Here is a 57,671-nt window from a genome sequence, read left to right as displayed (position 1 = left end):
TCTTACCGTCCTGGGCGCAGCGTTTACCGCTGGCCGAACAAGGTCTGGCGTGGTTAATGCCAACAGTGGTGATGGTGGTTCTGGCCATTATCTGGGATCGCGCGGCAGGTCGTCAGGTGACCTCCAGCGCCCACTAAATCACTGATAATTTGTTTTAACCACGGGGCTGCGATGCCCCGTGGTTTTTTTATTGTGTTGATGGGTTAGGAATTGATGGAAAGTAAGAACAAGCTAAAGCGTGGGCTAAGTACCCGACACATACGCTTTATGGCACTGGGGTCAGCAATCGGCACCGGGCTGTTTTACGGTTCGGCAGACGCCATCAAAATGGCCGGTCCGAGCGTGTTGTTGGCCTATATTATTGGTGGTGTCGCGGCATATATCATTATGCGTGCGCTGGGGGAAATGTCGGTACATAACCCGGCTGCCAGCTCTTTCTCGCGTTATGCGCAGGAAAACCTGGGGCCGCTGGCAGGTTATATCACCGGCTGGACCTACTGCTTTGAAATCCTTATTGTCGCCATTGCCGATGTGACCGCTTTCGGTATCTATATGGGCGTCTGGTTCCCGACAGTACCACACTGGATTTGGGTGCTGAGTGTGGTGTTAATCATTTGCGCCATCAACCTGATGAGCGTGAAAGTGTTCGGCGAGCTGGAGTTCTGGTTCTCGTTCTTTAAAGTTGCCACCATTATCATCATGATTGTCGCCGGTTTCGGCATCATCATTTGGGGGATTGGCAACGGTGGGCAACCGACGGGTATCCATAACCTGTGGAGCAACGGCGGCTTCTTCAGTAACGGCTGGCTTGGCATGGTGATGTCGTTACAAATGGTGATGTTTGCCTATGGTGGGATCGAAATTATCGGGATTACCGCCGGGGAAGCGAAAGAGCCAGAGAAATCCATTCCGCGCGCGATTAACTCAGTGCCGATGCGTATTCTGGTGTTCTATGTCGGTACGCTGTTCGTCATTATGTCTATTTACCCTTGGAATCAGGTTGGCACTGCCGGTAGCCCGTTCGTGCTGACGTTCCAGCATATGGGGATTACCTTTGCCGCCAGCATTCTTAACTTTGTTGTGCTGACCGCTTCGCTGTCGGCAATTAACAGTGACGTGTTTGGCGTAGGTCGTATGCTGCACGGCATGGCAGAGCAGGGCAGCGCACCGAAAATCTTCAGTAAAACCTCGCGTCGCGGTATTCCGTGGGTAACTGTGCTGGTGATGACCACTGCGCTACTGTTTGCGGTGTATCTGAACTACATCATGCCGGAAAACGTCTTCCTGGTGATCGCTTCGCTGGCAACTTTTGCCACGGTGTGGGTGTGGATTATGATTTTGTTGTCGCAGATTGCCTTCCGTCGCCGCCTACCGCCAGAAGAAGTTAAGGCGCTGAAATTCAAAGTGCCTGGCGGGGTGGCAACGACTATCGCGGGGCTGATTTTCCTGGTCTTTATCATCGGACTGATCGGTTATCACCCTGAAACGCGAATCTCTCTGTACGTTGGTTTCGCGTGGATTGTTCTGCTGTTGATTGGCTGGATGTTTAAACGCCGCCATGACCGCCAGTTGGCTGAAAACCACTAATTCCCACGTTTGTAAGCCGGTTCAGGGTAGAGCCTGAACCGGTTATTCCGAAAGTTATCCGCCCCCGACCTCCTCCCCCAAATATCCTTCAGACGATGAGTGATCCTGCAGTAGGCTATGGCAATGTGATCAGATTTTCATCACAGGGGAATTATAATGTTGAATACATGGCACCTGCCGGTGCCCCCATTTGTTAAGCAAAGCAAAGATCAACTGCTTATTACACTGTGGTTGACGGGTGAAGAACCGCCGCAGCGCATTATGCTGCGCACGGAAAACGATAACGAAGAAACGTCAGTACCGATGTACAAACTGCGCAGTCAGCCACAGCCGGGCGTAACGGCATGGCGGGCGGCTGTCGATCTCTCCACCGGACAACCTCGGCGGCGCTATAGCTTCAAATTGCTGTGGCACGATCGCCAGCGATGGTTTTCGCCGCAAGGTCTTAGCCAAATACCGCCAGCGCGGCTGGAACAGTTTGCTGTTGATGTACCAGATATTGGGCCACAATGGGCCGCAGACCAGATTTTTTATCAGATCTTCCCGGATCGTTTTGCCCGTAGCTTGCCACGCGAAGCCGGGCAGGATCATGTCTATTACCATCACGCAGCCGGACAAGAGATCATATTGCGTGACTGGAATGAGCCGGTTACGGCGCAGGCGGGCGGATCAACGTTCTATGGCGGAGATCTGGACGGTATCAGCGAAAAACTGCCGTATCTGAAAAAACTCGGCGTGACGGCGCTGTATCTCAATCCGGTGTTCAAAGCTCCCAGCGTGCATAAATACGATACCGAAGATTATCGCCACGTTGACCCGCAGTTTGGCGGCGACGGGGCATTGCTGCGCTTACGCCACAATACACAGCAACAGGGAATGCGGTTGGTACTGGACGGTGTGTTTAACCACAGTGGTGATTCCCATGCCTGGTTTGACAGGCACAATCGCGGGACGGGTGGTGCTTGTCACAACCCCGAATCGCCCTGGCGTGATTGGTACTCGTTTAGCGATGATGGCACGGCGCTCGACTGGCTGGGCTATGCCAGCCTGCCGAAGCTGGATTATCAATCGGAAAGTCTGGTGAATGAAATTTATCGCGGCGAAGACAGCATTGTCCGCCACTGGCTGAAAGCACCGTGGAATATGGACGGTTGGCGGCTGGATGTGGTGCATATGCTGGGGGAAGCGGGCGGCGCGCGTAATAATTTGCAGCACGTCGCCGGGATCACCGAAGCGGCGAAAGAAACCCTGCCGGAAGCCTATATTGTTGGCGAGCATTTTGGCGATGCACGACAATGGCTACAGGCAGATGTGGAAGATGCTGCCATGAACTATCGCGGCTTCACATTCCCGTTGTGGGGATTTCTCGCCAATACCGACATCTCTTACGATCCGCAGCAGATTGATGCCCAAACCTGTATGGCCTGGATGGATAATTACCGCGCCGGCCTTTCTCATCAACAGCAATTGCGTATGTTTAATCAGCTCGATAGCCACGATACTGCGCGATTTAAAACCTTGCTCGGTCGGGATGTTGCGCGCCTGCCGCTGGCGGTGGTCTGGCTGCTCACCTGGCCTGGCGTGCCCTGTATTTATTACGGTGATGAAGTGGGGCTGGATGGCAATAACGATCCATTTTGCCGTAAGCCATTCCCGTGGCAGCCGGAAAAACAAGATGCTGAGCTATTTTCGCTGTACCAGCGAATGATTGCGCTGCGTAAGAAGAGTCAGGCACTGCGTCGCGGTGGCTGTCAGGTGCTGTACGCGGAAGATAACGTGGTGGTGTTTGTGCGCGTGCTAAATCAGCAGCATGTGCTGGTGGCGATCAACCGTGGCGACGCCTGTGAAGTAGTGCTGCCCGCATCGCCGTTGCTTAATGTCGCGCAATGGCAACGTAAAGAAGGTCACGGGCAACTGGCGGATGGCATTTTGACATTGCCTGCGATATCGGCGACGGTGTGGATGAATTAACGTCTTATAACGCCTTGCGCGACGCCTGCGCCATCATCCGGGGATAAAACTGCCAGAAGCGGGTTTCAAGGGCATCGTAATGGGCGTCTAAATCGTACCAGGAGTCACGCAGGGCATCCAGGCGTGGGCGACGGCTAGCCATACCGTTTAACACGCTCTGGATGAAATCCATATCGCGATAGCGCACCAGCCACTGCTCTGACCATAAGTAGTTGTTCAGATTGATAAAGCGTGGCGGTGAGTCCGGCAGAATAGTGATCACTTGTTCGCGGGCATAACAGACAAATTCCTCTAGCGGAAAATTGGGTGACAGCTGCGACCAGTGGCGGGAAAGAAAATGATCCCACATGACATCCAGAGTGATAGGCGCAACCCGGCGGGTTTCACTACGAAACCACTCCCGCGCTTCGCGGACTTCCGGCAGGTTGTCGGTTAATACGTCGATTCGCCGATGCATATGAATACCAGCCACGACGTCGGGTGGATAAATTTCATCGGGGTTTCCGCGAACGAAATCTGCCAGTAAGTTGCCAGAAAGCGAGCTTTCAGCGAGATGGGCTAAATGCAGGTGAGCTAAAAAATTCATCGATTATATTCTATCCAAAGGGGGGTAAAGGTTGCAGGGAGAGCGCCCCGGCACTAGACTACCCGCCTCTTATTTTAGTCTGAGTCAGTGTCATGCGCGTTACCGATTTCTCCTTTGAATTGCCCGAATCCCTGATTGCCCACTATCCCATGCCTGAACGCAGTAGCTGTCGTTTACTGTCGCTGGACGGGCCAACGGGCGCGCTGACGCACGGTACTTTCACCGATTTACTCGATAAGCTCAACCCCGGCGATCTTCTGGTTTTTAACAATACCCGCGTGATCCCGGCACGCCTGTTTGGGCGTAAAGCCAGCGGCGGCAAGATTGAAGTGCTGGTTGAGCGGATGCTCGACGACAAACGCATTCTTGCGCATATTCGCGCTTCGAAAGCACCAAAGCCGGGCGCTGAACTTCTGCTGGGCGATGACGAAAGCATTAAAGCAACAATGACAGCCCGCCACGGCGCATTGTTTGAAGTCGAATTTAATGATGATCGTTCGGTGTTGGATATTCTCAACAGCATCGGTCATATGCCGTTGCCGCCGTACATCGACCGTCCGGACGAAGATGCCGACCGCGAACTTTATCAAACGGTTTATAGCGAAAAACCGGGCGCGGTAGCCGCGCCGACCGCCGGACTGCATTTTGACGAACCTTTGCTTGAAAAATTGCGTGCCAAAGGCGTGGAGATGGCATTTGTGACCTTGCACGTTGGCGCGGGTACTTTCCAGCCGGTGCGCGTCGACACTATTGAAGATCACATCATGCACTCGGAATACGCTGAAGTGCCGCAGGAGGTGGTTGATGCGGTGCTGGCAGCGAAAGCGCGCGGAAATCGGGTGATTGCGGTTGGCACAACCTCTGTACGCTCTCTGGAGAGCGCAGCGCAGGCGGCGAAAAACGATCTCATCGAACCGTTCTTTGACGATACCCAAATCTTTATCTATCCGGGCTTCCAGTACAAAGTGGTCGATGCGCTGGTGACTAACTTCCACCTGCCAGAGTCGACGCTGATTATGCTGGTTTCGGCATTTGCCGGTTATCAACACACGATGAATGCCTATAAAGCGGCGGTAGAAGAGAAATATCGCTTTTTTAGTTACGGTGATGCGATGTTTATCACGTACAATCCGCAGGCAATTAATGAGCGCGTCGGGGAGTAATTCTGCGGCGCTGGTTTAAACGTTGGACTGTTTTTCTGACGTAGTGGAGAAAAAATGAAATTTGAACTGGATACCACCGACGGTCGCGCACGCCGTGGTCGCCTGGTTTTCGATCGTGGCGTAGTGGAAACGCCTTGTTTTATGCCTGTTGGCACCTACGGCACTGTAAAAGGGATGACGCCGGAAGAAGTTGAAGCGACCGGCGCACAGATTATCCTTGGTAACACCTTTCACCTGTGGTTGCGCCCAGGTCAGGAAATCATGAAGTTGCATGGCGATCTGCACGATTTCATGCAATGGAAAGGCCCAATCCTCACCGATTCCGGTGGTTTCCAGGTCTTCAGCCTTGGCGATATCCGTAAAATCACCGAACAGGGCGTACACTTCCGTAACCCGATCAACGGCGATCCGATTTTCCTCGATCCTGAAAAATCGATGGAGATTCAGTACGATCTTGGTTCAGATATCGTCATGATTTTTGACGAGTGTACGCCGTATCCTGCTGACTGGGATTACGCAAAACGTTCGATGGAGATGTCTCTGCGTTGGGCGAAGCGTAGCCGTGAGCGTTTTGACAGTCTCGGAAACAAAAATGCGCTGTTTGGTATCATTCAGGGCAGCGTTTACGAAGATTTACGTGATATTTCTGTTAAAGGTCTGGTAGATATCGGTTTTGATGGCTACGCTGTCGGCGGTCTGGCTGTGGGTGAGCCGAAAGCAGATATGCACCGCATTCTGGAGCATGTGTGCCCGCAAATTCCGGCAGACAAACCGCGTTACCTGATGGGCGTGGGTAAACCGGAAGATCTGGTTGAAGGCGTGCGTCGCGGTATCGATATGTTTGACTGCGTAATGCCAACACGTAATGCGCGTAACGGTCATCTGTTCGTGACCGATGGCGTGGTGAAAATCCGCAATGCGAAGTATAAGAGCGACACAGGGCCGCTCGATCCTGAGTGTGATTGCTACACCTGTCGCAATTATTCACGTGCCTACTTGCATCATCTCGACCGTTGCAACGAAATATTAGGCGCGCGACTCAACACCATTCATAACCTTCGTTACTACCAGCGTTTGATGGCGGGTTTACGCAAGGCTATTGAAGAGGGTAAATTAGAGAGCTTCGTAGCTGATTTTTACCAGCGTCAGGGGCGAGAAGTACCACCTTTGAACGTTGATTAATATTAATAATGAGGGAAATTTAATGAGCTTTTTTATTTCTGATGCGGTAGCGGCAACGGGTGCTCCGGCACAAGGTAGCCCGATGTCTTTGATTTTGATGCTGGTGGTATTTGGTCTGATTTTCTATTTCATGATCCTGCGCCCACAGCAGAAGCGCACCAAAGAACACAAAAAGCTGATGGACTCCATTGCTAAAGGTGATGAAGTTCTGACGAACGGTGGCCTGGTTGGTCGCGTAACCAAAGTAGCGGAAAACGGCTACATTGCTATCGCGCTGAATGACACCACTGAAGTAGTTATTAAACGTGACTTCGTAGCTGCCGTTCTGCCGAAAGGCACCATGAAGGCGCTGTAATTCAAATTTTTCCCTAAGGGAATTGCCGTGTTAAACCGTTATCCTTTGTGGAAGTACGTCATGCTGATCGTGGTGATTGTCATCGGTCTGCTGTATGCGCTTCCCAACCTGTTTGGTGAGGATCCGGCTGTTCAGATCACTGGTGCGCGCGGAGTCGCCGCCAGTGAGCAAACGCTGATCCAGGTCCAGAAAACGTTACAAGAAGAAAAAATAACTGCTAAGTCTGTGGCACTGGAAGAGGGCGCTATTCTTGCGCGCTTCGACTCCACTGACACCCAACTGCGCGCTCGTGAAGCATTAATGGGCGTTATGGGTGACAAATACGTCGTGGCGCTTAACCTTGCCCCGGCAACGCCGCGCTGGCTGGCAGCTATTCACGCTGAGCCGATGAAGCTCGGTCTTGACCTGCGTGGCGGCGTTCACTTCCTGATGGAAGTGGATATGGACACCGCGCTTGGCAAGCTCCAGGAACAAAATATCGATAGCCTGCGCAGCGACCTGCGTGAAAAAGGCATCCCATATACCACCGTTCGTAAAGAAAACAACTACGGCCTGAGCATCACCTTCCGTGACTCTAATGCGCGTGATGAAGCCATTGCGTATCTGAGCAAGCGTCATCCTGATCTGGTGATTAGCAGTCAGGGCAGCAACCAGCTGCGTGCGGTAATGAGCGATGCACGTCTGAGCGAAGCGCGTGAATATGCGGTGCAGCAGAACATCAACATTCTGCGTAACCGTGTAAACCAGCTTGGTGTTGCTGAGCCGGTGGTACAGCGCCAGGGCGCTGACCGTATCGTTGTTGAACTGCCAGGTATCCAGGATACCGCTCGCGCGAAAGAGATTCTGGGCGCGACGGCAACGCTGGAATTCCGTCTGGTAAACACCAACGTTGACCAGGCCGCTGCCGCGTCTGGCCGCGTACCGGGTGACTCTGAAGTGAAACAGACCCGCGAAGGTCAGCCGGTTGTGCTGTACAAACGCGTGATCCTGACCGGTGACCATATCACCGACTCCACTTCCAGCCAGGACGAATACAACCAACCGCAGGTTAACATCTCGCTCGACAGCGCAGGTGGCAACATCATGTCTAACTTCACGAAGGACAACATCGGTAAACCGATGGCGACCCTGTTTGTGGAGTACAAAGACAGCGGTAAGAAAGATGCAAACGGTCGTGCGGTACTGGTGAAACAGGAAGAGGTGATTAACATCGCTAATATCCAGTCTCGTCTGGGCAATAGCTTCCGTATCACCGGCATCAACAACCCGAACGAAGCCCGCCAGCTGTCACTGCTGCTGCGTGCTGGTGCATTGATCGCGCCAATTCAGATTGTTGAAGAACGTACCATTGGCCCGACTCTGGGTATGCAGAACATTGAACAGGGGCTGGAAGCGTGTCTGGCTGGCCTGCTGGTTTCTATTCTGTTCATGATCCTCTTCTATAAGAAGTTTGGTCTGATTGCGACCAGTGCTCTGGTTGCCAACCTGATCTTGATCGTCGGTATTATGTCACTGTTGCCAGGCGCAACGCTGAGTATGCCAGGTATCGCGGGTATCGTCTTAACCCTTGCGGTGGCGGTCGATGCGAACGTACTGATCAACGAACGTATTAAAGAAGAGTTGAGCAACGGGCGTACTGTTCAGCAGGCAATTGATGAAGGTTATCGCGGTGCATTCAGTTCCATCTTTGATGCGAACATCACCACGCTGATTAAAGTCATCATCCTGTACGCAGTGGGAACCGGGGCAATTAAAGGGTTCGCGATTACTACCGGTATCGGTGTGGCAACGTCGATGTTTACCGCGATTGTTGGTACGCGTGCCATCGTAAACCTGCTATATGGCGGCAAGCGCGTCAAGAAGCTGTCAATCTGAGGAGTGCGATGTGGCACAGGAATATACTGTTGAACAACTAAACCACGGCCGTAAAGTCTATGACTTTATGCGCTGGGACTACTGGGCTTTTGGCATCTCTGGTCTGCTGTTAATCGCCGCGATCGTCATTATGGGCGTGCGCGGCTTTAACTGGGGGCTGGATTTCACCGGTGGTACGGTTATCGAAATTACGCTCGAAAAACCGGCTGAAATTGACGTAATGCGTGATGCATTGCAAAAAGCGGGTTTTGAAGAGCCGATGCTGCAAAACTTTGGTAGCAGCCACGACATCATGGTTCGTATGCCGCCTGCCGAAGGTGAAACCGGCGGTCAGGTGCTGGGCAGCCAGGTTCTGAAGGTGATTAACGAATCCACCAATCAGAACGCGGCGGTGAAGCGTATTGAGTTCGTCGGTCCGAGCGTGGGTGCAGACCTTGCACAAACCGGCGCAATGGCGCTGATGGCGGCGTTGCTGTCTATCCTCGTGTACGTAGGTTTCCGCTTTGAGTGGCGACTGGCGGCAGGGGTCGTTATCGCGCTGGCGCACGACGTTATCATTACGCTGGGTATTTTGTCGTTATTCCATATCGAGATTGACCTGACCATTGTGGCATCGCTGATGTCGGTCATCGGTTACTCGCTTAACGACAGTATCGTGGTATCGGACCGTATTCGTGAAAACTTCCGCAAGATCCGTCGCGGTACACCTTACGAAATCTTTAACGTGTCCTTGACCCAGACGCTGCACCGTACCTTGATCACATCCGGTACTACCTTGATGGTTATCCTGATGCTGTATCTCTTCGGTGGTCCGGTGCTGGAAGGCTTCTCGCTGACTATGCTTATCGGTGTTTCCATCGGTACGGCATCTTCCATCTATGTTGCATCGGCGCTGGCTCTGAAACTGGGCATGAAGCGTGAGCACATGCTGCAGCAGAAAGTGGAAAAAGAAGGGGCGGATCAGCCGTCAATTCTGCCTTAATCAAGTTTCAGTTGATGTTGAAAATCCCGGTCAGAAGATCGGGATTTTTTATATGAGGTGATTGCGAAAATCTCCCCATCTTGGGAAACTGCGCGTAACCCTACATTTTATCCAGGTAACTTTTCATGGCTATCATCCCAAAAAACTATGCGCGGTTAGAAAACGGTTATCGCGAAAAGGCGCTGAAACTCTATCCGTGGGTGTGCGGACGTTGCTCCCGTGAGTTTGTTTACTCCAACCTGCGTGAGCTTACCGTTCACCACATTGATCATGACCATACCAATAACCCGGAAGATGGTAGTAACTGGGAATTGTTGTGTCTGTATTGCCACGATCATGAGCATTCGAAATATACCGAAGCGGATCAGTATGGTACGACGGTTATCGCAGGGGAAGATGCGCAGAAAGATGTCGGTGAAGCGAAATACAACCCTTTCGCTGATTTAAAAGCGATGATGAATAAGAAGAAGTGATAAAAAATGCCGGATGTTGCATCCGGCATTTCAACTATTAGAAGTTGTAACCTACCACCAGGTAACCACCCCAACCGGTAGAGCGAACGTTGAAGTTGCCGTTACCGAAGTTCAGCTCTGCATCGTCGTTCCACTGACCACCGTCGTGCCAGTAACGAGCAACGACAGAGTAGTGCCAGTGATCATAGTTCAGAGCCAGAATATGGCTGGAAGCGATAGAGTTATTGGTACGCGTCTTAATACCGTTGATTGCGTTACCGCTGTCATCACCCAGATCGGAACCCCAGTCAAAGTTGGTGAAACCGATGTAGCTTAACTGACCGCCCCACAGATCGGTAATCGGCACAAAGTATTTAACTTTGAAACGGTAACCGTCCCACTCGTTTTCGTTCGCTGCACCGTAGTTCTGCCACTGGTATTTCGCATACACGTTCAAGGACAGGCTCATCGGCAGGCCAGTGTCGATGTCCGTACCCAGACCCATGTACCAGGTGCTCTGGCGACCATCTTTATTACGACCCATGTCGTAAATATAGTTGTTCGCGAAGTACCACTCTTTGAACGGACCGAAGCTAAGGTCAGTATTGGTCAGCTTGTCGATGGAGAAACGCGGCTCGATTTCCATAAACAGCGGAGAACCGTGGTTCCAGATACCTTTTGCATCGGAGTTACCGCCGAAGAATACCGGCGCATCCGCATAACCATAAAAGTCGAACCAGTCTTTTTTAGCGAATGCTTCGTACTCCAGGTAGGTATCGTTGCGGATCTGCGGTCCGAAACGGGTGTGATAACTTCCTACGACGTTAACGCTCTGGTGCCACCAGTCGGAGAGATACTGCGGTTTGTCGTTTTCAGCTGCGTTGACAGTAAAAGACGAAGAGAGCGCCAGTACCGCGCCGGCTGCCAGTAATGTTTTTTTCATATGTATGCCACTGTTTGAAAATCCCTTGCGGGAGTGAAAAAGGCGCAAATTGCGTTTCTAAATATTACGTATACAGAGGAGCCTATTATAAAAATCATTGCTCACAAAAATATGTTTCGTTTCACAGTTCTATCATTTACGTAATCGATTGCGTTCACGTTTACACATATTCGGGCGGGGATTGTACTGACTTTCACCCTTGTTGCAAACTTTTACTATCAATCCGGGTGATGTAAGCGGAGTAACAAAATAATAGGGGAAGATGTTGCGGGACGCACAAAACACCCCGCCAAACGTTTATTGCATAACAGGCTGAATGTCGTGAATGCGTACAAAGCCTAATTGTTCAGGCGTGATGCCATTTAACTGTAGTGGGATGTCAACATCGCTGGGCGCGAGGAGACTTGCTGGTGCATTAATCAATTGATTCTGCACATTGATTTCCTGAAAGTTATCTATTGTTCCCTGAATTTGTCCATATTCAACGGTTCCGCTGAATGCGGGTAAAGGGTCATTGGATTCGCCCTGAATCCGTAAGGTCAGCGTAGTGCCCTCTGCATTTGGCGCAATATCCATAAGCGACATTCGTAAGGTGCCGAGCTGGCTTTCCAGACGTGCGGCTGTTTTCGAGCCCGGCAGAAGGTAAACCCCACTGCTGGATTTTTCATTCAGCCTGTTTTGCTGAGTGATTTTGACGGTTTCTTTATTGAGCTGCGTCATCTCTTTATTCAGCGTGCTGACGCTTTGTTTCATCTGGCGTACTTCGCTTTGCTGTACGCAGGCGCTTAAGCTGAACAGGCTTCCCAGCAGGAATAGTCGAATAACTTTAGTGTTCATAGGTCGTCCCTTTCTTGTCGCAATTAGCTTAATAGTAGAGCGTAAAAGCAGCGAAAACATCGCTCCTTTATCTCAAAAGCGTTGCGCCTTTGTTGTATCGTCAGTTCAGGGTAAAATAGGTTTCTGTTAACCACCTGGTCAGGACGCCGTATGCATTGCCCATTCTGTTTCGCCGTGGACACTAAGGTTATTGACTCTCGTCTCGTAGGCGAGGGTTCATCTGTACGCCGCCGTCGGCAGTGTCTGGTGTGTAATGAACGTTTCACCACTTTTGAGGTGGCGGAACTGGTTATGCCGCGCGTTGTAAAAAGCAACGACGTGCGTGAACCGTTTAATGAAGAGAAATTGCGCAGCGGAATGTTGCGGGCGCTGGAAAAACGTCCGGTAAGTTCCGATGACGTCGAAATGGCGATCAACCATATAAAGTCACAGCTACGTGCCACCGGTGAGCGTGAAGTGCCGAGCAAGATGATTGGCAATCTGGTGATGGAACAATTGAAAAAACTCGATAAAGTCGCCTATATCCGTTTTGCCTCTGTCTATCGCAGTTTCGAAGATATCAAAGAATTTGGCGAAGAGATCGCGCGCCTGGAGGATTAAACCGTGCAGGACGAGTATTACATGGCGCGGGCGCTAAAGCTGGCGCAACGAGGACGTTTCACTACTCACCCAAACCCAAATGTTGGGTGTGTCATTGTGAAAGATGGTGAAATTGTCGGCGAAGGTTACCATCACCGTGCGGGTGAACCACATGCCGAAGTACACGCGTTGCGTATGGCGGGTGAAAAAGCCAAAGGTGCGACCGCCTATGTCACACTCGAACCTTGCAGTCATCATGGTCGAACGCCGCCGTGCTGTGACGCACTCATCGCCGCTGGCGTAGCGCGCGTGGTCGCTGCGATGCAGGATCCGAACCCGCAGGTCGCTGGACGTGGACTTTACCGTCTGCAACAGGCTGGCATTGACGTCAGCCACGGGCTGATGATGAGTGAAGCCGAGCAATTGAATAAAGGCTTTCTCAAGCGGATGCGCACTGGCTTTCCTTATATCCAGTTAAAACTTGGCGCATCGCTTGATGGTCGCACGGCGATGGCGAGCGGTGAGAGCCAGTGGATCACTTCGCCTCAGGCGCGGCGCGATGTACAACGTCTGCGTGCGCAAAGTCATGCCATTTTAACCAGTAGCGCCACGGTGCTGGCGGACGATCCGGCCTTAACGGTGCGTTGGTCTGAACTGGATGAACAAACTCAGGCGCTCTATCCGCAACAAAATCTCCGCCAGCCGGTACGCATCGTCATTGACAGTCAGAATCGCGTGACGCCGGAACACCGCATCGTGCAGCAGCCAGGCGAGACCTGGTTTGCCCGAACGCAGGATGACACCCGCGAGTGGCCGGAAACAGTGCGCACTTTGCTGATCCCGGAACATAAAGGTCATCTGGATTTGGTTGTGCTGATGATGCAACTGGGCAAGCAACAAATTAATAGTGTGTGGGTAGAGGCGGGGTCAACGCTCGCTGGCGCACTGCTGCAGGCGGGTTTAGTCGATGAGCTGATTGTCTATATCGCACCTAAACTTTTAGGTAGCGACGCCCGTGGATTATGTACGCTGCCAGGGCTTGAGAAATTAGCTGACGCCCCCCAATTTAAATTCAAAGAGATACGTCATGTAGGCCCGGATGTTTGCCTGCATTTAGTGGGTGCATGATCTCCCGGCTCGAAAGGGAAGCAGCGCACGAAATATTATGCTAAAATCCGCCCCCCTGCGGGGCCATACTCGAACCCGAAGGAAAAAAATGAACATTATTGAAGCTAACGTTGCTACCCCGGACGCTCGCGTCGCCATCACCATTGCGCGTTTCAACAACTTTATCAATGACAGCCTGCTGGAAGGTGCGATTGACGCACTGAAACGTATTGGTCAGGTAAAAGATGAAAACATTACCGTTGTTTGGGTGCCAGGTGCCTATGAGCTGCCGCTGGCGGCTGGTGCACTGGCTAAAACTGGTAAATACGATGCGGTGATCGCGCTGGGTACGGTTATTCGTGGTGGCACTGCCCACTTTGAATACGTCGCTGGTGGTGCAAGCAACGGCCTGGCGCATGTTGCCCAGGACAGCGAAATTCCGGTTGCTTTTGGGGTTCTGACCACTGAAAGCATTGAACAAGCGATCGAACGTGCTGGCACCAAAGCTGGTAACAAAGGTGCAGAAGCTGCACTGACCGCGCTTGAAATGATTAATGTATTGAAAGCCATCAAGGCCTGAAATTAGTAAGGGGAAATCCGTGAAACCTGCTGCTCGTCGCCGCGCTCGTGAGTGTGCCGTCCAGGCGCTCTACTCCTGGCAGTTGTCCCAGAACGACATCGCTGATGTTGAATACCAGTTCCTGGCTGAACAGGATGTAAAAGACGTTGACGTCCTGTACTTCCGTGAGCTACTGGCCGGGGTGGCGACTAACACCGCATACCTCGACGGACTGATGAAGCCATATCTTTCGCGCCTGCTGGAAGAGCTGGGCCAGGTAGAAAAAGCAGTACTACGCATTGCGCTGTACGAGCTGTCTAAACGTAGCGATGTGCCGTATAAAGTGGCCATTAACGAAGCGATCGAACTGGCGAAATCGTTCGGCGCAGAAGACAGCCATAAGTTCGTCAACGGCGTACTCGATAAAGCAGCACCTGTGATTCGCCCTAACAAAAAGTGATATCCAGGCCGGCAGAGTAACGGAAAGCATTTCCGTACTCTCCGGCCTTTTCTTTTTTACCTGCTGAGGCATAACGTATGGCATGTGGCGAGTTCTCCCTGATTGCCCGTTATTTTGACCGTGTAAGAAGCTCTCGTCTTGATGTCGAACTTGGCATCGGTGACGATTGTGCACTTCTCAATATCCCCGAGAAACAGACCCTGGCGATCAGTACTGATACGCTGGTGGCGGGCAACCACTTCCTCCCTGATATCGATCCTGCGGATCTGGCGTATAAAGCACTGGCAGTAAACTTAAGCGATCTGGCGGCGATGGGCGCTGATCCGGCCTGGTTGACGCTGGCATTGACTTTACCGAACGTAGACGAAGCGTGGCTTGAATCTTTCAGCGACAGTCTTTTCGATCTGCTTAATTATTACGATATGCAACTCATTGGCGGCGATACCACGCGTGGACCGCTGGCGATGACGTTGGGTATCCACGGCTTTGTTCCGATGGGTCGAGCCTTAACGCGCTCTGGTGCTAAGCCGGGCGACTGGATTTACGTGACCGGTACGCCGGGCGATAGCGCCGCCGGGCTGGCGATTTTGCAAAATCGTTTGCAAGTTGCCGATGCTAAAGATGCGGAGTATTTAATCAAACGTCATCTCCGTCCGTCGCCGCGTATTTTACAGGGGCAGGCATTGCGCGATCTGGCGAGTTCAGCCATCGATCTCTCTGACGGTCTGATCTCCGACCTCGGCCATATCGTGAAAGCCAGCGACTGCGGCGCACGTATTGACCTGGCATTGCTGCCGTTTTCTGATGCGCTTTCTCACCATGTTGAACCTGAACAGGCGTTGCGCTGGGCGCTCTCTGGCGGTGAAGATTACGAGTTGTGTTTCACTGTGCCGGAACTGAACCGTGGCGCGCTGGATGTGGCTCTCGGACACCTGGGCGTACCGTTTACCTGTATCGGGCAAATGACCGCCGATATCGAAGGGCTTTGTTTTATTCGTGACGGCGAACCTGTCACGTTAGACTGGAAAGGATATGACCATTTTGCCACGCCATAAAGATGTCGCGAAAAGTCGCCTGAAGATGAGTAATCCGTGGCATTTGCTTGCTGTCGGATTCGGAAGTGGATTAAGCCCGATCGTTCCTGGGACGATGGGCTCGCTGGCGGCGATTCCGTTCTGGTATCTGATGACCTTTTTGCCCTGGCAGCTCTATTCGCTGGTGGTGATGCTGGGGATCTGTATCGGTGTCTATCTTTGCCATCAGACGGCGAAAGATATGGGCGTGCACGATCACGGCAGTATCGTCTGGGACGAATTTATTGGCATGTGGATCACCCTGATGGCGCTGCCGACCAATGACTGGCAGTGGGTTGCCGCCGGGTTTGTGATTTTCCGTATTCTGGATATGTGGAAACCGTGGCCGATCCGCTGGTTTGATCGCAATGTGCATGGCGGCATGGGGATCATGATCGATGATATTGTCGCTGGGGTGATTTCTGCTGGAATACTCTATTTTATCGGCCATCACTGGCCGATGGGTATTCTGTCGTAGGCTGAATAAGGCGTTCACGCCGCATCCGGCGGTTGCGCACCGATGCCTGATACGACGTGAACGCCTTATCAGGCCTGGATATCTATTTAAATCCTACTATCGGATGGGGTTTATACGGCGTTTCCAGTTCGGCAATCTGCTCTGGTTTTAGCGTGATATCCACCGCGTTCAGCAACTCATCAAGCTGTTCTTCCCGCGAAGTTCCGATAATCGGCGCGGCAATGCCCGGTTTGCTCAATAGCCACGCCAGCGCCACTTGTGCTCGCGTAGCCCCCAATTCTTCACTCACGCCCGTTAATCGTTCTGCAATCTGCGCGTCATTTTCGTCGCTTTCGTTGTAGAGATTTTTTCCTACTTCATCGGAAACTAATCGTGCGGTGGTTTCTCCCCACGGACGAGTCAGACGTCCCCGCGCCAGCGGGCTCCACGGGATCACCGCGACGCCCTCCTGATAACATAGCGGCAGCATCTCGCGTTCTTCTTCGCGATAAATCAGATTGTAGTGATCCTGCATACTGACAAACTGCGCCCAGCCGTGCTGTTTTTGCAGCTCCAGAGCCTGAGCAAACTGCGAGGCGTGCATGGATGACGCACCGATATAACGCGCTTTCCCGGCTTTTACCACATCGTTCAGGGCTTCAAGAGTCTCTTCGATAGGCGTGTTGTAATCCCAGCGATGAATTTGCAGGATATCAACATAATCCATGCCGAGACGGCGCAGGCTGTCGTCAATAGAGCGCAGAATTTGTGCGCGGGATAATCCTTCTGGCAAATCACCGACACGATGGAATACTTTGGTGGCAACGACCACGTCTTCACGGCGGGCGAAATCCCGTAGTGCGCGACCGACTATCTCTTCGCTGCTGCCGTCAGAATAACTGTTGGCGGTATCAAAGAAATTTATGCCGCCTTCCAGCGCACGTTTGATGATTGGACGGCTGCTCTCTTCCGGCAGTGTCCATGCGTGATTACCGCGATCTGGCTCGCCAAAGGTCATACAGCCAAGGCAAAGTCGGGAAACGCGAAGGTCGGTTTTTCCTAAGGGGTTGTATTGCATGCTGCCACTCCTGCCATGAATAATTTCTTAAGCATAGCAGGAGTGGAGTAGGGATTATGCCAGCCAGGCCTTGATTTTGGCTTCCATTCCGGCGGCATCGAGGCCGAGCTCGGCGCGCATTTCTTCCTGAGTTCCTTGCGGAATAAAGAAGTCCGGCAGGCCAATGTTCAGTACCGGCACCGGTTTACGATGAGCCATCAGCACTTCGTTCACGCCACTGCCCGCGCCGCCCATAATGGCGTTTTCTTCAACGGTGACCAGCGCCTCATGGCTGGCGGCCATTTCCAGAATTAACGCTTCATCAAGCGGCTTCACAAAACGCATATCGACCAGCGTAGCGTTCAGCGATTCGGCGACTTTCGCCGCTTCTGGCATTAGCGTACCAAAGTTGAGGATCGCTAGCTTTTCACCACGACGCTTCACGATGCCTTTGCCAATCGGCAGTTTTTCCAGCGGCGTCAGCTCCACGCCGACGGCATTGCCGCGCGGGTAGCGCACCGCTGACGGCCCCTCGTTATAGTGATAGCCGGTATGGAGCATTTGGCGACATTCGTTTTCATCGCTCGGGGTCATAATGACCATTTCCGGAATGCAGCGCAGGTAAGAGAGATCAAACGCGCCCTGATGGGTTTGACCGTCAGCACCAACAATGCCCGCGCGGTCGATGGCGAACAGAACCGGTAGCTTTTGAATCGCCACGTCATGCAGTACCTGATCATAGGCGCGTTGCAGGAAGGTGGAGTAGATCGCCACGATTGGTTTGTACCCCCCAATCGCCAGACCCGCAGCAAAGGTCACTGCGTGTTGCTCAGCGATTGCCACATCAAAATAGCGATCCGGGAATTTACGTGAGAATTCGACCATGCCAGAACCTTCACGCATCGCCGGAGTAATCGCCATCAGCTTGTTGTCTTTCGCTGCGGTTTCGCACAACCAGTCGCCAAAGATTTTTGAATAGCTCGGCAAACCGCCGCTACTTTTCGGCAAACAACCGCTGGAGGGATCAAATTTAGGCACGGCGTGGAAGGTGATAGGGTCTTTTTCTGCCGGTTCATAACCACGACCTTTTTTAGTCATGATATGCAGGAACTGTGGGCCTTTCAGGTCGCGCATGTTCTTAAGCGTAGTGATAAGCCCCAGCACATCGTGACCGTCCACCGGGCCGATGTAGTTAAAGCCCAGCTCTTCAAACAACGTGCCAGGCACCACCATGCCTTTAATATGTTCTTCGGTACGTTTGAGCAGTTCTTTAATTGGCGGAACGCCGGAGAAAACTTTTTTCCCGCCTTCGCGCAGTGAAGAGTAAAGCTTACCAGAAAGGAGCTGCGCCAGATGGTTGTTGAGCGCGCCGACATTTTCGGAAATCGACATTTCATTGTCGTTGAGGACCACCAGCATGTCAGGACGGATATCACCCGCATGGTTCATTGCTTCAAACGCCATGCCAGCAGTAATCGCGCCGTCGCCAATGACACAGACGGTGCGGCGATTTTTGCCTTCTTTCTCGGCAGCAACCGCAATACCAATTCCGGCACTGATGGAGGTTGATGAATGCCCGACGCTTAATACGTCATATTCGCTTTCGCCGCGCCACGGGAACGGATGCAGGCCGCCTTTCTGACGGATGGTGCCGATTTTGTCGCGGCGTCCGGTCAAAATTTTATGCGGATAAGCCTGATGCCCCACATCCCAAATCAATTGGTCAAAAGGAGTGTTGTAGACATAGTGCAGCGCCACGGTCAGTTCGACCGTGCCCAGCCCGGAGGCGAAGTGCCCGCTGGAACGGCTCACGCTGTCGAGTAAATAGCGGCGCAGTTCGTCGCAGAGTTTCGGTAAACTCTCTTTTGGCAACAGTCGTAACTCCTGGGTGGAGTCGACCAGTGCCAGGGTCGGGTATTTGGCAATATCAAAACTCATCAGGGGCCTATTAATACTTATTGTTTATTTATTACGCTGGATGATGTAGTCCGCTAGCGCTTCCAGTGCCGAGGTATCGAGTGACTGTTCAGCCAGTTGTTTCAGCGACTGACGGGCATCGTCGATCAGATCCCGGGCTTTCTTCCGGGCTTGCTCAAGACCCAGAAGTGCAGGGTAGGTACTTTTGCCAAGTTGCTGGTCGGCGCCCTGGCGTTTACCCAACGTTGCAGTATCTCCCACCACATCCAGGATGTCATCCTGAACCTGGAAGGCAAGGCCGATGCTCTCTGCATACTTGTCGAGTATAGGCAGTGCATTTCGTCCTTTATCTCCGGCGCTTAATGCACCAAGGCGAACGGCGGCGCGAATCAATGCGCCGGTTTTATGGCGATGAATACGCTCAAGCGCCTCCAGAGGTATGTGTTTGCCTTCTGCGTCTAAATCTAATGCCTGACCGCCGCACATTCCGGCAATACCGCTGGCATTTGCCAGTTCAGAAATCATCGCAATTCTGTCGCGATCTGATACTTCCGGCATATCGGCATCGCTTAAAATCGAAAACGCCAGCGTTTGTAAAGCATCGCCAGCAAGAATTGCGTTTGCTTCGCCAAACTTCACATGACAGGTCGGCAACCCGCGACGCAGATCGTCATCATCCATTGCCGGTAAATCATCATGAATTAATGAGTAAGCGTGGATACACTCTACGGCGGCAGCGGGTGCGTCTAACGTGCTCATGCTAACGCCGAGCATTTGACCAGTAGCATAAACCAGGAACGGTCGCAGGCGCTTACCACCTAATAATGCGCCATACTGCATGGTTTCTACCACGGGAGTGTTCTGAAAGGGCAGTGGGGCGATAAAACGGCTCAGCGCCTGGTTGGCCTGCTTAACACAGGCTTCGAGTTGCTGCGGAAAGTCCATTACTCATTGTCCGGTGTAAAAGGTGTAGGAGAGGCGTCTTCGTTGTCAGACAGCAGGATTTGTACGCGCTGTTCGGCTTGTTGTAATTTGGCCTGCCCTTGACGTGCCAGCTGCACGCCACGTTCGAACTCGTTCAGTGCCTCTTCCAGCGGCAGGTCGCCACTTTCCAGACGGGTCACAATCTGTTCCAGCTCGCTTAGCGCCTTTTCAAAGCTGGCGGGCGCCTCATTTTTCTTCGGCATAATGAATGTCTGACTCTCAATATTTTACGCCCCGCCATGGTAACGGACTCAGGGCAAATAGCAAATAACGCGCAATGGTAAGGTGATGTGCGCAGCAAAGCGATGTTAGTGGTATACTTCCGCGCCTGGATGCAGCCGCAGGTGTGGGCTGCTGTATTTTTCCCTATACAAGTCGCTTAAGACTTGCCAACGAACCATTGCCGCCATGAAGTTTATCATTAAATTGTTCCCGGAAATCACCATCAAGAGCCAATCTGTGCGCTTGCGCTTTATAAAAATCCTTACCGGGAATATTCGTAACGTTTTAAAGCACTATGATGAGACGCTCGCTGTCGTCCGCCACTGGGATAACATCGAAGTTCGCGCAAAAGATGAAAATCAGCGTCTGGTCATTCGCGATGCCCTGACCCGTATTCCGGGTATCCACCATATTCTCGAAGTCGAAGACGTGCCGTTTACTGACATGCACGATATTTTTGAGAAAGCGTTGGTTCAGTATCGCGATCAGCTGGAAGGTAAAACCTTCTGTGTACGCGTGAAGCGCCGTGGCAAACATGATTTTAGCTCGATTGATGTGGAACGTTACGTCGGTGGCGGTTTGAATCAACATATTGAATCCGCACGCGTGAAGCTGACCAATCCGGATGTGACTGTCCATCTGGAAGTGGAAGACGATCGTCTCCTGCTGATTAAAGGCCGCTACGAAGGTATTGGCGGTTTCCCGATCGGCACCCAGGAAGATGTGCTGTCGCTCATTTCCGGTGGTTTCGACTCCGGTGTTTCCAGTTATATGTTGATGCGTCGCGGCTGCCGCGTGCATTACTGCTTCTTTAACCTTGGCGGCGCGGCGCATGAAATCGGCGTGCGTCAGGTGGCGCATTATCTGTGGAACCGCTTTGGCAGCTCCCACCGCGTGCGTTTTGTCGCTATTAATTTCGAACCGGTCGTCGGGGAAATTCTCGAGAAAATCGACGACGGTCAGATGGGCGTTATCCTCAAACGTATGATGGTACGTGCCGCGTCTAAAGTGGCTGAACGTTACGGCGTACAGGCGCTGGTCACCGGCGAAGCACTGGGCCAGGTGTCCAGCCAGACCCTGACCAATCTGCGTTTAATTGATAATGTCTCCGATACGCTGATCCTGCGTCCGCTGATCTCTTACGACAAAGAGCACATCATCAACCTGGCTCGCCAGATTGGCACCGAAGACTTTGCTCGCACGATGCCGGAATATTGTGGCGTGATCTCCAAAAGCCCGACGGTGAAAGCGGTTAAATCGAAGATTGAAGCGGAAGAAGAGAAGTTCGATTTCAGCATTCTCGATAAAGTGGTTGAGGAAGCGAATAACGTTGATATCCGCGAAATCGCCCAGCAGACCGAGCAGGAAGTGGTGGAAGTGGAAACCGTCAATGGCTTCGGCCCGAACGACGTGATCCTCGATATCCGTTCTATCGATGAACAGGAAGATAAACCACTGAAAGTCGAAGGGATTGATGTGGTTTCTCTACCGTTCTATAAACTGAGCACCAAATTTGGCGATCTCGACCAGAACAAAACCTGGCTATTGTGGTGTGAGCGCGGGGTGATGAGCCGTCTGCAGGCGCTCTATCTGCGCGAGCAGGGCTTTAACAATGTGAAGGTGTATCGCCCGTAATTTGTGGTTTTTACGTCGCATCTGGTCAGATGCGACGTTTGCCGCATCCGACACTACTCGTAATAATTATAAATCCCTGCCGCCATCACCAGTTGTGATGCCACCTCATGGGCTTTCTCGCGCCCAACCAGCAGGTCAATAATTTTCAGACCAAAATCAATAGCCGTGCCCGGTCCCTGACTGGTCAACAGTTTTACCCGTGCATCCCAGACGACGCGCTTGTCCTGCCATTGTTCAGCGGGAATTTTGTCTTTCAGCGTTGGGAAACCGGTCATGTTGCCAATCGGGAAGATATCGTGCGGCACCAGCACGATAGCTGGTGTGGCGCAAATAGCGGCAACGATACGCCCGGAACGGTGGAACTGTTTAACAGTTTCGACCAGCAGGGTGCTATCGCGAAAACACTCCGCGCCTTTAATGCCGCCAGGCAGCACGATCACGTCATATTCGCCATCCGCCACTTCGACCAGCGGCGCATCCGCCAGCAGCTTCACGCCGCGCGAGCAGGTAATCGCCAGGTTGCCATCGCTGGCGACGCTGGCAGTGGTGACATTAATACCACCGCGAACCAACAGGTCGATGGTGGTGACCGCTTCAGTCTCTTCACTACCAGGGGCGAGGCAGACCAGTGCCGATGCGCTCATATTCACTCTCCTTTCTTTTTACCATTTCAAACAGGCGGGTGTTTTCCGGTACAGCAATCCCATGCGCGCGGGCGCGGCGTAAGAGAAAACCATTGATATAGTCGATTTCTGTATGGCGCATTGCGCGGATGTCCTGCAACATCGACGAAATGTTTTCTGCTGTGGCATCAATCACCTGCATCACGTAATCACGTAAATCTTCCGCTGAAGTATGATGCCCTTCGCGTTCGATCACCGCCGCGACTTCTTCGCATATCTGCATAATCTCTTGCGGGTGATGACGTAATTCACCGTTCGGGCAATTCCAGATGGCAGTGAGCGGATTAATCACACAGTTTACCGCCAGCTTGCGCCACAGCTCGGCGCGAATATTGTTATGCCAGGCAACGTCAGGCAACACGGTTTGCAAAATATCCGCCAGATAACTGTAATCACCGTCCTGTTGCCGTGCCGGGCCGATATGTGTGATACCGTTTGCCACGTGAATGATGACGTTGCCGTCGCGGCGCGCTGCATGGGTGGTCGTGCCCATCAGTAACGGTTGCCCGATGTTCTGTAACTCTTCAATGGTGCCCATGCCGTTGTGGATCAGCAGAATTGGCGTGGTTACAGGTAGCGTCGTCGCCAGGCTTTTGACGGCATCAGATACCTGCCAGGCTTTCAGCGTCACCAGGAGTAGATCGCTGGTGGCCAGAAAATCAGGATCATTGGCGGTCAGCGATTCGTTAAATATCGAACCGTCTGTCTCCACCAGATTCACGCTACAATAAGGTTGCGGTACGCGCAGCCAGCCCTGAACCTCGTGACCTTGTTTGCAAAATGCTGTAAGCCATAATTGCCCTAAGGCACCGCATCCCAATACGGTAATTTTCATTGTTCCTCCTCACCCGCAACCACACCGGGTGTTCAATAAGGCTATCCCTTAATTGTGCATGGTGTTGTGACTATGCACAATTAAGGGATACGTCCTGGCGCAGGACTGTCTGTTATTTAACTTTGCAGGTATTATGCTTCGCATCAAAAATGAAGGGAGAGAAAAAGATGCCATCTTTCGATATTGTCTCTGAAGTTGATCTTCAGGAAGCGCGTAACGCGGTCGATAACGCGAGTCGCGAAGTAGAGTCTCGTTTTGACTTCCGTAACGTTGAAGCGTCGTTTGAGCTGAACGACGCTAACAAAACTATCAAAGTGCTGAGTGAGTCCGATTTCCAGGTCAATCAGTTGCTGGATATTCTGCGTGCCAAACTGCTGAAACGCGGCATTGAAGGCAGTTCGCTGGATGTACCGGAAAATATCGTTCATAGCGGTAAAACCTGGTTTGTGGAAGCGAAGCTGAAGCAGGGCATTGAGAGTGCGACCCAGAAGAAAATCGTCAAGATGATCAAAGACAGCAAACTGAAAGTGCAGGCGCAAATTCAGGGCGATGAGATCCGTGTGACCGGTAAATCCCGTGATGATTTGCAGGCTGTTATGGCGATGGTACGCGGTGGCGATCTCGGCCAGCCGTTCCAGTTCAAAAACTTCCGCGATTAATCTCGATAACGTGCGCTCTGTTCATGCCGGATGCGGCATGATCGCCTTAACTGGCCTGCAAAAGTTTGTGATTTCAAAAGATTACAGCAACTTTGTAGGCCTGATAAGCGTAGCGCATCAGGCAATTTAGCCTCGTTTTTATGCCTGGCGAATTGCCTGTTCAACCTCAAAGCGATTCGTCACTTTGCTGTCGATTTTCACGTAAGCCGAATGTTCTTCTTCTGCAATCAACACTTCTTTGACGCCAGCCGTTTCCAGTAAGCGAACTTTTAACAAATCATTTGCGGCAACTTCAGCCGGGATTTCAATGCGCAAGCTGCTGACATACGGCGGTTCTTTCATCGTACTGGCGACCGCCAGCCACACCGCCGCCAGTATTGCACCTGCCAGAAAAACCCCCTGACCGTCAAACATGCCGTCAATCCAGCCGCCCAGAGAACCGCCAATCGCCACGCCAAGAAACTGGCTGGTGGAGTAAACACCCATCGCCGTGCCTTTGTAACCTGCTGGCGACTCTTTACTGATAAGTGAAGGCAGGAGGGCTTCCATCAGGTTAAACGCCACAAAGAAAAGCTGCACGCCGACCACTAACTGCCAGAACTGCGTTTGTGCGTTCCACAACACGATTTCCGCAATGACGATCAGCCCGACGCAGAAGATAAAGACCTGTTTCATTTTGCGCTTAACTTCGGCGTAGATAATGAAAGGCACAACCGAGCCAAAGGCGATTAACATCGTCGCCAGATAGACCTTCCAGTGTTCAGCTGCCGGAAAACCCGCGCCAGCCAGTTGCTCTGGCAGGGCAACAAACGTCGACATCAGCAACATGTGCAGACACATAATGCCGAAGTTGAGTTTCAGCAGGCGTGGTTCCGCCAGCACTTTACTGAAACTGCCTTTCACCATCCCGGACTCACGATTAAGTACGTGCGTGCGGCTGTTAGGCACAACCCAAATGGTCAACGCAATGCCGGTCGTTGCCAGAATAGCGATCATCCAGAACAGCGCATGTAGCCCAAGTTTGTGAGTGATGATCGGACCAAGCACCATCGCAATGGCGAAGGTAATGCCAAAACTGACGCCGATAAATGCCATCGCTTTGGTACGGTTTTGTTCGCGAGTCAGATCAGAAAGTAGCGCCATAACGGCTGCGGCTATGGCGCCAGAACCTTGTAACGCACGACCCAGAATGATCCCCCAGATGGAGTCGGAAAGCGCGGCAATCACGCTACCCGCGACGAACACAGCTAACCCGCCAACGATAAGCGGTTTGCGGCCTATGCGGTCGGAAAGCAGGCCAAATGGAATCTGAAAAACGGCCTGAGTCAGACCATAAATGCCAATCGCAATCCCGATCAACGCTTCACTGGCGCCTTGCAGAGCCATGCCGTACGTGGTCAGAACCGGCAGAACCATAAACATGCCCAGCATACGCAATGAAAATACGGTTCCTAAACCCCAGGTCGCGCGCCGCTCGCCTGGCGTCATTTTATAATCGTTCATTACCACCTCTGTTTTAAATTCGCGACTAGTGTAAAGCGGCAAACGAATGGGGTAAACATGCGGATTTTTTAGTAAATATTTCGTGAGGGATATGTTTCTAATGCTAAGAAAAAAGGTGCCGTAGCACCTTTTTTAACAGGGAAGTCGCAGTTACCAAACGCCAGCCAGCAGCGTATGCGAGTCTGGCACCATAAAATCAACTGACATCATTACCGAGAGGGCAGTGATGGCGATGATAGAGAAGCCGAATAGCTTGCGCGCCCAGATTCGGTCATCAGCAACTTTATAACCACGCAGGGCCATACCTAACCACCAGACGCTGACTGCCGCAGCGACCACCAGATATTTGTATCCAGCGTAACCGCCAAGAGAGAGCATTAGCGTGGCAACAGCAAAGGCGATGATATACAGCGTGATGTGATTCTTCGCCACTGAAATGCCTTTCACCACCGGCAGTACCGGAATGTTCGCCGCCTGATAATCCTTGAAGCGGAAAATGGCGATGGCATAAGAGTGGGGCATTTGCCACAGGCTGAAGATAGCCAGCAGGATTGCAGCGCCGCTATCGAAGTCGCCTGTCACCGCACAGTAGCCGATCACCGGCGGCGCAGCGCCGGAAAGCGAACCAATCAACGTGCCGTAGACAGAGTGGCGTTTCATGTACAGGCTATAAACGCCGACATACACCACAAAGCCCATCACCCCCAGCCAGCAGGCCAGCGGATTCGCGCCAAACCACAGCAGCATAAAGCCAGCAATACCCAGCAAGGTGGCGTACACCAGCGAGACAGCAGGAGAGATCAGGCCTTTAACCAGCACCCGATTCTTCGTCCTTTCCATCTTTCTGTCGATATCCCTGTCGATGTAGTTGTTAAACACACAACCCGACGCCACAACCAGTGACACCCCAACCAGCGTGTAGATAAACAGGGGATAATCAATGCTGCCCTTTGAGGCCAGCAGGAATCCCCCAATCACCGAGATCAGGTTGCCAAAGATGATGCCTGGTTTCGTTACTTGCAGGTATTGCTTAAACATCATAACCGCCGCTCTTAGTGCATCATCATGTTGTAGTTGAGGTTCCACATGATCCAGATGGAGCCTACAACCAGAATCGCGATGATTAGCACGGTGAAGACAAACGCCGTCATGTTCCAGCCTTCATCTGATTTAGTATTCATGTGCAGGAAGCACACCAGATGCACCAGAACCTGTACCACTGCCATTGCCAGGATTGTTCCCAGAATTACGGCCGGAGAGGCAGAACCTGACATCACCATCCAGAACGGAATCACCGTCAGAATGATCGACAGGATAAAGCCTGTCATATAGGTTTTTACGCTGCCATGGGATGCGCCGCCGCTCACGTTAGAATGACTCATTACATCGCCCCCATCAGATAAACAACAGTGAACACACAGATCCACACCACATCCAGGAAGTGCCAGAACAGGCTCAGACACATGATGCGGGTACGGTTAGTGCTGGTCAGGCCACGACGGGCGATTTGCACCATCAGCACCGCCATCCAGATAAGACCGGAAGTGACGTGCAGACCGTGTGTCCCGACCAGCGCAAAGAACGCTGACAGGAAGCCGCTGCGATCCGGACCCATGTCGTTAACAATCAGATGATGGAATTCATAGAGTTCCATCCCGATAAATCCGGCACCAAACAACCAGGTCAACGCCAGCCAGGAGATAACCTGGCTTTTGTTGTTTTTGTACATGGCGATAGCCGCCATGCCGTAGGTGATGGAGCTGAACAACAGCAAGAAGGTTTCAACCAGAACGAACGGCAGTTCGAAAATGTCCTTACCTGTCGGGCCGCCTGCGGTGCCGTTCACCAGAACGGCATAGGTAGCAAACAAGATGGAGAACAGAATGCAGTCGCTCATCAGGTAGATCCAGAATCCGAAGATTTTGGTTCCGCCTGCATCGTGGTGCCCGTGTTCGTGCGCGTGGGCAGTCGCGTGCGTCAAAGTATCAGTTGCCATTTTTCAGCCCTGCCTTAGTAATCTCATCGAAATGCTGGTTTTCCAGTTTTTCGATTTCTGCCACCGGCACGTAGTAATCCACGTCCTCGTCGAAGCTTTTCACGATCCAGGTGATGATCATGCCTGCGAAGCCAACAATCGCCAGCCACCAGATATGCCAGATCATGGCGAAACCGAAGATGGTGGAGAAAGCCGCAATGACAATACCGGCGCCGCTGTTTTTCGGCATATGAATTTCTTCATAGTGGTCAGGCTTTTTGTACGCTTCGCCTTTCTCTTTCATTTCCCAGAATGCATCACGCTCGTGAACGTGCGGCACAACGGCAAAGTTATAGAACGGAGGCGGGGAAGAGGTTGCCCACTCCAGCGTACGGCCACCCCACGGGTCGCCAGTCAGATCACGGTTCTGGTCGCGGTCGCGAATAGAAACGTACATCTGAATCACGAGGCAGAGAATACCCAGCGCAATCAGTACCGCACCGCTGGCTGCAATCATCAGCATAGTGTGGAACTGCGGGTCAATCTGCTGGCTCAAACGACGGGTCATACCCATAAAGCCCAGCGCATACAGCGGCATAAAGGCAACGAAGAAGCCGATGATCCAGAACCAGAACGCGCGTTTACCCCAGGTTTCGTTCAGTTTGAAACCGAACGCTTTAGGCCACCAGTAGGTCATCCCTGCGAAGCAGCCGAAGACCACGCCGCCGATGATCACGTTATGGAAGTGCGCAATCAGGAACAGGCTGTTATGCAGAACGAAGTCCGCGCCCGGTACTGCCAGCAGCACGCCAGTCATACCGCCCACCGAGAAGGTGACGATAAAACCGATGGTCCACAGCATCGCGGAATGGAACACGATGCGACCCTGATACATGGTGAACAGCCAGTTGAAGATCTTCACCCCGGTCGGGATGGCGATAATCATTGTGGTGATACCAAAGAAGGCGTTTACGTTCGCGCCCGCACCCATCGTAAAGAAGTGGTGCAGCCAGACGATGAACGACAGCACGGTGATACAGACGGTTGCCCATACCAGCGAGGTATAACCAAACAGACGTTTACGCGAGAAGGTTGCCGCAATTTCGGAGAACACACCGAAAACAGGCAGGATCAGGATGTAAACTTCCGGATGTCCCCATGCCCAAATCAGGTTGATGTACATCATCATGTTGCCACCCATATCGTTGGTAAAGAAATGGGTGCCCAGATAGCGATCCAAGGTCAACAACGCGACGGTAACCGTCAGAATTGGGAAGGAAGCAATAATCAGAATGTTTGCGCACAGTGATGCCCAGGTAAATACTGGCATCTTGAACATGGTCATGCCCGGTGCGCGCATCTTCAGAATGGTAACGAAGAAGTTGATACCAGTTAGCGTCGTACCAATACCGGATAGCTGGAGACTCCATATCCAGTAATCGACACCGACCCCCGGACTGTACTCTATTCCCGATAGCGGTGGATAGGCCAGCCAGCCGGTCTGCGCAAACTCGCCCACGCCGAGAGAAACGTTAACCAGAATCACACCAACAACGGTAAACCAGAAGCTTAAGTTGTTGAGGAACGGGAACGCAACGTCACGCGCGCCGATCTGCAGCGGAACCACCAGGTTCATCAGACCGATAACGAAAGGCATCGCCACGAAGAAGATCATAATCACGCCGTGCGCGGTGAAGATCTGATCGTAGTGGTGAGGCGGCAGGAAGCCCGCTTCGCCCGCTGAGGCAAGAGCCTGCTGGCTACGCATCATAATGGCGTCAGCAAAACCACGCAGCAGCATCACAATTGCCACGATGATATACATGATACCAAGGCGTTTATGGTCGACGGAGGTCAGCCACTCTTTCCACAGGTAGGTCCACTTACCGAAGTAAGTGATCAGGCCAACGAGCGCCAGACCTCCCAAAATAATGGCAGCGATCGTAACCATGACGATAGGTTCATGGAACGGGACTGCATCAAGTGATAATTTTCCGAACATCTTTATTCTTCCTCAACCCCTTTAATGGGCGGATTCCGCGTGGCTCATGTCCATGCCTTCCATACCTTCGTGTGCGCTGTGCTCACCTTCTGGCTGGGTCATGTCCATGCTCTTACCGTGAGCCATAAACTTGTTAATCACATCGGCAAACAAATCTGGTTTCACGTTGGAGAAATATTCCACCTGGTTGTATTCGCTAGGCGCGGCCAGTTTTTCGAACGCAGCCATGTCAGACATGGTGTTCGGCGACTGTTTGGCTTTTGCGACCCATTGGTCGAATGCGGCACGATCCGGTGTTGCGATAGCTTTGAACTTCATACCTGAGAAGCCCGGGCCGCTGTAGCTGGCGGAGATACCGTCATAAGTACCGGGTTCGTTGGCGATCAGATGCAGGCGAGTCTGCATACCGGCCATGGCATAAATCTGGCTACCCAGACGCGGAATAAAGAAGGAGTTCATCACGGAGTTGGAGGTCACTTTGAAGTACACCGGAGTGTTCGCCGGGAAAGCGATTTCATTCACGGTTGCAATGCCCTGTTCCGGGTAGATGAAGAACCATTTCCAGTCCATGGAAACCACTTCGATGGTAATGGGCTTCTCGTCGTGTGCCAGCGGCTTGCTAGGCTCAAGAGCGTGAGTGGTTTTCCAGGTTAGTACCGCAAGGAAGATGATGATTAAGATAGGCACCGTCCAGACCACAGCTTCCACTTTATTGGAGTGTGACCAGTTCGGGCTGTACTTAGCATCTTTATTGCTCGCACGGTACTTCCAGGCGAAACCAACAGCCATCAAGATTGCGGGAATAACGACAATCAACATCAGGCCAAATGCCGTCAGTATCAGTGAACGTTGCTCCAGACCAATCTGTCCTTTGGGATCTAACAGCGCAGAATTACAACCACTGAGCAATACAGTGCCTGCAAATAATGACAACCATCCCAAACTTTTATTGTATTTCCTGAGTCTCATTTAACGACCTCAATTCCACGGGATCTGGTGGCGTTTAAAGTGTGTGGGCATTTTACGGGAAGGTTACATTACTGTAAACATGATTAAATTCCTGTTACTTGGATTTGGCTGTCAGGTCACATGTGTTGCAAAACATATCAGGTTGATTTTAAGAAGGTGTTACAAAAGGGCGTTATAACGAAAGGGGACTACAGAAGGGGGTGGGGATGGCAATTGGTATAACCAATCTCAAAATAAAACAATTATTTAACAAATAATCATCATTGAGGTGACAAATCAGGCGTAGGGAAATAAAGAGTCATTAGCTGAATCGTGTAAAAAAATAAAACATATAGATTCAGTCAATAATTTTAGAAATCTAAGCCGCACAAAAGAACAAATATTATTAAGCGATGCTGATGTTTATTTAGCCGTAATAATTACGCCGGGTGATTACTACAGCTAAATTATATTCACAGATTACGTCAGATGCGTTTTTCGTAGCGCCAGATAATCCAGAAAACCACCAAGCACGACGCCGCCCAGGGCGACTAAAACGCCGACTTCCGACAGCGCAGGCAGGAAAGAGAAGTGGGTCAAATCCAGCGCGTCCATTGTCAACAGCAGTAACCACACGGCTAACAGACCGACGCCCGCCGCCAGTGTCCACATGGCAAAAGCATAACCTGACGGATATTCGGTACGTGGGATAAAGTTGTCGTTGACCCGTGTATATTCAAGCGTCTGGCGACAAACCAGCAGCAAAATAAGCCCTGGTACAGCGGCCGCAACAGAGAACAGATAAAACGTCGGCCAGCCGTGTGATTCAACAAACCAGCCCGCCACGGGGCCGACATATACCCGTCCGACAGCGGAAAGCGCCGAGAGCAGGGCAAACTGAGTAGCGGAAAATGACTTATTACACAGCGTCATTAACAGCGCCACAAATGCCGATGTGCCCATCCCGCCACACAGGTTTTCGAAAAAGACGGCTGCGCCCATGCTGTAGAGATGCTTATCAGTCACCGAAAGCAGCCAGTAACCGGCGTTGGACGCACCTTGTAAAAGGCCGAAAATCAGTAGTGCACGGAACAGCGAAAGACGCTGCATCAGAATACCACCGTACAACGCGCCGACGATGGTCGCCAGCAGACCGAGCGTTTTGTTAACCACGCCCACTTCACCGGCATCAAACCCGACGCCGCGAATCAAAAAGGTGGTAGTCAGACTCATGGCGAAAGCATCGCCCAGCTTATACAGCACGATTAAAAGCAGAATCAGCCATGCGTTATTGCGACCGAAGAAATCACGTAACGGTGCTACAACGGCTTGTTCTAGTGTTTTGGGAACAGGAATAGTGTCGGTTGGTTCTGGCGCAAGCAACGTTGCGATAATACAGGGGATCAGCAGAGCCGCCATCAACCAGTACATGCCTTGCCAGCCCAGCCATTTATCTGCCAGCCATAAGGCTAAACCACCAGAAACCAGCATCCCTAAACGGTAACCCAGCACGCTGATTGCTGCACCTGCGCCACGTTCTTCCGCAGGAAGCACATCCGTTTTCCATGCATCAAAGACGATATCCTGAGAAGCGGAGCAAAAAGCGATAACCACCGCCAGTGCCGCCATCCAACGAAGTTGAGTACCCGGTTCGAGAAACCCCATCGCCGCAATCGCCAGTAACAGCAACGCTTGCGTAGCGAGCAGCCAGCCGCGTCGACGTCCGAAGAACGGCGGGGTATAGCGGTCCATCAGCGGCGACCAGAGGAATTTAAAGACGTATGCCTGACCCACCAGAGAGAAGAAACCAATGGTTTTAAGATCGATATTCTCGACGGTCATCCACGCCTGTAAGGTGCCGGATGTCAGGGCGAGCGGCAGCCCGGAAGCAAAACCCAGGATCAGCAAAATAGCTGAACGTGGCTGTTGGAAAATACGTAAATATTGACTGGACATGGGCGTCTACAGGCCCGATTTACACCGGGCCAGAGGGCAGAAATTAACGTGCGTTCTGCTTGATAAATTCGTGGATGCTGGTGTCCTGAGACATATCAGCAATGGTGTCGGTCAGCACACTGTTAACCGCATCGGCGATGTTTTTGTTGGAGGCCTGGAATGCACCTTCAACGTTGTAGCTGGCACGATAGTTTTTAGTCATTTTGTTGCCATTCTGCGCGGTGGCAATGATGGCGATATCTGCTTTAGTAGCAATGTTGTAGCGCACGTTGCCCTGGGACACGTCGGCATACAGTTGGCTAACGATGATTTGCAGATTAACCGGGCCATTCGGGCCAACCATATAACCGCGAGCGGTCATCTGTTTTTCCAGCACTTCTTGCAGCAGGAAACGCAGATCGCGGGAAGCGGTCAGGGTAACGATTTGATTATCGCGGGTGACTTTTGCCAGCGCCTGATCGGTACGCTGATCGGCACCATTAATGCTAACGGTGATGCCCATCAGACTTGGATCTTGCTGTGGCAGCGTCATCGTCGGAGAAACTTCAATGGTTGTTGGCGGTTTTGCACATCCTGCAAGCATAAACAGAGCAACTAACGGGAAGAGGATTTTTTTGAACATGTTCTGGCTCTCAGAGACTTTTTAGCGTGTTTGGTAAAGATTCCCGCCATCATAACATCGCCAACGACGAGGGGAAGTGGGTAAGACATGTAAATTCATTATGTTGACGAAATAATCGCCTTGGGTAAAAGAAACACCGATGTGAAGCCGGTGAATCAATCTTTAAATCAGTAAACTTCATACGCTTGACAGAAAAAATAGGATGAAAGCTAATTATTTGTTGTTAAGCTGTAATGGAAACGGTTAAAGCGGCTAGTATTTAAAGGGATGGGTGACATCTCAGTGTTGTCGGAGGAGATATTTCATGATGATACGTGAGCGGATAGAAGAAAAATTAAGGACGGCGTTCCAACCCGTATTCCTCGAAGTTGTGGATGAAAGCTATCGTCACAATGTCCCAGCCGGCTCTGAAAGCCATTTTAAAGTTGTGCTGGTCAGCGATCGTTTTATGGGTGAACGTTTTCTGAATCGTCATCGAATGATTTACAGTACTTTAGCGGAGGAACTCTCTACTACCGTTCATGCGCTGGCTCTGCATACTTATACCATTAAAGAGTGGGAAGGATTGCAGGATACCATCTTTGCTTCTCCTCCCTGTCGTGGAGCTGGAAGCATTGCCTAAACGCATTTGCAACAGTTAGCGTTTTTCCAGTATGTTGTTAAAGATTTTATGAAAAACGGCCTGCGGGCCGTTTTGTTTTGTCTGGATTTTGCGCTTTTTGCCCAGCATTCAGACGAAAATTACCTGAGAATTGTGAAAAAATACGCGGCAGCGCGCAATAACCGTTCTCGACTCATAAAAGTGATGCCGCTATAATGCCGCGTCCTATTTGAATGCTTTCGGGATGATTCTGGTAACAGGGAATGTGATTGATTATAAGAACATCCCGGTTCCGCGAAGCCAACAACCTGTGCTTGCGGGGTAAGAGTTGACCGAGCACTGTGATTTTTTGAGGTAACAAGATGCAAGTTTCAGTTGAAACCACTCAAGGCCTTGGCCGCCGTGTAACGATTACTATCGCTGCTGACAGCATCGAGACCGCTGTTAAAAGCGAGCTGGTCAACGTTGCGAAAAAAGTACGTATTGACGGCTTCCGCAAAGGCAAAGTGCCAATGAATATCGTTGCTCAGCGTTATGGCGCGTCTGTACGCCAGGACGTTCTGGGCGACCTGATGAGCCGTAACTTCATTGACGCCATCATTAAAGAAAAAATCAATCCGGCTGGCGCACCGACTTACGTTCCGGGCGAATACAAGCTGGGTGAAGACTTCACCTACTCTGTAGAGTTTGAAGTTTATCCGGAAGTTGAACTGCAGGGTCTGGAAGCGATTGAAGTTGAAAAACCGATCGTTGAAGTGACCGACGCTGACGTTGACGGTATGTTAGATACTCTGCGTAAACAGCAGGCGACCTGGAAAGAAAAAGACGGCGCTGTTGAAGCAGAAGACCGTGTGACCATCGACTTCACTGGTTCTGTAGACGGCGAAGAGTTCGAAGGCGGTAAAGCGTCTGATTTCGTACTGGCGATGGGCCAGGGGCGTATGATTCCGGGCTTTGAAGACGGTATCAAAGGCCACAAAGCGGGCGAAGAGTTCACCATCGACGTGACCTTCCCGGAAGAGTACCACGCAGAAAACCTGAAAGGTAAAGCAGCGAAATTTGCTATCAACCTGAAGAAAGTTGAAGAGCGTGAACTGCCGGAACTGACTGCTGAATTCATCAAACGTTTCGGCGTTGAAGATGGTTCCGTAGAAGGTCTGCGCGCTGAAGTGCGTAAAAACATGGAGCGCGAGCTGAAGAGCGCCATCCGTAACCGCGTTAAGTCTCAGGCGATCGAAGGTCTGGTAAAAGCTAACGACATCGACGTACCGGCTGCGCTGATCGATAGTGAAATCGACGTTCTGCGTCGCCAGGCTGCACAGCGTTTCGGTGGCAACGAAAAACAAGCTCTGGAACTGCCGCGCGAACTGTTCGAAGAACAGGCTAAACGCCGCGTAGTTGTTGGCCTGCTGCTGGGCGAAGTTATTCGCGCCAACGAGCTGAAAGCTGACGAAGAGCGCGTGAAAGGCCTGATCGAAGAGATGGCTTCTGCGTACGAAGATCCGAAAGAAGTTATCGAATTCTACAGCAAAAACAAAGAACTGATGGACAACATGCGCAATGTTGCTCTGGAAGAACAGGCTGTTGAAGCTGTACTGGCGAAAGCGAAAGTGACTGAAAAAGAAACCACTTTCAACGAGCTGATGAACCAGCAGGCGTAATTTAAGCAGCATAACGCGCTAAATTCGCACAAAGGCCCGTCACCGCCAGGTGGTGGGCTTTTTTTTGTCATGAATTTTGCATGGAACCGTGCGAAAACCCTCTTTCGGTGTTAGCGTAACAACAAAAGATTGTTATGCTTGAAATAGGATGATGCCGTACCCATAACACAGGGACTAGCTGATAATCCGTCCATAAGGTTACAATCGGTACAGTAGGTTTTTTCAATTTTATCCAGGAGACGGAAATGTCATACAGCGGCGAACGAGATAACTTTGCACCCCATATGGCGCTGGTGCCGATGGTCATTGAACAGACCTCACGCGGTGAGCGCTCTTTTGATATCTATTCTCGTCTACTTAAGGAACGCGTCATTTTTCTGACTGGCCAGGTTGAAGACCACATGGCTAACCTGATTGTGGCGCAGATGCTGTTCCTGGAAGCAGAAAATCCAGAAAAAGATATCTATCTGTACATTAACTCCCCAGGCGGGGTGATCACTGCCGGGATGTCTATCTATGACACCATGCAGTTTATCAAGCCTGATGTCAGCACCATTTGTATGGGCCAGGCGGCCTCGATGGGCGCTTTCTTGCTGACCGCAGGGGCAAAAGGTAAACGTTTCTGCCTGCCGAATTCGCGTGTGATGATTCACCAGCCGTTGGGCGGCTATCAGGGCCAGGCGACCGATATCGAAATTCATGCCCGTGAAATTCTGAAAGTTAAAGGGCGCATGAATGAACTTATGGCGCTTCATACGGGTCAATCATTAGAACAGATTGAACGTGATACCGAGCGCGATCGCTTCCTTTCCGCCCCTGAAGCGGTGGAATACGGTCTGGTCGATTCGATTCTGACCCATCGTAATTGATGCCAGAGGCGCAACTGTGCCGCTATACTTATCCAGGGCGGCACAACGCTGTAAGCGGCTTGCGCCTGAGAATGGCATTTGCGTCGTCGTGTGCGGCACAAAGAACAAAGAAGAGGTTTTGACCCATGACAGATAAACGCAAAGATGGCTCAGGCAAATTGCTGTATTGCTCTTTTTGCGGCAAAAGCCAGCATGAAGTGCGCAAGCTGATTGCCGGTCCATCCGTGTATATCTGCGACGAATGTGTTGATTTATGTAATGACATCATTCGCGAAGAGATTAAAGAAGTTGCACCGCATCGCGAACGCAGTGCGCTACCGACGCCGCATGAAATTCGCAACCACCTGGACGATTACGTTATCGGTCAGGAACAGGCGAAAAAAGTGCTGGCGGTCGCGGTATACAACCACTACAAACGTCTGCGCAACGGCGATACCAGCAATGGCGTCGAGTTGGGCAAAAGTAACATTCTGCTGATCGGTCCGACGGGTTCCGGTAAAACGTTGCTGGCCGAAACGCTGGCGCGTCTGCTGGACGTCCCATTCACCATGGCCGATGCGACCACGCTGACCGAAGCCGGTTATGTGGGCGAAGACGTTGAAAACATCATTCAGAAGCTGTTGCAGAAGTGCGATTACGACGTACAGAAAGCACAGCGCGGGATTGTCTACATCGATGAAATCGACAAGATTTCTCGTAAGTCAGATAATCCTTCTATTACCCGAGACGTTTCCGGTGAAGGCGTACAGCAGGCACTGTTGAAACTGATCGAAGGTACGGTTGCCGCCGTCCCACCGCAGGGGGGACGTAAGCATCCGCAGCAGGAATTCTTGCAGGTAGATACCTCTAAGATCCTGTTTATCTGTGGTGGTGCGTTCGCTGGTCTGGATAAAGTCATTTCCCATCGTGTAGAAACCGGCTCCGGCATTGGTTTTGGCGCGACGGTAAAAGCGAAATCTGACAAAGCAAGCGAAGGTGAACTGCTGGCGCAGGTTGAACCAGAAGATCTGATTAAGTTTGGTCTGATCCCTGAGTTCATCGGTCGTCTGCCAGTTGTCGCAACGCTGAATGAACTGAGCGAAGAAGCCCTGATTCAGATCCTCAAAGAGCCGAAAAACGCCCTGACCAAGCAGTATCAGGCGCTGTTTAATCTTGAGGGCGTGGATCTGGAATTCCGTGACGAGGCGCTGGATGCTATCGCTAAGAAAGCGATGGCGCGTAAAACCGGTGCTCGTGGTCTGCGCTCCATCGTAGAAGCTGCGCTGCTCGATACCATGTACGATCTGCCGTCCATGGAAGATGTCGAAAAAGTGGTTATCGACGAGTCGGTAATTGATGGGCAAAGCAAACCGTTGCTGATTTATGGCAAGCCGGAAGCTCAGCAGGCATCTGGTGAATAATTAACCATTCCCATACAATTAGTTAACCAAAAAGGGGGGATTTTATCTCCCCTTTAATTTTTCCTCTATTCTCGGCGTTGAATGTGGGGGAAACATCCCCATATACTGACGTACATGTTAATAGATGGCGTGAAGCACAGTCGTGTCATCTGATTACCTGGCGGAAATTAAACTAAGAGAGAGCTCTATGAATCCTGAGCGTTCTGAACGCATTGAAATCCCCGTATTGCCGCTGCGCGATGTGGTGGTTTATCCGCACATGGTCATCCCCTTATTTGTTGGGCGGGAAAAGTCTATCCGTTGTCTGGAAGCGGCGATGGACCATGATAAAAAAATTATGCTGGTCGCGCAGAAAGAAGCTTCAACGGATGAGCCGGGTGTAAACGATCTTTTCACTGTCGGGACCGTGGCCTCTATATTGCAGATGCTGAAACTGCCTGACGGCACCGTCAAAGTGCTGGTTGAGGGGTTACAGCGCGCGCGTATTTCTGCGCTCTCTGACAATGGCGAACACTTTTCTGCGAAGGCGGAGTATCTGGAGTCGCCGACCATTGATGAGCGGGAACAGGAAGTGCTGGTGCGTACCGCAATCAGCCAGTTCGAAGGCTACATCAAGCTGAACAAAAAAATCCCACCAGAAGTGCTGACGTCGCTGAACAGCATCGACGATCCGGCGCGGCTGGCGGATACCATTGCCGCGCATATGCCGCTGAAACTGGCTGACAAACAGTCCGTTCTTGAGATGTCCGACGTTAACGAACGTCTGGAATATCTGATGGCAATGATGGAATCGGAAATCGATCTGCTGCAGGTTGAGAAACGCATTCGCAACCGTGTCAAAAAGCAGATGGAGAAATCCCAGCGTGAGTACTATCTGAACGAGCAAATGAAAGCTATTCAGAAAGAACTCGGCGAAATGGATGATGCGCCGGACGAAAACGAAGCCCTGAAGCGCAAAATCGACGCGGCGAAAATGCCGAAAGAGGCAAAAGAGAAAGCGGAAGCAGAACTGCAGAAGCTGAAAATGATGTCTCCGATGTCGGCAGAAGCGACCGTGGTGCGTGGCTATATCGACTGGATGGTGCAGGTGCCGTGGAATGCGCGTAGCAAGGTCAAAAAAGACCTGCGTCAGGCGCAAGAAATCCTTGATACCGACCATTATGGTCTGGAGCGCGTGAAAGATCGCATCCTTGAGTATCTTGCGGTTCAAAGTCGTGTCAACAAAATCAAGGGGCCGATCCTTTGCCTGGTTGGGCCGCCGGGGGTAGGTAAAACTTCTCTGGGGCAGTCCATCGCCAAAGCTACCGGACGTAAATATGTCCGTATGGCGCTAGGCGGCGTGCGTGATGAAGCGGAAATCCGTGGTCACCGCCGTACTTACATCGGTTCTATGCCGGGTAAATTGATCCAGAAAATGGCGAAAGTGGGCGTTAAAAACCCGCTGTTCCTGCTCGATGAGATCGACAAAATGTCTTCTGACATGCGTGGCGATCCGGCCTCCGCACTGCTTGAAGTGCTGGATCCAGAGCAGAACGTAGCGTTCAGCGACCACTACCTGGAAGTGGATTACGACCTTAGCGACGTGATGTTTGTCGCGACGTCGAACTCCATGAACATTCCGGCACCGCTGTTGGATCGTATGGAAGTGATTCGCCTCTCCGGTTATACCGAAGATGAAAAACTGAACATCGCCAAACGTCACCTGCTGCCGAAGCAGATTGAACGTAATGCGCTGAAAAAAGGTGAGTTGACCGTCGACGATAGCGCCATTATCGGCATTATTCGTTACTACACCCGTGAGGCGGGCGTGCGTGGTCTGGAGCGTGAAATCTCCAAACTGTGCCGTAAAGCGGTTAAGCAGTTACTGCTCGATAAGTCTCTAAAACATATCGAAATTAACGGCGATAACCTGCATGACTACCTCGGTGTTCAGCGTTTCGACTATGGTCGCGCGGATAACGAAAACCGTGTCGGTCAGGTAACGGGTCTGGCGTGGACGGAAGTGGGCGGTGACTTGCTGACCATCGAAACCGCGTGTGTACCGGGCAAAGGTAAACTGACCTATACCGGTTCGCTGGGTGAAGTCATGCAGGAGTCCATTCAGGCGGCGTTAACGGTGGTTCGTGCGCGTGCGGAAAAACTGGGGATCAACCCTGATTTTTACGAAAAACGCGACATCCACGTGCACGTACCGGAAGGTGCGACGCCAAAAGATGGTCCGAGTGCCGGTATTGCCATGTGCACCGCGCTGGTTTCTTGCCTGACCGGTAACCCGGTTCGTGCCGATGTGGCGATGACTGGCGAGATTACTCTGCGTGGTCAGGTGTTGCCAATCGGTGGTTTGAAAGAAAAACTGCTGGCGGCACATCGCGGCGGGATTAAAACAGTGTTAATTCCGTTCGAAAATAAACGCGATCTGGAAGAGATTCCGGACAACGTGATTGCCGATCTGGACATTCATCCTGTGAAGCGCATTGAGGAAGTTCTGACTCTGGCGCTGCAAAATGAACCGTCTGGTATGCAGGTTGTGACTGCAAAATAGTGACCTTGCGCAAATTGCACTAATAAAAAGAGGGCTGGCGGGCCAATTCGGACTTGCCAGCCTTTTTTTGTCTCGTTAAGTTAGAGGGCGGATTAGGCTTGCCCTTATTAAGGGGTGTTGTAAGGGGATGGCTGGCCTGATATAACTGCTGCGCGTTCGCACGTTGAAGGATTCAAGTGCGGGATAAATTATAAAGAGGAAGAGAAGAGTGAATAAATCTCAATTGATTGACAAGATTGCTGCAGGGGCTGATATCTCTAAAGCTGCGGCTGGCCGTGCGTTAGATGCTATTATTGCTTCCGTAACTGAATCCCTGAAAGAAGGGGATGATGTAGCACTGGTAGGTTTTGGTACTTTTGCCGTTAAAGAGCGTGCCGCCCGTACTGGTCGCAACCCGCAGACCGGTAAAGAGATCACCATCGCTGCAGCTAAAGTGCCGAGCTTCCGTGCAGGTAAGGCACTGAAAGACGCGGTAAACTAAGGATTATCCCCATTGGGGATGTGACGAAGTTCAAGGGCGCATCTACTGATGTGCCTTTTTTATTTGTATTGCGTGACTTTCTGCGAGTTGTGGGCTGACAATTGCCCTCGTTTCTTGTCACAATAGGCCTTTGCGCGCAGCGATATGTTGCGTGAAGTACACAGTCATCTACAGCGGAGTGTTGTTACACCATGATGGACAGCTTACGCACGGCTGCAAACAGTCTCGTGCTCAAGATTATTTTCGGTATCATTATCGTGTCGTTCATATTGACCGGCGTGAGTGGTTACCTGATTGGCGCAGGCAATAACTACGCCGCAAAAGTGAATGACCAGGAAATCAGCCGTGGGCAGTTCGAGAACGCCTTCAACAGCGAGCGTAATCGTATGCAGCAACAGTTGGGCGATCAATACTCTGAGCTGGCGGCGAACGAAGGCTATATGAAAACCCTGCGTCAACAGGTGCTGAATCGTCTGATCGACGAGGCGCTGCTGGATCAGTACGCTCGCGAACTAAAACTGAGTATCAGCGATGAGCAGGTTAAACAGGCGATTTTCGCGACCCCGGCTTTCCAGGTTGACGGCAAGTTCGATAACAGCCGCTATAACGGTATCCTCAACCAGATGGGGATGAGTGCCGATCAGTACGCGCAGGCACTGCGTAATCAGCTCACTACCCAGCAGCTGATTAACGGCGTTGCGGGCACCGACTTTATGTTGAAAGGTGAAACCGACGAACTGGCTGCGCTGGTCGCTCAACAACGCGTGGTGCGTGAAGCGACTATCGACGTTAACGCGCTGGCGGCTAAACAAGCTGTGACCGAACCAGAAATCGCCAGCTACTACGAGCAAAACAAAAACAATTTCATGACTCCGGAACAATTCCGCGTGAGCTACATCAAGCTGGATGCCGCAACGATGCAGCAACCGGTTAGCGATGCGGATATCCAGAGCTACTACGATCAGCATCAGGATCAATTCACCCAGCCACAGCGTACCCGCTACAGCATCATCCAGACTAAAACTGAAGATGAAGCGAAAGCAGTACTTGAGGAGCTGAATAAAGGTGGTGATTTTGCTGCGTTAGCAAAAGAAAAATCTGCCGATATTATCTCTGCCCGTAACGGCGGCGATATGGGGTGGTTAGAAGATGCCACTATCCCGGATGAACTGAAAAATGCCGGTCTGAAAGAAAAAGGCCAACTGTCTGGCGTCATCAAATCTTCGGTCGGTTTCCTGATTGTGCGTCTGGATGATATTCAGCCGGCAAAAGTGAAGTCGTTAGACGAAGTGCGTGACGATATCGCGGCGAAAGTGAAACACGAAAAAGCCCTCGATGCGTATTACGCGCTGCAGCAGAAAGTGAGCGATGCGGCAAGTAATGACACCGAATCTCTGGCTGGCGCAGAGCAGGCTGCGGGCGTTAAAGCTACCCAGACTGGCTGGTTCAGCAAAGATAACCTGCCGGAAGAGTTGAACTTCAAGCCGGTTGCAGATGCTATCTTTAACGGCGGTCTGGTAGGTGAAAACGGCGCGCCGGGCATCAACTCTGACATTATCACCGTAGACGGCGATCGCGCATTCGTGTTGCGCATCAGCGAGCACAAACCGGAAGCGGTGAAACCGTTGGCAGATGTTCAGGAACAAGTTAAGGCACTGGTTCAGCACAACAAAGCTGAGCAACAGGCGAAAGTGGATGCTGAAAAACTGCTGGTTGAGCTGAAAGCGGGCAAAGGTGCGGAAGCTATGCAGGCTGCCGGTCTGAAATTTGGCGAGCCGAAAACCTTAAGCCGTTCCGGTCGTGACCCGATTAGCCAGGCGGCGTTTGCACTGCCACTGCCAGCGAAAGACAAACCAAGCTACGGTATGGCGACCGATATGCAAGGTAATGTGGTTCTGCTGGCGCTGGACGAAGTGAAACAAGGTTCTATGCCGGAAGATCAGAAAAAAGCGATGGTGCAGGGCATCACCCAGAACAACGCACAAATCGTCTTTGAAGCTCTGATGAGTAACCTGCGTAAAGAGGCGAAAATCAAAATTGGCGATGCGCTGGAACAGCAATAATCCGGAAGCCGCCTCGCAAAAAAATGCTTTGCAGCTGTAACAAGAAAAGGTCGCTTTCGCGGCCTTTTCCATTTCTGAACATTGCCATTTGTTTACTGTTTTCGCTGCCGTTAAGGTGATTCCACTGTTAACAAACAAGGAGAAAACAGTATGAAACACGGAATTAAAGCACTGCTCATCACCCTGTCTCTGGCCTGTGCCGGAATGTCTCATAGCGCGCTGGCGGCAGCTCCTGCGGTGAAACCGGCAGCGGTAGAAACCAAAGCGGAAGCTCCTGCAGCACAAAGCAAAGCGGCAGTACCGGCGAAAGCCAGTGATGAAGAAGGCACCAGGGTCAGCATTAATAATGCCAGCGCGGAAGAGCTAGCCCGCGCGATGAATGGCGTTGGTCTGAAGAAAGCGCAGGCAATTGTCAGTTATCGCGAAGAGTACGGCCCGTTTAAAACGGTGGAGGATTTAAAACAGGTGCCGGGAATGGGCAATTCGCTGGTGGAACGTAATCTGGCGGTATTAACCCTGTAATTAATTTGCATAGTGGCAATTTTTTGCCAGACTGAAGAGGTCATACCAGTTATGACCTCTGTACTTATAACAACAACGTAAGGTTATTGCGCTATGCAAACACAAATCAAAGTTCGTGGATATCATCTCGACGTCTACCAGCACGTCAACAACGCCCGTTACCTTGAGTTTCTCGAAGAAGCCCGCTGGGATGGGCTGGAAAATAGCGACAGCTTTCAATGGATGACTGCCCATAACATCGCTTTCGTGGTGGTCAATATCAATATCAACTATCGCCGCCCGGCGGTATTAAGTGACTTGTTAACCATTACCAGCCAGTTACAGCAATTAAATGGTAAAAGCGGCATCTTAAGTCAGGTCATTACTCTGGAGCCGGAAGGGCAGGTGGTGGCGGATGCACTTATCACGTTTGTTTGTATCGATCTCAAAACGCAGAAAGCATTAGCTCTGGAAGGGGAACTGCGCGAAAAACTGGATCTGATGGTTCAGTAAACGTTTTGTTGGCCGGATGCTCAAGCCGCATCCGGCGACACCCGAATAATTACTGCAACCCGGTTTTCTGCTTCATCGCTGCCATCACCGCCGGTTTGTCGGCCAGATAATGATTCAATCCGTTAGCGCGCAGATTACATGCAGCACAATGACCACAACCATCGCCTTTAATGCCGTTATAACAGGTCAGCGTTTCGTTACGCACTAAATCCAGTTTGCCGTAATAATCCGCGAGCGCCCAGGTTTCCGCTTTATCAATCCACATCAGCGGCGTTTCAAATCGAATATCTTTCGCCATGCCCAGACTGACGGCATGGTTCAGTGCTTTCACAAACTCATCGCGACAATCCGGGTAACCGGAGAAATCCGTTTCGCAGACGCCGGTGATCACTGCTTCTGCTTTAACCTGATACGCATATATCGCTGCCAGCGTCAGGAACAGAATATTACGCCCTGGGACAAACGTATTCGGGATACCATCGGCTTCAGGTTCATAATCAGGCACCGGAATGCTGTCACGCGTCAGGCTGCTGACCGCCAGCTCGTTGAGTAGCGTCACATCCAGCACCTTATGCGCGCGTGCACCCAGTTTCAATGCCAGTTCGCGTGCCACGTCAATCTCTGCGCGATGGCGCTGACCGTAATCGAACGTCACGCAATGGACTTCATCATATTGCTGCAATGCCTGTACCAGACAGGTGGTGGAATCCTGACCTCCACTAAACACAACGACGGCACGTTTCATAGATAATCCTGCTAAATCGATAAAAGCGTTATGGTAACGCCTGTGGTTAACCCCGACCAGTGCTTCATTGCGACGGCGCGGGAAGCCAGGCTTCGGTAAATTCAAACCAGCCACGCGGTGTCAGTCGCACACCATTTACTCCAGGCGGGGCGCTAATGCGATAGTGATAATTGAACAGCGGCGTCAGCGTTGCATCTTCCATTAACTGGCTAAACACAGTTTTCAGCGCGTTATTCCGCTTTTCCTCATCAGCCATCAACTGCACGGTATCCAGTGTCGATTGCTGATGTGCATATGCGGAAGCGTCGAAAACATATGACCAGAGTGGATCGCAACGCAGCCATTGCTCCAGAGTATATTCCGGCGCTTCGCCAATTAGCCTGTCGCCCATCATCAAATCTGCCTGTGCCAGCGGGGTCGTGTCGTCCCAGTTTTTCGCGTTATGAAAAACAATCGTTAATTCGCAACCTTCTGCTGCCAGCGTCGTTCGTAATTGTTCTGCCATTGCATGAAGTTCCACTGGCAGATGATAAACCAACGTCAGGGTTTCCGGTAATTTGACCTCATCCGGTTCATCCCATTGTGGAATAGCCCAGCCAGGCAGCAATGCATTACTGGCAGTGATCAGGTTTTCTCCGACTTCTAACGTTTGTAGTAAACCGGATTGATGGATAATGGAAATCACTTTTCGCGCCTGCCAGAGGGAAAGGCGGGGGCTTTTGCGCAACGTTAAATAGCAAAAACCTAAACTGATGCCGCTACTGACCTGGCTGACCCGTGGCAACTCTTCAGGTTTACCGATGGTGATTTGTACTGGATGCTGACAACTGGTTCCCAAATCTTTTTCAAAAAGTGGTGGGGTTATCCAGTACTCAACCGCTTTTAGCAGTGGGTGACGCAAATGGTAATAATCATGGCTTTCGAGTCGCACCAGTTCTGTTGTGAATTTTGTTAAGCGAAAAGGACCGGTTCCCACCAGCGATAATTGCGGATGCGCCAGATGACTACAATAGCTCGCCAGCCTGTGTGCCAGCCAATAATCAGGGCGATGTAAAAAGAAGGTCAGACACTGCGGATGGGTGACTTCAATACGCTTCACGCTAGTCAATAATTTCCCCAACGCTGGCAGTTGTAGCAGCATCAATAATCGCTGGTGTAGTTGCGTTGCTTTTACCACATCGCCGTTATGCCAGTGCAGCGTTGAACGAAGATAAAAATCCCAGCGTAGCCCATCAGCAGAGATTTCCCAGTGATGTGCTAAATCGCCAATCGGGCGCTGGGTATTATTGTCGAAGCGGGTCAGACCGGAAAATATCTGCCCGGCGAGATGCTGCTCGGCACGACCGGGTAAAAAGCCCGGTTGTAGCGGTTCGAGCGGGCGATAATAGGGAATACGCAACGTTGGCGTATCGTTTTGCCATTGCCCGCCCATAAACGGTTGTAATAGGGTGCGCAGTTCACCAGGAGCCAGTTGCGCCAGCTCCAGCACATCTTGCTGTTTTCCGGTTTCCAGTGCCTGTTCCATCATCGCGTTGCGCAGGGATCCCGGTGTCACCAGAAAACGCAGGTGCCCGCGTTTTCCGCGTCCTGATTGCGCCTGCCACTCCAGCCATCCCGACTCCTGAGCCTGACGTAACAGGGTGCGCACGTGGCGTTCGCTGCAAAAACAGCGTTCGGCCAGTTCGCTGACGGTGACGGATTGCGGCTCTCCGGCAGAAGGTTGCCACAGACGTTGATACTGGTTAAGACGGTTTAGCAGTCGCATATAAACCCGGAACAATATTATTTAACTATTCACTATTACTTCCGTATATATCAGGTGATACTCAATCACCATTAACCGTGTCACAGAGTGGAGAAAGAAATGGCTCGTCTGGCAGCATTTGATATGGACGGCACTTTATTGATGCCTGATCACCATTTAGGTGAGAAAACCCTCTCGACTCTGGCGCGTCTGCGTGAACGCGATATTACCCTCACTTTTGCTACGGGGCGTCATGCGCTGGAGATGCAGCATATTATCGGGGTGCTATCGCTGGATGCGTATTTAATTACCGGCAACGGTACGCGTGTGCACTCTCTGGAAGGCGAACTTTTACATCGTGATGATTTGCCTGCGGACGTGGCGGAATTAGTGCTGTACCAGAAATGGGATACCCAGGCCAGTATGCATATCTTCAATGACAATGGCTGGTTTACCGGGCAAGAGATCCCAGCATTGTTGCAGGCATTTGTGTATAGCGGTTTCCGTTATCAGATTATCGATGTCAAAAAAATGCCACTCGGCAGCGTCACCAAGATCTGTTTCTGTGGCGATCACGACGATCTTATGCGCTTGCATATCCAACTAAACGAAGCATTAGGCGAGCGCGCACATTTGTGTTTTTCTGCGATTAATTGCCTGGAAGTGCTGCCAGTGGGGTGTAATAAAGGCGCGGCGTTGGCGGTGCTGACCCAACATTTAGGTTTTTCACTGCACGACTGCATGGCCTTTGGTGATGCGATGAACGATCGCGAAATGTTAGGCAGCGTCGGTAGCGGTTTTATCATGGGCAATGCGATGCCGCAACTGCGCGCGGAACTCCCTCATTTACCGGTGATTGGACATTGCCGAAATCAGGCGGTCTCTCACTATTTGACGCACTGGCTGGACAATCCACATCTACCTTATTCCCCCGAATAACGAGATCTCTTCCAGCGCCGGGCAATAGCCCGGTTTTTTTTACTTTGAATTTGTCATTTTGTGCAGTGGCGTTTAAACCGCACAGAATAAATTGTCGGTATTTCGTCTTTAAAATAGAATTAAAAGAGAAAAAAATTCTCTGCGGATTGGCTATGTTAGATAAAATTGACCGTAAGCTGCTGGCCTTACTACAGCAGGATTGCACCCTCTCTTTGCAGGCACTGGCAGAAGCCGTTAATCTGACAACCACGCCTTGCTGGAAGCGTCTGAAACGGCTGGAGGATGACGGTATCCTTATCGGCAAAGTCGCCCTGCTGGACCCGGAAAAAATTGGCCTCGGGCTGACTGCTTTTGTGTTGATTAAAACGCAACATCACAGCAGCGAATGGTATTGCCGCTTTGTCACGGTGGTAACGGAAATGCCAGAAGTGCTGGGGTTCTGGCGCATGGCCGGTGAATATGATTATCTGATGCGTGTTCAGGTTGCCGATATGAAACGCTATGACGAATTTTATAAGCGTCTGGTAAACAGCGTTCCAGGTCTGTCGGACGTTACTTCCAGCTTCGCGATGGAACAGATTAAATACACCACTTCTTTACCCATCGAATAAATATCCAGAATCAGGTCAGGACACAACGCGTGCGATTATTTGCTCAACTAAGCTGGTATTTCCGTCGGGAATGGCGTCGCTATCTCGGGGCTGTGGCCTTGCTTGTTATTATCGCGATGCTGCAACTGGTTCCGCCGAAAGTGGTCGGTATTGTTGTCGATGGCGTGACGGAACAACACTTTACTACCGGGCAGATCCTGATGTGGATCGCCACCATGGTGCTGATTGCAGTCGTGGTTTATCTCCTGCGTTACGTCTGGCGCGTACTGCTGTTTGGCGCGTCTTATCAACTGGCTGTTGAACTGCGTGAAGATTATTACCGCCAGCTAAGCCGCCAGCATCCAGAGTTTTACCTGCGTCATCGTACGGGCGACCTCATGGCTCGTGCGACCAATGACGTCGATCGGGTCGTGTTTGCCGCCGGAGAAGGGGTGCTGACGCTAGTGGATTCACTGGTGATGGGCTGCGCAGTGTTGATTATGATGTCAACGCAAATTAGCTGGCAGTTGACTTTATTTGCATTATTACCGATGCCAGTGATGGCAATCATGATTAAGCGCAACGGCGATGCTTTGCATGAACGCTTTAAGCTGGCGCAGGCGGCGTTTTCCAGCCTCAACGATCGCACCCAGGAGAGCCTCACCAGTATCCGCATGATCAAAGCCTTTGGTCTGGAAGATCGCCAGTCGGCGCTATTTGCCGCAGATGCTGAAGACACCGGCAAGAAAAACATGCGTGTGGCGCGTATTGATGCCCGTTTTGATCCGACTATCTATATCGCGATTGGCATGGCGAATTTGCTGGCGATTGGCGGGGGAAGCTGGATGGTGGTGCAGGGCAGCTTAACGCTGGGGCAGCTCACCAGTTTTATGATGTATCTGGGGTTAATGATTTGGCCGATGCTGGCGCTGGCCTGGATGTTTAACATTGTGGAACGCGGCAGCGCGGCATATAGCCGTATTCGGACGATGCTGGCTGAAGCGCCGGTGGTGAATGACGGTAGCGAACCAGTGCCGCAAGGGCGTGGCGAACTGGATGTAAATATTCGCCAGTTTACTTATCCACAAACTGATCATCCTGCGCTGGAGAATGTCAGTTTCGCACTCAAACCCGGTCAGATGCTGGGGATTTGCGGACCGACCGGTTCTGGCAAAAGTACTCTGCTGTCACTCATTCAGCGTCATTTCGACGTCAGCGAGGGGGATATCCGCTTTCATGATATTCCCTTGACGCAGCTGCAACTCGATAGCTGGCGTAGCCGCCTGGCGGTGGTCAGCCAGACGCCGTTCCTTTTTTCCGACACCGTGGCGAATAACATCGCGCTGGGTTGCCCGAATGCCACCCAGCAAGAGATTGAACACGTAGCGCGGTTAGCCAGCGTACATGACGATATTTTGCGTCTACCGCAAGGTTACGACACAGAAGTGGGCGAGCGCGGCGTGATGCTTTCCGGTGGACAAAAGCAGCGCATATCCATTGCTCGTGCGTTATTAGTCAACGCAGAAATCCTTATCCTTGATGATGCGCTTTCGGCGGTGGACGGACGCACAGAGCATCAGATCCTGCATAACCTGCGCCAGTGGGGGCAGGGAAGAACAGTAATCATCAGTGCCCATCGCCTTTCTGCGCTGACGGAGGCCAGTGAGATTATTGTGATGCAGCACGGACATATCGCCCAGCGTGGCAATCATGATGCGCTGGCGCAACAAAGCGGCTGGTATCGCGATATGTATCGCTATCAACAACTGGAGGCGGCGCTTGACGATGCTCCGGAAATTCGTGAGGAGGCCGTCGATGCGTAGTTTTAGCCAACTCTGGCCGACTCTCAAACGCCTGTTAGCGTATGGTTCGCCGTGGCGCAAACCACTGGGGATTGCGGTTCTGATGATGTGGGTTGCGGCAGCGGCAGAAGTCAGTGGACCGCTACTCATCAGCTATTTCATCGATAATATGGTGGCGAAAAATAATCTGCCGTTGAAAGTGGTTGCCGGTCTGGCGGCGGCGTATGTTGGGCTGCAACTGTTTGCCGCTGGACTGCACTACGCACAGTCGCTGCTGTTTAATCGGGCGGCAGTTGGCGTTGTACAACAGTTGCGTACCGATGTAATGGATGCTGCGCTACGCCAGCCATTAAGCGAGTTTGATATCCAGCCTGTCGGGCAGGTGATTTCCCGCGTCACTAATGATACTGAAGTGATCCGCGACCTCTACGTTACCGTAGTGGCAACCGTTCTGCGTAGCGCCGCACTGGTGGGCGCGATGCTGGTAGCGATGTTCAGCCTCGACTGGCGGATGGCGCTGGTGGCGATAATGATTTTTCCGGTCGTGCTGGTGGTGATGGTGATATACCAGCGTTACAGTACGCCGATTGTCCGCCGTGTGCGCGCCTATCTGGCGGATATCAACGACGGCTTTAACGAAATCATCAACGGTATGAGCGTCATCCAGCAGTTCCGTCAGCAGGCACGATTTGGTGAACGCATGGGTGAGGCCAGTCGGTCGCACTATATGGCGAGGATGCAAACCCTGCGCCTCGACGGTTTTTTACTGCGGCCATTACTGAGTCTTTTTTCGTCGCTCATCCTTTGTGGCTTGTTGATGCTGTTTGGCTTCTCCGCCAGCGGCACCATTGAAGTGGGCGTGCTGTATGCGTTTATCAGCTATCTTGGGCGGCTTAATGAACCATTAATCGAACTGACCACGCAACAGGCGATGCTGCAACAGGCTGTTGTTGCTGGTGAGCGCGTGTTTGAGCTGATGGACGGACCGCGCCAGCAATATGGCAATGATGATCGCCCGTTACAGAGCGGCACCATCGAAGTCGATAATGTGTCGTTTGCTTATCGCGACAACAATCTGGTACTGAAGAACATTAATCTCTCTGTGCCTTCGCGTAACTTTGTGGCGCTGGTCGGGCATACCGGCAGTGGCAAAAGCACCCTTGCAAGTTTATTGATGGGGTATTACCCGCTAACGGAAGGTGAGATTCATCTCGACGGTCGTCCATTAAATTCGCTAAGTCACAGCGCATTACGTCAGGGCGTGGCGATGGTGCAGCAAGATCCGGTGGTGCTGGCGGATACTTTCCTCGCCAACGTGACGCTGGGGCGTGATATCTCCGAAGAGCGTGTCTGGCAGGCACTGGAAACCGTGCAGCTGGCGGAGCTGGCGCGCAGCATGAGCGACGGTATTTATACGCCGCTGGGCGAGCAGGGGAATAATCTTTCGGTCGGGCAAAAGCAACTGCTGGCGCTGGCGCGCGTGCTGGTGGAGACGCCACAAATCCTGATCCTTGATGAGGCAACCGCCAGCATTGATTCCGGTACTGAACAGGCGATTCAACATGCTCTGGCGGCGGTGCGTGAACATACCACGCTGGTCGTGATTGCTCACCGCTTATCGACTATTGTTGATGCCGACACCATTCTGGTGCTTCATCGTGGGCAAGCCGTGGAGCAGGGCACTCACCAGCAACTGCTGGCGGCCCAGGGACGCTACTGGCAGATGTATCAACTGCAACTTGCGGGAGAAGAGCTGGCAGCCAGCGTGCGTGAAGAGGAATCATTGAGCGCCTGAATAGCGCAATATTTCATCGTTGGTGCAAAAATGTAACGCACTGTGCACTGTCATAGTGCGTTTTCATTTTCAATCTTCTTAACTTCCTGCTCTCTTTCTCGTTTTTCATTTCTGGCATACCGCTTGCAATACCTTCTTCGTGTAGCAGAACCATTACCGAATTCTGACCGGAGGGGATCTATGAAGCTGGTGACCGTGATAATCAAACCATTCAAGCTGGAAGACGTTCGTGAAGCGTTATCTTCCATTGGTATTCAGGGGCTGACCGTCACCGAAGTGAAAGGTTTCGGGCGTCAGAAAGGACATGCTGAGCTGTACCGGGGGGCGGAATACAGCGTCAACTTCCTGCCAAAAGTAAAAATTGATGTGGCGATTGCTGATGACCAACTCGATGAAGTGATCGATATCGTCAGCAAGGCTGCCTACACCGGAAAAATTGGCGACGGCAAAATCTTCGTCGCTGAATTGCAACGCGTCATTCGTATTCGTACCGGCGAAGCCGACGAAGCGGCGCTGTAATCTCTGGCACACAGCAACAGGAACGAAAAATGAAGATAGCGACGATAAAAACTGGGCTTGCTTCACTGGCGATGCTGCCGGGACTGGTAATGGCTGCACCTGCGGTGGCCGATAAAGCCGACAATGCGTTTATGATGATTTGTACTGCGCTGGTGCTGTTTATGACTATTCCGGGAATTGCCCTGTTTTACGGTGGGTTGATTCGCGGCAAAAACGTGCTGTCGATGCTGACGCAGGTGACCGTGACGTTTGCACTGGTCTGTATTCTCTGGGTGGTTTACGGCTACTCGCTGGCGTTTGGTGAAGGCAACAATTTCTTTGGCAACATTAACTGGTTAATGCTGAAAAACATCGAACTGACGGCGGTGATGGGCAGCATTTATCAGTATATCCACGTGGCGTTTCAGGGATCGTTTGCCTGCATTACCGTAGGCTTGATCGTTGGGGCGCTGGCGGAACGAATCCGCTTCTCAGCTGTGTTGATCTTCGTGGTAGTGTGGCTGACGCTCTCTTACATTCCGATTGCGCATATGGTCTGGGGCGGCGGTTTGCTGGCTTCTCACGGTGCGCTGGATTTCGCGGGCGGCACGGTGGTGCACATTAACGCCGCAATTGCCGGTCTGGTGGGCGCATATCTGATAGGCAAACGCGTGGGCTTCGGCAAAGAGGCGTTTAAACCGCACAACCTGCCGATGGTCTTTACCGGGACTGCCATTCTCTATATCGGTTGGTTTGGCTTTAACGCCGGGTCAGCGGGCACGGCGAATGAAATCGCGGCACTGGCATTTGTGAATACTGTGGTCGCAACGGCAGCGGCAATTCTTGGCTGGATCTTCGGTGAATGGGCGCTGCGTGGTAAGCCTTCACTGCTGGGAGCGTGTTCTGGCGCGATTGCCGGTCTGGTCGGCGTGACCCCAGCCTGTGGCTATATTGGGGTTGGCGGTGCGTTGATTATCGGCGGGGTAGCTGGTCTGGCGGGCTTGTGGGGCGTTACCATGTTGAAACGCCTGCTGCGGGTGGATGATCCCTGCGATGTCTTCGGGGTACACGGTGTTTGTGGCATTGTCGGCTGTATCATGACCGGGATTTTTGCCGCCAGTTCGCTGGGTGGTGTGGGCTTCGCCGAAGGTGTGACGATGGGACATCAGCTGTTGGTACAGCTGGAAAGCATCGCCATTACGATTGTCTGGTCTGGTGTGGTGGCATTTATTGGCTACAAACTGGCGGATTTGACAGTTGGCCTGCGCGTGCCGGAAGAGCAGGAGCGCGAAGGACTGGACGTCAACAGCCACGGTGAAAATGCTTATAACGCGTAACAAGCACTGCAAAAAAATAGCCGGACGGTTTTCACCTCCGGCTGTTTTTTTTAATTGTGATTACGCATTACCCCTTCCTGAACGGTCGAGGCAACCAGCACGCCGTCCTGGGTATAAAACTCCCCGCGCACAAAGCCGCGTGCGCTGGACGCCGAGGTGCTCTCCACGCTATACAACAGCCATTCATTCAAATTAAACGGGCGATGGAACCACATGGAATGGTCAATGGTGGCAATCTGAATCCCCGGTTCAAGAAAACCGATGCCGTGCGGCTGTAAAGCAACCGGCAGGAAGTTAAGGTCAGAAGCGTAACCGAGCAGATACTGATGAACGCGCAGATCATCTGGCACGCTACCATTTGCGCGGATCCATACCTGACGATTCGGTTCTGCAACGTGCCCTTTCAGCGGGTTATGAAACTCTACCGGACGAACCTCCAGTGGACGATCGCAGATGAATTTATCTTTTAGCACCGGCGGCAGCAGGTGCGCCAGCGATTGGGCGATTTGCGTTTCCGAAGGCAGGCCATCAGGCGCTGGCGCGGGCGGCATCTCTTTTTGGTGCTCGAATCCAGCCTCTGGCGCCTGGAAAGAGGCCGTCATATAGAAAATCGGTTTACCGTTTTGAATAGCAGCAACCCGGCGGGCGCTGAAGCTGTTGCCGTCGCGTAGCGTTTCTACATCATAAATAATGGGTTTTTTGCTATCGCCAGGGCGAAGAAAGTAGCTATGAAACGAATGCACCAGACGCTCTTCCGGGACCGTCTCTTTTGCTGCATATAGCGCCTGACCAACAACCTGGCCGCCAAAGACCTGGCGTAAACCTAAATCCTCACTCTGGCCGCGAAAGAGTCCTTCCTCAATTTTTTCCAGATTTAACAATGTCAGTAAATTTTTTAGCGCCTGACTCATATAACTCTCCAGTAACAAAGCTGCCGCAGCAAGCCAAAGTGAGTTGAGTATAACGCAATTTTGGTACTGGTCCGATGGGTGCAATGGTCTGAATTACGGGCTAAATGCAGGCGTTAATACGTGACATGTGCCACACTTATTGACGTTACTATTTTGTTAACCACTCTTCCGGCGAGGAAAGTTAGCCCGCTGGTGCATTGATAATAAGGAGAAGTGAATGAAACTCGTGCACATGGCCAGTGGTTTAGCGGTTGCAATTGCGTTGGCAGCTTGCGCGGATAAAAGCGCGGATATCCAGACGCCAGCACCGGCTGCAAATACGTCTATTGCAGCGACACAGCAACCTGCTATACAACAACCGAATGTTTCCGGTACGGTCTGGATCCGTCAGAAAGTCGCACTGCCGCCTGATGCTGTGCTGACCGTGACACTTTCTGACGCGTCGTTAGCCGATGCGCCTTCTAAAGTTCTGGCGCAGAAAGCAGTACGTACCGAAGGTAAACAGTCACCGTTCAGTTTTGTTCTGCCATTTAACCCGGCAGACGTTCAGCCGAACGCACGTATCCTGTTGAGTGCGGCGGTTACCGTGAACGACAAATTGGTGTTTATCACCGATACCGTTCAACCGGTGATCAATCAGGGCGGAACCAAAGCTGACCTGACATTAGTGCCGGTTCAGCAAACCGCTGTACCGGTTCAGGCCAGCGGTGGCGCAACGACCACCGTACCTTCGACTTCACCAACCCAGGTGAATCCGTCTTCGGCAGTTCCAGCCCCTACGCAATACTAAGCGCCACTAACCCTCTCCGCTGGAGAGGGTTAGTAAATCCAGCGATAACGCTGTAAGTCGATTTGCCCGCTTCCCGACACCATCACTCCTTCTGCCAGTAATGCCTGCCGTTGACGCTGCAAATCCGGGCCGGTTAACGAGATTGTGCCGTGGCGATTAACCACCCGATGCCAGGGGAGGGTGCTGCCTTCGGGTAGACGCTTTAACACACCGCCCACCTGGCGCGCAGCACGGGGTGATCCTGCCAGTTTTGCGACGTCGCCGTAAGTGGTGACGTAGCCTTCGGGAATAGCGGCTACGATTTGCCAGACGCGTTGGGGAAATGAATCTTCTTTTTCCATCTTTTCTTCCTGAGGTAATTTTTCAGCATAATCTGGAAAAACCTCTGAGTGAAGCCGCATTGCGCAAGAAACCAGCATCCGGCACGCAATGGGTTGCAATTAGCCGGGGCAGCAGTGATAATGCGCCTGCGCGTTGGTTCTCAACGCTCTCAATGGGGGCTCTGTTGGTTCTCCCGCAACGCTACTCTGTTTACCAGGTCAGGTCCGGAAGGAAGCAGCCAAGGCAGATGACGCGTGTGCCGGGATGTAGCTGGCAGGGCCCCCACCCATTTCTGCTCCTGCCGTTTCGTCAAAAAATCCCAATGTGGCTAAACTTTAACCACGACTGACGCCGCAAGAATTGTCTGGCTGCGCAGTACGCTTCGGAGGTATTTCTGATGAAGTATGTTGATGGTTTTGTGGTTGCTGTTCCTGCCGAAAATAAAGATGCCTATCGAGAAATGGCCGCAAAGGCCGCGCCATTGTTTAAAGAGTTCGGCGCGCTTCGTATTGTTGAATGTTGGGCCAGCGATATGCCAAACGGCAAAGTGACCGATTTTCGCATGGCAGTGAAAGCGGAAGAGAATGAGGAAGTGGTGTTTAGCTGGATTGAATACCCTTCAAAAGAGGTCCGCGACGCTGCCAATCAAAAAATGATGTCTGACCCACGAATGAAAGAGTTCGGCGAATCAATGCCGTTTGATGGCAAACGGATGATTTACGGCGGGTTTGAGTCAATCATCGACGAGTAGCGTGACGGGCTGTGCGGCGTGCCGCCAGCCCCCAAAATTTACAGATGGTATTCTGCCCAGCGTATGAAATCTTCTTTTGGCAACGCTTTGCTGTACAGCCAGCCCTGACCGTAATGCACGCCATGCTGACGTAGCCACTCTTCCTGTTTACCCGTTTCGATCCCTTCCGCCACCATTTTCAGTTTCAACGTTTTTGCCATTTCGATGATATGCGGTGTGACATTTTTATATTCCAACGCATCAACGAAGGATTTATCGATCTTCAGAATGTCGACATCCAGATCCTGTAAATAACTTAAACTTGAATACCCCGTACCAAAATCATCCAGGTAAATATCATGACCCGCTTCCCGGTAGCGCGAAATTATCGGGGCGCTGGTTTTCGGATCGGCAAATTCGCGCTCTGTGAGTTCAAGAGCGATCTGTTTGGGGTTAACCTGGTAGTGATTGATCATGTCTCGCAGCAGTTGCGGAATTTTTTCCGAGGCGAGCACGGTGGATTCAAGATTGATGGAAATATGTTGTTCCGGGTGTTGTCGCAGCCAGTCGCCCATATCTTCAAACACGTTTCTTATAATCAGCAGCGTCAGTGGCTCAGAAAGACCCGTTTGCTGTGCCAGCGGAATAAAACTATCTGGCGACAACCAACTACCGTCTGTCTGCGGCCAGCGCGCCAGTGCTTCGGCACCGACAATTTTGCCATTGGCTAAGGAGACAATCGGCTGATAGTGCACACAAATATCACGATTTTCGATGGCATCCTGCAAGCGATGATGCGGAGACTGGATACGACGCAAAATACGCAGCATAAACATGGCTGCCAGCAGGCCAATTAACAACCCTACAGGTAACCAGATAAAGACCTGCCGATGCCAGCCTTTTTGCAACGTTTTCGTTGAAGCCCAGGTGATGATGGAAATATTCATCTCTGGTAAGGGCAGAATGTCGTAAATGATCCCATTATTTTCGATGTGCTCACCGGGTGTTTTTTGCAATTGGGTAATAATACCCCGGGCAATTTCGTCGCTGCTGGTTATGACTATATTACGGGCATTGCCAATAATAGCGGCATCAATTTGCCATGAGCTATAAGGAATCACGTCGATAAAGGAGGCGGGGTCGATCATCACTACGTAATGTGCGGTTCCCATAGCAACCATGTAACGGGTAATACCTAAGTCATTGTGTGAGGTTAACCAGACCCGATAACCATCTTTTGAAATCTTCCCCGGCTCCGGAAAGGTATCCGGTGGGCTTTCGTGTTCCAGAGAAGAGCATTGGGGAACGTTGTTATCGATATAAACCACTTCCTGAATATAGCGATAGCTGTATGAAACCCGCCGCATTTCCATGAGATGCTCTTCACTACAGGCTCCGCCTTGCCATCTTTCCAGCTCTTGTAGTGCATCTTTCCCTTGCGTCGCCACTTTATTGGCTCGAATAGCGACGCGGGAGGAATAGGTATTCAGCTCTTCAACAAACGACGCTTCTACCTGCTGATGAGCCAGCCAGATGCTTAAGCCGACAGGCAGTAGTACTGAAAGTATAAGCACTCCCGAAATCAGGCCGACCAGATGTCGTGTTCTCACTGTAGTGGCATAGTGAATTTGGCCACCTGAATAGAGGTGATATCATCACCTCATAGTCAAAA

At 51.7% G+C, this 57,671-nt stretch carries 56 protein-coding genes and 1 other RNA gene (1 of these 57 running past the window's edge); 35 read left to right on the top strand and 22 right to left on the bottom strand.

The genetic code is table 11. From position 1 onward, the window contains the following. The 3 genes from brnQ to malZ all read left to right on the top strand — a co-directional run. Window positions 1-137 carry the end of a branched-chain amino acid transporter carrier protein BrnQ gene (brnQ, locus tag A7098_RS20380; protein ID WP_000149639.1) on the top strand. 1,183 nt of this gene lie to the left of the window's left edge, so only the last 137 of its 1,320 coding nucleotides appear in the window; the start codon falls outside the window, past its left edge; it ends in the stop codon at window positions 135-137. A 76-nt stretch (window positions 138-213) separates the two neighbouring features. Beyond that, window positions 214-1,587, top strand: coding sequence for a proline-specific permease ProY (gene proY, locus A7098_RS20375; RefSeq protein ID WP_010344685.1), 1,374 nt, complete (start codon window positions 214-216; stop codon window positions 1,585-1,587). A 153-nt stretch (window positions 1,588-1,740) separates the two neighbouring features. Continuing rightward, window positions 1,741-3,558, top strand: coding sequence for a maltodextrin glucosidase (gene malZ / locus A7098_RS20370; RefSeq protein ID WP_176251506.1), 1,818 nt, complete (start codon window positions 1,741-1,743; stop codon window positions 3,556-3,558). 4 nt (window positions 3,559-3,562) lie between these two features. Here the strand turns inward: malZ and acpH are convergent, their stop codons facing one another. Continuing rightward, window positions 3,563-4,144, bottom strand: coding sequence for an ACP phosphodiesterase (gene acpH / locus A7098_RS20365; RefSeq protein WP_001009861.1), 582 nt, complete (start codon window positions 4,142-4,144; stop codon window positions 3,563-3,565). 92 nt (window positions 4,145-4,236) lie between these two features. On the opposite strand from acpH, the gene queA reads away from it, so the two are divergent. The 6 genes from queA (at window position 4,237) to yajD (ending at window position 10,174) form a co-directional block, all read left to right on the top strand. After that, window positions 4,237-5,307, top strand: a complete 1,071-nt coding sequence (queA, locus tag A7098_RS20360; RefSeq protein WP_016159202.1) for a tRNA preQ1(34) S-adenosylmethionine ribosyltransferase-isomerase QueA — start codon at window positions 4,237-4,239, stop codon at window positions 5,305-5,307. 54 nt (window positions 5,308-5,361) lie between these two features. Beyond that, window positions 5,362-6,489 (top strand): tRNA guanosine(34) transglycosylase Tgt, encoded by a 1,128-nt coding sequence (tgt, locus tag A7098_RS20355; RefSeq protein ID WP_000667317.1) that lies wholly within the window; start codon window positions 5,362-5,364, stop codon window positions 6,487-6,489. A 22-nt stretch (window positions 6,490-6,511) separates the two neighbouring features. Next, window positions 6,512-6,844, top strand: a complete 333-nt coding sequence (gene yajC, locus A7098_RS20350; protein ID WP_000007629.1) for a preprotein translocase subunit YajC — start codon at window positions 6,512-6,514, stop codon at window positions 6,842-6,844. Window positions 6,845-6,871: 27 nt separating this feature from the next. Further along, window positions 6,872-8,719, top strand: coding sequence for a protein translocase subunit SecD (gene secD, locus A7098_RS20345; protein WP_000934830.1), 1,848 nt, complete (start codon window positions 6,872-6,874; stop codon window positions 8,717-8,719). Window positions 8,720-8,729: 10 nt separating this feature from the next. Continuing rightward, the gene (secF, locus tag A7098_RS20340) at window positions 8,730-9,701 is read left to right on the top strand and encodes a protein translocase subunit SecF (protein ID WP_000046637.1); all 972 of its coding nucleotides are present in this window, start codon (window positions 8,730-8,732) and stop codon (window positions 9,699-9,701) included. A gap of 125 nt (window positions 9,702-9,826) precedes the next feature. Then, window positions 9,827-10,174 carry an HNH nuclease YajD gene (yajD, locus tag A7098_RS20335; protein WP_000974807.1) on the top strand — a complete coding sequence of 116 codons (348 nt, stop codon included), beginning with the start codon at window positions 9,827-9,829 and terminating at the stop codon, window positions 10,172-10,174. Between the two features lie 37 nt (window positions 10,175-10,211). Here yajD and tsx read toward each other — a convergent pair whose 3' ends face one another. Continuing rightward, on the bottom strand, window positions 10,212-11,096 hold the full coding sequence (gene tsx, locus A7098_RS20330) for a nucleoside-specific channel-forming protein Tsx (protein WP_010344683.1): 885 nt from the start codon (window positions 11,094-11,096) through the stop codon (window positions 10,212-10,214). A 297-nt stretch (window positions 11,097-11,393) separates the two neighbouring features. After that, window positions 11,394-11,933, bottom strand: a complete 540-nt coding sequence (locus A7098_RS20325; RefSeq protein ID WP_032224750.1) for a DUF3251 domain-containing protein — start codon at window positions 11,931-11,933, stop codon at window positions 11,394-11,396. A gap of 150 nt (window positions 11,934-12,083) precedes the next feature. Here A7098_RS20325 and nrdR point away from each other — a divergent pair, with 150 nt between their 5' ends. From nrdR to pgpA, 6 genes are all read left to right on the top strand, one after another. Further along, the gene (gene nrdR, locus A7098_RS20320) at window positions 12,084-12,533 is read left to right on the top strand and encodes a transcriptional regulator NrdR (RefSeq protein WP_000543535.1); all 450 of its coding nucleotides are present in this window, start codon (window positions 12,084-12,086) and stop codon (window positions 12,531-12,533) included. A 3-nt stretch (window positions 12,534-12,536) separates the two neighbouring features. Next, entirely contained in the window at window positions 12,537-13,640 is a 1,104-nt protein-coding gene (gene ribD / locus A7098_RS20315; protein WP_105281358.1) for a bifunctional diaminohydroxyphosphoribosylaminopyrimidine deaminase/5-amino-6-(5-phosphoribosylamino)uracil reductase RibD, read from the top strand. A gap of 88 nt (window positions 13,641-13,728) precedes the next feature. After that, window positions 13,729-14,199 carry a 6,7-dimethyl-8-ribityllumazine synthase gene (ribE, locus tag A7098_RS20310; RefSeq protein WP_001021161.1) on the top strand — a complete coding sequence of 157 codons (471 nt, stop codon included), beginning with the start codon at window positions 13,729-13,731 and terminating at the stop codon, window positions 14,197-14,199. A 19-nt stretch (window positions 14,200-14,218) separates the two neighbouring features. After that, a complete protein-coding gene (gene nusB / locus A7098_RS20305; RefSeq protein ID WP_000801125.1) occupies window positions 14,219-14,638 on the top strand; it encodes a transcription antitermination factor NusB in 420 nt (139 codons plus the stop codon). Between the two features lie 77 nt (window positions 14,639-14,715). Further along, a complete protein-coding gene (thiL, locus tag A7098_RS20300; RefSeq protein WP_105281357.1) occupies window positions 14,716-15,693 on the top strand; it encodes a thiamine-phosphate kinase in 978 nt (325 codons plus the stop codon). Next, entirely contained in the window at window positions 15,671-16,189 is a 519-nt protein-coding gene (gene pgpA, locus A7098_RS20295) for a phosphatidylglycerophosphatase A (protein WP_000154045.1), read from the top strand. The genes thiL and pgpA overlap by 23 nt, the downstream gene beginning before the upstream one ends. A gap of 82 nt (window positions 16,190-16,271) precedes the next feature. Here the strand turns inward: pgpA and yajO are convergent, their stop codons facing one another. From yajO to xseB, 4 genes are read right to left on the bottom strand one after another with little or no spacing between them, the layout of a single operon-like run. After that, complete coding sequence (gene yajO / locus A7098_RS20290; protein ID WP_001199803.1) at window positions 16,272-17,246, bottom strand: 1-deoxyxylulose-5-phosphate synthase YajO; 975 nt, start codon at window positions 17,244-17,246, stop codon at window positions 16,272-16,274. Between the two features lie 54 nt (window positions 17,247-17,300). Further along, window positions 17,301-19,163 (bottom strand): 1-deoxy-D-xylulose-5-phosphate synthase, encoded by a 1,863-nt coding sequence (dxs, locus tag A7098_RS20285; RefSeq protein ID WP_000006803.1) that lies wholly within the window; start codon window positions 19,161-19,163, stop codon window positions 17,301-17,303. 24 nt (window positions 19,164-19,187) lie between these two features. Further along, window positions 19,188-20,087 (bottom strand): (2E,6E)-farnesyl diphosphate synthase, encoded by a 900-nt coding sequence (ispA, locus tag A7098_RS20280; RefSeq protein ID WP_000347245.1) that lies wholly within the window; start codon window positions 20,085-20,087, stop codon window positions 19,188-19,190. Beyond that, window positions 20,087-20,329 (bottom strand): exodeoxyribonuclease VII small subunit, encoded by a 243-nt coding sequence (gene xseB, locus A7098_RS20275; RefSeq protein ID WP_001124936.1) that lies wholly within the window; start codon window positions 20,327-20,329, stop codon window positions 20,087-20,089. The genes ispA and xseB overlap by 1 nt, the downstream gene beginning before the upstream one ends. A gap of 205 nt (window positions 20,330-20,534) precedes the next feature. Between xseB and thiI the strand changes: the two genes are divergently transcribed. Next, entirely contained in the window at window positions 20,535-21,983 is a 1,449-nt protein-coding gene (gene thiI / locus A7098_RS20270; RefSeq protein ID WP_105281356.1) for a tRNA uracil 4-sulfurtransferase ThiI, read from the top strand. Between the two features lie 53 nt (window positions 21,984-22,036). Here thiI and yajL read toward each other — a convergent pair whose 3' ends face one another. Both yajL and panE read right to left on the bottom strand, forming a co-directional pair. Further along, window positions 22,037-22,627, bottom strand: a complete 591-nt coding sequence (gene yajL / locus A7098_RS20265) for a protein deglycase YajL (RefSeq protein WP_001276330.1) — start codon at window positions 22,625-22,627, stop codon at window positions 22,037-22,039. After that, on the bottom strand, window positions 22,590-23,501 hold the full coding sequence (panE, locus tag A7098_RS20260; protein WP_105281355.1) for a 2-dehydropantoate 2-reductase: 912 nt from the start codon (window positions 23,499-23,501) through the stop codon (window positions 22,590-22,592). Before panE ends, yajL begins: the two co-directional genes overlap by 38 nt. A gap of 167 nt (window positions 23,502-23,668) precedes the next feature. Here panE and yajQ point away from each other — a divergent pair, with 167 nt between their 5' ends. After that, window positions 23,669-24,160, top strand: a complete 492-nt coding sequence (yajQ, locus tag A7098_RS20255) for a nucleotide binding protein YajQ (RefSeq protein ID WP_001138897.1) — start codon at window positions 23,669-23,671, stop codon at window positions 24,158-24,160. 138 nt (window positions 24,161-24,298) lie between these two features. Here yajQ and A7098_RS20250 read toward each other — a convergent pair whose 3' ends face one another. The 8 genes from A7098_RS20250 to A7098_RS20215 all read right to left on the bottom strand — a co-directional run bounded on the left by A7098_RS20250 (window position 24,299) and on the right by A7098_RS20215 (window position 33,166). Further along, window positions 24,299-25,663 (bottom strand): MFS transporter, encoded by a 1,365-nt coding sequence (locus A7098_RS20250; RefSeq protein ID WP_105281354.1) that lies wholly within the window; start codon window positions 25,661-25,663, stop codon window positions 24,299-24,301. A 150-nt stretch (window positions 25,664-25,813) separates the two neighbouring features. Continuing rightward, a complete protein-coding gene (gene cyoE, locus A7098_RS20245; protein ID WP_000971334.1) occupies window positions 25,814-26,704 on the bottom strand; it encodes a heme o synthase in 891 nt (296 codons plus the stop codon). Window positions 26,705-26,715: 11 nt separating this feature from the next. Further along, on the bottom strand, window positions 26,716-27,045 hold the full coding sequence (locus A7098_RS20240) for a cytochrome o ubiquinol oxidase subunit IV (protein WP_000019801.1): 330 nt from the start codon (window positions 27,043-27,045) through the stop codon (window positions 26,716-26,718). Continuing rightward, window positions 27,045-27,659 carry a cytochrome o ubiquinol oxidase subunit III gene (locus A7098_RS20235; RefSeq protein ID WP_000179822.1) on the bottom strand — a complete coding sequence of 205 codons (615 nt, stop codon included), beginning with the start codon at window positions 27,657-27,659 and terminating at the stop codon, window positions 27,045-27,047. Before A7098_RS20235 ends, A7098_RS20240 begins: the two co-directional genes overlap by 1 nt. Further along, the gene (gene cyoB, locus A7098_RS20230) at window positions 27,649-29,640 is read right to left on the bottom strand and encodes a cytochrome o ubiquinol oxidase subunit I (protein ID WP_000467154.1); all 1,992 of its coding nucleotides are present in this window, start codon (window positions 29,638-29,640) and stop codon (window positions 27,649-27,651) included. Before cyoB ends, A7098_RS20235 begins: the two co-directional genes overlap by 11 nt. A 21-nt stretch (window positions 29,641-29,661) precedes the next feature. After that, entirely contained in the window at window positions 29,662-30,609 is a 948-nt protein-coding gene (cyoA, locus tag A7098_RS20225) for a cytochrome o ubiquinol oxidase subunit II (protein ID WP_001239436.1), read from the bottom strand. Between the two features lie 459 nt (window positions 30,610-31,068). Then, a complete protein-coding gene (ampG, locus tag A7098_RS20220; protein ID WP_105281353.1) occupies window positions 31,069-32,544 on the bottom strand; it encodes a muropeptide MFS transporter AmpG in 1,476 nt (491 codons plus the stop codon). Between the two features lie 43 nt (window positions 32,545-32,587). Continuing rightward, complete coding sequence (locus tag A7098_RS20215; RefSeq protein WP_000473500.1) at window positions 32,588-33,166, bottom strand: lipoprotein; 579 nt, start codon at window positions 33,164-33,166, stop codon at window positions 32,588-32,590. A gap of 304 nt (window positions 33,167-33,470) precedes the next feature. Between A7098_RS20215 and bolA the strand changes: the two genes are divergently transcribed. The 9 genes from bolA (at window position 33,471) to fadM (ending at window position 43,797) form a co-directional block, all read left to right on the top strand. Next, window positions 33,471-33,788, top strand: a complete 318-nt coding sequence (gene bolA, locus A7098_RS20205; protein WP_000973458.1) for a transcriptional regulator BolA — start codon at window positions 33,471-33,473, stop codon at window positions 33,786-33,788. 341 nt (window positions 33,789-34,129) lie between these two features. After that, window positions 34,130-35,428, top strand: coding sequence for a trigger factor (gene tig / locus A7098_RS20195; RefSeq protein ID WP_001198383.1), 1,299 nt, complete (start codon window positions 34,130-34,132; stop codon window positions 35,426-35,428). A gap of 245 nt (window positions 35,429-35,673) precedes the next feature. Next, window positions 35,674-36,297 carry an ATP-dependent Clp endopeptidase proteolytic subunit ClpP gene (gene clpP, locus A7098_RS20190; protein ID WP_000122253.1) on the top strand — a complete coding sequence of 208 codons (624 nt, stop codon included), beginning with the start codon at window positions 35,674-35,676 and terminating at the stop codon, window positions 36,295-36,297. A gap of 125 nt (window positions 36,298-36,422) precedes the next feature. Continuing rightward, a complete protein-coding gene (clpX, locus tag A7098_RS20185; RefSeq protein WP_000130305.1) occupies window positions 36,423-37,697 on the top strand; it encodes an ATP-dependent protease ATP-binding subunit ClpX in 1,275 nt (424 codons plus the stop codon). A 187-nt stretch (window positions 37,698-37,884) separates the two neighbouring features. Next, window positions 37,885-40,239: an endopeptidase La gene (gene lon / locus A7098_RS20180; protein ID WP_001295325.1), complete on the top strand. Its 2,355-nt coding sequence runs from the start codon at window positions 37,885-37,887 to the stop codon at window positions 40,237-40,239. Window positions 40,240-40,429: 190 nt separating this feature from the next. Beyond that, window positions 40,430-40,720 carry a nucleoid-associated protein HU-beta gene (gene hupB, locus A7098_RS20175; RefSeq protein ID WP_254892905.1) on the top strand — a complete coding sequence of 97 codons (291 nt, stop codon included), beginning with the start codon at window positions 40,430-40,432 and terminating at the stop codon, window positions 40,718-40,720. A 191-nt stretch (window positions 40,721-40,911) separates the two neighbouring features. After that, window positions 40,912-42,783 carry a peptidylprolyl isomerase gene (gene ppiD / locus A7098_RS20170; protein WP_000969350.1) on the top strand — a complete coding sequence of 624 codons (1,872 nt, stop codon included), beginning with the start codon at window positions 40,912-40,914 and terminating at the stop codon, window positions 42,781-42,783. 150 nt (window positions 42,784-42,933) lie between these two features. Beyond that, window positions 42,934-43,305, top strand: coding sequence for a helix-hairpin-helix domain-containing protein (locus A7098_RS20165; protein WP_000680302.1), 372 nt, complete (start codon window positions 42,934-42,936; stop codon window positions 43,303-43,305). A 93-nt stretch (window positions 43,306-43,398) separates the two neighbouring features. Then, window positions 43,399-43,797: a long-chain acyl-CoA thioesterase FadM gene (gene fadM / locus A7098_RS20160; RefSeq protein WP_001194533.1), complete on the top strand. Its 399-nt coding sequence runs from the start codon at window positions 43,399-43,401 to the stop codon at window positions 43,795-43,797. Between the two features lie 49 nt (window positions 43,798-43,846). Here fadM and queC read toward each other — a convergent pair whose 3' ends face one another. Together queC and A7098_RS20150 are read right to left on the bottom strand one after the other, a co-directional pair. Continuing rightward, window positions 43,847-44,542: a 7-cyano-7-deazaguanine synthase QueC gene (gene queC / locus A7098_RS20155; RefSeq protein ID WP_000817223.1), complete on the bottom strand. Its 696-nt coding sequence runs from the start codon at window positions 44,540-44,542 to the stop codon at window positions 43,847-43,849. A 64-nt stretch (window positions 44,543-44,606) separates the two neighbouring features. Next, complete coding sequence (locus tag A7098_RS20150; RefSeq protein WP_105281352.1) at window positions 44,607-46,307, bottom strand: SgrR family transcriptional regulator; 1,701 nt, start codon at window positions 46,305-46,307, stop codon at window positions 44,607-44,609. A 99-nt stretch (window positions 46,308-46,406) separates the two neighbouring features. Between A7098_RS20150 and cof the strand changes: the two genes are divergently transcribed. From cof to amtB, 6 genes are all read left to right on the top strand, one after another. Further along, complete coding sequence (gene cof, locus A7098_RS20145) at window positions 46,407-47,225, top strand: HMP-PP phosphatase (protein ID WP_024212548.1); 819 nt, start codon at window positions 46,407-46,409, stop codon at window positions 47,223-47,225. 152 nt (window positions 47,226-47,377) lie between these two features. Beyond that, window positions 47,378-47,836: a DNA-binding transcriptional regulator DecR gene (decR, locus tag A7098_RS20140; RefSeq protein WP_000884589.1), complete on the top strand. Its 459-nt coding sequence runs from the start codon at window positions 47,378-47,380 to the stop codon at window positions 47,834-47,836. A 29-nt stretch (window positions 47,837-47,865) separates the two neighbouring features. Further along, window positions 47,866-49,638: a SmdA family multidrug ABC transporter permease/ATP-binding protein gene (locus tag A7098_RS20135; protein ID WP_105279333.1), complete on the top strand. Its 1,773-nt coding sequence runs from the start codon at window positions 47,866-47,868 to the stop codon at window positions 49,636-49,638. Further along, the gene (locus A7098_RS20130; protein ID WP_001256189.1) at window positions 49,631-51,412 is read left to right on the top strand and encodes a SmdB family multidrug efflux ABC transporter permease/ATP-binding protein; all 1,782 of its coding nucleotides are present in this window, start codon (window positions 49,631-49,633) and stop codon (window positions 51,410-51,412) included. Before A7098_RS20135 ends, A7098_RS20130 begins: the two co-directional genes overlap by 8 nt. Before the next feature lie 180 nt (window positions 51,413-51,592). Then, window positions 51,593-51,931: a P-II family nitrogen regulator gene (glnK, locus tag A7098_RS20125; RefSeq protein ID WP_000780338.1), complete on the top strand. Its 339-nt coding sequence runs from the start codon at window positions 51,593-51,595 to the stop codon at window positions 51,929-51,931. Between the two features lie 29 nt (window positions 51,932-51,960). Continuing rightward, window positions 51,961-53,247, top strand: coding sequence for an ammonium transporter AmtB (gene amtB / locus A7098_RS20120; RefSeq protein ID WP_105281351.1), 1,287 nt, complete (start codon window positions 51,961-51,963; stop codon window positions 53,245-53,247). Between the two features lie 50 nt (window positions 53,248-53,297). On the opposite strand, the gene tesB is transcribed toward amtB, so the two are convergent. Further along, the gene (gene tesB / locus A7098_RS20115; RefSeq protein ID WP_032224784.1) at window positions 53,298-54,158 is read right to left on the bottom strand and encodes an acyl-CoA thioesterase II; all 861 of its coding nucleotides are present in this window, start codon (window positions 54,156-54,158) and stop codon (window positions 53,298-53,300) included. A 217-nt stretch (window positions 54,159-54,375) separates the two neighbouring features. On the opposite strand from tesB, the gene A7098_RS20110 reads away from it, so the two are divergent. Further along, entirely contained in the window at window positions 54,376-54,948 is a 573-nt protein-coding gene (locus A7098_RS20110; RefSeq protein ID WP_000779815.1) for a YbaY family lipoprotein, read from the top strand. Window positions 54,949-54,977: 29 nt separating this feature from the next. On the opposite strand, the gene A7098_RS20105 is transcribed toward A7098_RS20110, so the two are convergent. Beyond that, entirely contained in the window at window positions 54,978-55,289 is a 312-nt protein-coding gene (locus A7098_RS20105) for an MGMT family protein (protein WP_000409910.1), read from the bottom strand. Between the two features lie 162 nt (window positions 55,290-55,451). On the opposite strand from A7098_RS20105, the gene ffs reads away from it, so the two are divergent. Both ffs and A7098_RS20095 read left to right on the top strand, forming a co-directional pair. Then, window positions 55,452-55,548: signal recognition particle sRNA small type (ffs, locus tag A7098_RS20100), an RNA gene on the top strand. Window positions 55,549-55,666: 118 nt separating this feature from the next. Beyond that, window positions 55,667-56,020 (top strand): DUF1428 family protein, encoded by a 354-nt coding sequence (locus tag A7098_RS20095; protein WP_105281350.1) that lies wholly within the window; start codon window positions 55,667-55,669, stop codon window positions 56,018-56,020. 38 nt (window positions 56,021-56,058) lie between these two features. Here the strand turns inward: A7098_RS20095 and pdeB are convergent, their stop codons facing one another. After that, window positions 56,059-57,609 carry a cyclic-guanylate-specific phosphodiesterase PdeB gene (pdeB, locus tag A7098_RS20090; RefSeq protein ID WP_105281349.1) on the bottom strand — a complete coding sequence of 517 codons (1,551 nt, stop codon included), beginning with the start codon at window positions 57,607-57,609 and terminating at the stop codon, window positions 56,059-56,061. Between the last annotated feature and the right edge of the window lie 62 nt (window positions 57,610-57,671).

It is taken from the genome of Escherichia sp. MOD1-EC7011 (assembly GCF_002965005.1).
In the GTDB taxonomy this organism is placed as follows: domain Bacteria; phylum Pseudomonadota; class Gammaproteobacteria; order Enterobacterales; family Enterobacteriaceae; genus Escherichia; species Escherichia ruysiae.
Note: the sequence above shows the minus strand (reverse complement) of the source record. Positions and strands in the feature narration are given on the sequence as shown.

Excerpts from the sequence above, each read along its gene's own strand:
- proY (WP_010344685.1), top strand. The coding sequence starts at position 214 with ATGGAAAGTAAGAACAAGCTAAAGCGTGGGCTAAGTACCCGACACATA.
- acpH (WP_001009861.1), bottom strand. The coding sequence starts at position 4,144 with ATGAATTTTTTAGCTCACCTGCATTTAGCCCATCTCGCTGAAAGCTCG.
- queA (WP_016159202.1), top strand. The coding sequence starts at position 4,237 with ATGCGCGTTACCGATTTCTCCTTTGAATTGCCCGAATCCCTGATTGCC.
- tgt (WP_000667317.1), top strand. The coding sequence starts at position 5,362 with ATGAAATTTGAACTGGATACCACCGACGGTCGCGCACGCCGTGGTCGC.
- yajC (WP_000007629.1), top strand. The coding sequence starts at position 6,512 with ATGAGCTTTTTTATTTCTGATGCGGTAGCGGCAACGGGTGCTCCGGCA.
- yajD (WP_000974807.1), top strand. The coding sequence starts at position 9,827 with ATGGCTATCATCCCAAAAAACTATGCGCGGTTAGAAAACGGTTATCGC.
- tsx (WP_010344683.1), bottom strand. The coding sequence starts at position 11,096 with ATGAAAAAAACATTACTGGCAGCCGGCGCGGTACTGGCGCTCTCTTCG.
- A7098_RS20325 (WP_032224750.1), bottom strand. The coding sequence starts at position 11,933 with ATGAACACTAAAGTTATTCGACTATTCCTGCTGGGAAGCCTGTTCAGC.
- nrdR (WP_000543535.1), top strand. The coding sequence starts at position 12,084 with ATGCATTGCCCATTCTGTTTCGCCGTGGACACTAAGGTTATTGACTCT.
- ribE (WP_001021161.1), top strand. The coding sequence starts at position 13,729 with ATGAACATTATTGAAGCTAACGTTGCTACCCCGGACGCTCGCGTCGCC.
- thiL (WP_105281357.1), top strand. The coding sequence starts at position 14,716 with ATGGCATGTGGCGAGTTCTCCCTGATTGCCCGTTATTTTGACCGTGTA.
- pgpA (WP_000154045.1), top strand. The coding sequence starts at position 15,671 with ATGACCATTTTGCCACGCCATAAAGATGTCGCGAAAAGTCGCCTGAAG.
- yajO (WP_001199803.1), bottom strand. The coding sequence starts at position 17,246 with ATGCAATACAACCCCTTAGGAAAAACCGACCTTCGCGTTTCCCGACTT.
- dxs (WP_000006803.1), bottom strand. The coding sequence starts at position 19,163 with ATGAGTTTTGATATTGCCAAATACCCGACCCTGGCACTGGTCGACTCC.
- ispA (WP_000347245.1), bottom strand. The coding sequence starts at position 20,087 with ATGGACTTTCCGCAGCAACTCGAAGCCTGTGTTAAGCAGGCCAACCAG.
- xseB (WP_001124936.1), bottom strand. The coding sequence starts at position 20,329 with ATGCCGAAGAAAAATGAGGCGCCCGCCAGCTTTGAAAAGGCGCTAAGC.
- thiI (WP_105281356.1), top strand. The coding sequence starts at position 20,535 with ATGAAGTTTATCATTAAATTGTTCCCGGAAATCACCATCAAGAGCCAA.
- yajL (WP_001276330.1), bottom strand. The coding sequence starts at position 22,627 with ATGAGCGCATCGGCACTGGTCTGCCTCGCCCCTGGTAGTGAAGAGACT.
- panE (WP_105281355.1), bottom strand. The coding sequence starts at position 23,501 with ATGAAAATTACCGTATTGGGATGCGGTGCCTTAGGGCAATTATGGCTT.
- yajQ (WP_001138897.1), top strand. The coding sequence starts at position 23,669 with ATGCCATCTTTCGATATTGTCTCTGAAGTTGATCTTCAGGAAGCGCGT.
- A7098_RS20250 (WP_105281354.1), bottom strand. The coding sequence starts at position 25,663 with ATGAACGATTATAAAATGACGCCAGGCGAGCGGCGCGCGACCTGGGGT.
- cyoE (WP_000971334.1), bottom strand. The coding sequence starts at position 26,704 with ATGATGTTTAAGCAATACCTGCAAGTAACGAAACCAGGCATCATCTTT.
- A7098_RS20240 (WP_000019801.1), bottom strand. The coding sequence starts at position 27,045 with ATGAGTCATTCTAACGTGAGCGGCGGCGCATCCCATGGCAGCGTAAAA.
- A7098_RS20235 (WP_000179822.1), bottom strand. The coding sequence starts at position 27,659 with ATGGCAACTGATACTTTGACGCACGCGACTGCCCACGCGCACGAACAC.
- cyoB (WP_000467154.1), bottom strand. The coding sequence starts at position 29,640 with ATGTTCGGAAAATTATCACTTGATGCAGTCCCGTTCCATGAACCTATC.
- cyoA (WP_001239436.1), bottom strand. The coding sequence starts at position 30,609 with ATGAGACTCAGGAAATACAATAAAAGTTTGGGATGGTTGTCATTATTT.
- ampG (WP_105281353.1), bottom strand. The coding sequence starts at position 32,544 with ATGTCCAGTCAATATTTACGTATTTTCCAACAGCCACGTTCAGCTATT.
- A7098_RS20215 (WP_000473500.1), bottom strand. The coding sequence starts at position 33,166 with ATGTTCAAAAAAATCCTCTTCCCGTTAGTTGCTCTGTTTATGCTTGCA.
- bolA (WP_000973458.1), top strand. The coding sequence starts at position 33,471 with ATGATGATACGTGAGCGGATAGAAGAAAAATTAAGGACGGCGTTCCAA.
- tig (WP_001198383.1), top strand. The coding sequence starts at position 34,130 with ATGCAAGTTTCAGTTGAAACCACTCAAGGCCTTGGCCGCCGTGTAACG.
- clpP (WP_000122253.1), top strand. The coding sequence starts at position 35,674 with ATGTCATACAGCGGCGAACGAGATAACTTTGCACCCCATATGGCGCTG.
- clpX (WP_000130305.1), top strand. The coding sequence starts at position 36,423 with ATGACAGATAAACGCAAAGATGGCTCAGGCAAATTGCTGTATTGCTCT.
- lon (WP_001295325.1), top strand. The coding sequence starts at position 37,885 with ATGAATCCTGAGCGTTCTGAACGCATTGAAATCCCCGTATTGCCGCTG.
- ppiD (WP_000969350.1), top strand. The coding sequence starts at position 40,912 with ATGATGGACAGCTTACGCACGGCTGCAAACAGTCTCGTGCTCAAGATT.
- A7098_RS20165 (WP_000680302.1), top strand. The coding sequence starts at position 42,934 with ATGAAACACGGAATTAAAGCACTGCTCATCACCCTGTCTCTGGCCTGT.
- fadM (WP_001194533.1), top strand. The coding sequence starts at position 43,399 with ATGCAAACACAAATCAAAGTTCGTGGATATCATCTCGACGTCTACCAG.
- queC (WP_000817223.1), bottom strand. The coding sequence starts at position 44,542 with ATGAAACGTGCCGTCGTTGTGTTTAGTGGAGGTCAGGATTCCACCACC.
- A7098_RS20150 (WP_105281352.1), bottom strand. The coding sequence starts at position 46,307 with ATGCGACTGCTAAACCGTCTTAACCAGTATCAACGTCTGTGGCAACCT.
- cof (WP_024212548.1), top strand. The coding sequence starts at position 46,407 with ATGGCTCGTCTGGCAGCATTTGATATGGACGGCACTTTATTGATGCCT.
- decR (WP_000884589.1), top strand. The coding sequence starts at position 47,378 with ATGTTAGATAAAATTGACCGTAAGCTGCTGGCCTTACTACAGCAGGAT.
- A7098_RS20130 (WP_001256189.1), top strand. The coding sequence starts at position 49,631 with ATGCGTAGTTTTAGCCAACTCTGGCCGACTCTCAAACGCCTGTTAGCG.
- glnK (WP_000780338.1), top strand. The coding sequence starts at position 51,593 with ATGAAGCTGGTGACCGTGATAATCAAACCATTCAAGCTGGAAGACGTT.
- amtB (WP_105281351.1), top strand. The coding sequence starts at position 51,961 with ATGAAGATAGCGACGATAAAAACTGGGCTTGCTTCACTGGCGATGCTG.
- tesB (WP_032224784.1), bottom strand. The coding sequence starts at position 54,158 with ATGAGTCAGGCGCTAAAAAATTTACTGACATTGTTAAATCTGGAAAAA.
- A7098_RS20110 (WP_000779815.1), top strand. The coding sequence starts at position 54,376 with ATGAAACTCGTGCACATGGCCAGTGGTTTAGCGGTTGCAATTGCGTTG.
- A7098_RS20105 (WP_000409910.1), bottom strand. The coding sequence starts at position 55,289 with ATGGAAAAAGAAGATTCATTTCCCCAACGCGTCTGGCAAATCGTAGCC.
- A7098_RS20095 (WP_105281350.1), top strand. The coding sequence starts at position 55,667 with ATGAAGTATGTTGATGGTTTTGTGGTTGCTGTTCCTGCCGAAAATAAA.